The following is a 56,047-nucleotide window of genomic DNA, read 5'->3' as shown; positions in this document are numbered from 1 at the left end:
TGGCGCGGGAGGGCGGCGGGCTGTCCGGGCAGGCGATGATGGCCGCGGCGGACACGGCGACGGTGATCGCGGTGTCCGGGGCGCGCGGCGGGTTCGTGCCGATGACGACCGTCCAGCTCAGCACGACGTTCCAGCGTCCGGTGAAGGACGCGGACGTGCTGGTGGACGTCCGCCTGACCAAGCTCGGCCGGACGCTCGCGTTCGCCGACGTCGGGCTGACCGCTGACGGACGTCCCGGCGATCTCGTCGCGCACGCGACCACGGTTTACGCGATCCTGGGCTGATGACCAAGCGCATCGAGACCGTCCGCGTGCCAGACGGCGATTTCTCACTGCACGTATGGCTGCCGGAGAAGGGCAGCGGACCGGGAATCCTGCTCATCCAGGAGATCTTCGGCGTCGGCGAGTACATGGCCGCCGTCGCGGCCGACCTGACCAGCCTCGGCTACGTCGTGGCCGCCCCCGACATGTTCTGGCGGCTGGAGCGCGACTGGTCGGTCGAGCACAGCGACACCGTGATGGCCGAGGCCGGCGACAAGATCTCCCACTTCGACTGGACGAAGGGCCAGGACGACCTGGAGGCCGCGCTCGACAAGCTGCGCGAACTGCCCGAAGTGGCCGGCGGCGTCGGCGCGCTCGGGTTCTGCTTCGGCGGGTCGCTGGCGTACATGCTCGCGGCGCGGGCGTCCGGAAAGCTGGATGCGGTCGTGTCGTTCTACGGCTCGCGCGTCCCGGGCGAGCTTGACCGCGCCGGGGACATCACCGTCCCGATCCAGTTCCATTTCGGCGGGTCCGACCCGTACATCCCGCGCGAGGACGTCGCGGCGGTCGAGGAGGCCCTCGGCGGACGCGACCACGTCGAGTTCCACGTCCAGGAGGACGGCGGGCACGCCTTCCACAACCGGACCTCCCCGATCTTCCACCAGGCCGAGCCCGCCGCCCGCGCCTGGGCCCTGACCGAGGACTTCCTCGCCCGCCGCCTCCCCGTCCGCTAGGACGCCGTCGCCTCTCCGTCCGCTGACCTGCGGACGCCCGTCGCGTCTCCGTCCGCTGACCTGCGGGGGCCCGTCGCCCCTCTGTCCGCTGACCTGCGGGCCCGTCGTCGTCTGGACGGTCGAAGGGGCTTCATGCCGAGCCGGATGGCCGTTCGCCGAGCGCGTTCGGCGCGCAAGGTGCCGCGCGTCCCTGCTGCGAGGCGCGGGCGCGCGGTCAGGCGGCGGTCGGGGGCAGCGCCGAGGCGATCGCGGCCAGGTGGTCGTCGGAGCCGGGGTGCCCGAGCAGCATGACGCCGAACGGACGTCCGTCCACCTGGCCGTGGGGGACGGCGATGGACGCCATGCCCAGCAGGTTCGTGGAGTTGGTGAACCGTCCGAGCCGCGCGTTCACGCCGACGGGATCGGCCTTGACCTCGGCGATCGTGGGATGGAACGGCGCGGTGGGCAGCAGCAGCACGTCGGCCTCGCCGAGTGCGTGCATGGCCGCCGCGCGCAGCTCCGCCAGGCGTTCCCGGTCGCTGAACAGGCGATACGCGGGAATGTCGGAGGCCGCTGCCACGATGGACGCGACGGTGGGGTCAAGGTCAGGGGCGCCGTCGGCCGTGGACTGCTCGGCGATGCGGGCGCCGAGCGCCGCGAGCCGCTCGGTGATGAACGCGCCGACGGCTGTGTACCGCTCGGCGATGAACGCGCCTCCGTAGAGGAGATCGCCGGCTTCGAGGAAGGGAGAGACATCGATAGGCAGGAGATCCGTACGTAGAGAACGGGCAGCCGACGCGTAGGCGTCGCCCCAGCCTGGAGGCATGGCACCGAGGTCGCGGGTGGCGGCCGGTACCGCGACGCGCCAAGGGCCGGGACGGCGTGGACGCGGCGCGATCGGGCGTGCCGCCAGGATGCCGAGCGCGCGATGCGCCTCGTCCAGCGTGCGCGCGAAGACGCTGACGCAGTCGAGGCTGCGGCATGCCGGGACGACGCCGTCCGCGGGGACCAGGCCGTGGGTCGGCTTCAGGCCGACGATGCCGTTGAACGCGGCGGGGATGCGTCCTGAGCCTGCCGTGTCCGTGCCGACCGCCAGGTCGGCGATGCCGAGCGCGACCGCGACGGCGGAGCCCGAACTCGACCCGCCGGACACGTACGCGGGATCCACGGCGTTCCGCACCGCGCCGTGGGGGCTGCGCGTCCCAACGAGGCCGGTCGCGAACTGGTCCATGTTCGTCGTGCCCAGGACGACGGCCCCGGCGCCCTTCAGGCGTGCCACGGCAGGCGCGTCCGCGCCGGCAACCCGTCCATAGGACGGGCAGCCCGCAGTCGTCCGCAACCCGGCAACGTCGAAGTTCCCCTTGACGGCCAGCACCGCCCCCGCCAACGGCAAGCCCGGATCAATCGCGGCCGCTTCTGCCTCGACCTCGTCCTGCGCCCGCAGCTCAATCCAGACTTCCGGACGTTCGACTTCGGCAATCCGCGCAAACGCCCGCCGCACCCGCTCCACTGCGTCCATCCCGCGCCTCCCTGCACCACCCCGCTACAACGTCCTACCCGCAACCCCAACCCATCGCCCGCACATGCCCCGCGCCCAGCTCGGCTCCGCGCTCGGCCTGCGCCCGCGCTTGCCTCGGCCTTTCGCGCTTGCGGTGAGCCCGAGCATGGTCTGTGCATGAGCTTGGTCCGGCCCCGCGCGCCCGGCCCGGTCCTCGCGCCCGGCTCGGCCTGCGCGCCCGGCTCGGCCTGCGCGCCCGGCTCGGCCTGCGCGCCCGGCCCGGCCTGCGCGCCCGGCCCGGTCCTCGCGCACGGCTCGGCTCTGCGCTTGGCCTGGGCAGCGCTTGGCTTGGTCTCACGCTTTGTCTGGGCACGCGCTTGGCTTGGGTCTGCGTGTGGTCCGGCCTTCGCGCATGGGCTGGCCTTCGCGGGTGGCGTGGGGGCGTGTATGTCTCGGGCTTGTGTGGCGTCTGGGCCGCGAGGTGTGAGGGGGCTTGGGGTTAGGCGGGGAGGGGGAGGTGGGGGAGGTCGCGGCGGGAGGAGATGCCTAGCTTCGGGTAGGCCTTGTAGAGGTGGTATTCGACGGTTCGGGGGCTCAGGAAGAGCTGGGCGGCGATCTCGCGGCTGCTGATGCCTTCGGCGGCGAGCTTGACGACCTGGAGTTCCTGCGGGGTGAGGCGGTCCAGGAGGCTCGCGGCGGCGGGGGCGGACGGGACGGTGCCTTCGCCGCTGGCGCGCAGTTCGGTGCGGACGCGCGAGGCCCACGGCGCGGCGCGGAGGCGTTCGAAGGCTTCGAGGGCCGAGTGGAGGCGGGCGCGGGCGTCGGAGCGGCGGCGGTTGCGGCGGAGCCATTCGCCGTAGGCGAGTTCGGTGCGGGCCTTCTCGAAGGGGCGGAGGGCCTGGTCGTGCAGGTCCAGGGCGGCGGCGAACGGGGCCTCGGTGTCGTGCAGGAGCGCTTCGGCGCGGAGGGCGGCGGCGCGGGCCCAGGCCTGGCCGCTCGCGGTGGCCCAGCGGGTGAAGCGGGCGTGGGCGGAGGCGGCGAGGTCCGGGCGGTCGGCGCGGAGCGCGGCCTCGATCAGGTCCGGGGACGCGCCCATGACGATGGCCGAGTGCCGGTGCGGGCCGTGGAAGACGTCCTCAAGGCGGCGGACGGCCTCGTCGTGGCGGCCCAGGCCGAGGTCGAGCAGGGCGTGGGACGTGGCGGAGACGGCGTCCGCGGAGGCGTCGCGTCCGCGGAGAGGGCCGGTCAGGGGTGGGGCCGGCAGGGGCGGCGGCGGGACGACGGCCGGGGTGCCGCAGGATTCGCTCGCCAGGGTGAGCCGGTTGGGGCGTGGGAGCGGCCCGCCCGCGTCAAGCGGGCCACCTGGGTCCGCTTGGCGGGGTGACGGGGGCGCCAGGTAGGCCTCGTTGCCTTCGATGGCGGCGAGGCGGGTCAGGACGGCGGCTATGCGCGTGCCGCCGCGCCAGAGGCCGGTGTCGCGGGAGAGGGCCAGGGCCTCGGTCGCGGAGGCCTCGGCGTCGGCGTGGAGGCCCAGGGCGATCTGGACGGTCGCCAGCGCCTCCAGGATGCCGGGGAGGGCGCCGATCTGGCCGAGGCGGCGGGCCGCGGCCGCGGCGGTGGTCGCGAGGTCGAGGGTCTGCTCGTCGTCGCCGAGGATGACCGCCGCGTGCAGGGCGTCCGGCCCGCCCTCGCGGACGGCCCGCGCCAGCAGTGGAAGGCCGGTCGCGTAGTCCTCGGTCGTCAGCGCGGCGAGTCCAGTGGCGAACGCGTCGTCGCTGAGGCGGGAAGCAGCCGACTGGACGGACGAGGCGTCCCCGCTCGTCCATGCATAGGCGGAAGCGGCCCGCAGCATCCACTGCCTGTCGGACGGCGCGGACTGCTCGGCGTGGTCCAGGAGGAGCGTGGCGGCGCTACGGCCGTTGCCGCGTTCGACCTCGACAGCCGCGCGCACGCGCGCGAGCCGGGCCAGCAGGACGGGGTCGGACGTTAGGACGGCGGCCTCGTGCGCGGTCTCCTCGGCCTGCTCGGGGCTCCCGGCGGCGAGGACGGCGTCGGCGGCCGCGGCGAGGCGGGCGGCACGGGTGTCGCTGTCCGGGCTGAGGGCGGCGGACTGGCGGTAGAGGCCGGCGACGACGGCGATCCCGGCCTTGCCGCGGGCGCGTTCGGCCGAGGCCTGGAGGTCGGCGGCCACGTCCTCGTCCGGGCCCATGGCGGCGGCGGCCCGGTGCCGGACCTGGCACTCGGGGTCGTCGGCGGCCATGGCGAGCGCCTGGTGCACGGTGATGCGGTGCGCGGTGGTGGCGCGCTGGTACGCGGCGGCGCGGATCAGCGGATGCCGGAACCTGACCGCGGTCCCGGTGACCTCGACCATCCGCAGGCGCTCGGCCTCGGCGAGGTCGTCCAGGCCGAGCCCGAAGGACGCGGCGGCGCGCACGACGCTCGGCAGGTGCCCGCGGCCCTCGGACGCCGCGATCAGCAGCAGCTCGCGAGTGGGTTCGGGCAGCGCGGCGATCTGGTCGCGGAACGCGGCGAGGACGCGGTCGGCGACCGGCAGCACCCCGGACGCGTTCGGCCTGGCGGCGCCGAACTCCAGCAGGGCGAGCGGGTTGCCCTCCGCCTCGGCGAGCACCCGGTGGACGGCGTCCGCCGCGAGGCCGCGGTCTTCGAGCACCCGCAGCGCGTCGCACGTTTCGAGCCGTCCGAGCGCCAGCTCGGGCAGGCCGGAGCCGAGTAGGCCCTCGTCGCGGGCCGCCAGGAGCACGACAACGCCTTCTGCCGCGAGGCGCCGGACGGCGAACAGCAGCGCCTCGGCGCTGGCCGCGTCCAGCCACTGCGCGTCGTCCACGAGGCAGAGGACGGGGCCGTCCTCGGCGAGGTCGGCGAGCAGCGTCAGCAGGCCGAGCCCGACGCCGAACCGGTCGCCGCGGCCGCCGGCGGACTCGCGGACGTCCCCCAGCCCGAGCGCGGTGCGCAGGGCTTCGGCCTGGGGGTCGGGCAGCGCGTCCACGCGATCGCGGACGGGCCAGAGCAGCTGGTTGAGCCCGCCGAAGGCGATGTCGCGTTCGGCCTCGTACCCGGTGGCGCGGAGGACGCGCTCGTGCGCGCACGTCTCGGCGGCCCAGTCCAGGAGTGCGGATTTGCCGATCCCAGCCTCGCCGCGCAGCAGCAGGACGCTGCTGCGACCGTTGTCGCGCGCGTCGTCCAGCAGTTCGCCGATCCGGTCCTGTTCGGTGTCTCGCCCGTAGAGCACGGATCCAACTTACGGGGGCAAGTACCGAAGTCTTACTGATTCGCCGCCCGCATCCCCGCTCCTACCTTCATGACCAGTGATAACGCACGCAGGGAGTTGAGCGGGATGAACGAGCTTTTCGAGCCGGTGACCGTAGGCGCGCTGGAGCTGCCGAGCCGCCTGGTGATGGCCCCGATGACGCGGAGCCGCGCCGCGGACGCCGGGCAGGTGACCGATCTGACCGTCGAGTACTACACGCAGCGCGCCGAGGCCGGGTTGATCATCACCGAGGCCGTCCAGCCGAGCGCGCTGGGCCAGGGCTACGTGTTCACGCCGGGACTGCACGACGACGGCCAGGTGGCGGCGTGGCGCAAGGTGACCGACGCGGTGCACGAGAAGGGCGGACGCATCTTCGCGCAGCTCATGCACGCGGGCCGGATCGGACACCCCTACCTGTACGCGGACGGCGCGCTGCCGCTCGCACCGTCCGCCATCGCGTCCGGCGAGAAGCTGTTCACCCCGGACCAGGGCATGCTCGACCATCCGGAGCCGCGCGAGATGACCCTCGCCGACATCGCGCTGGCGGTCGGCGAGTTCGCGCAGGCCGCTCGCAACGCGATCGACGCCGGTTTCGACGGTGTCGAGCTGCACGGCGCGAACGGCTACCTCATCAACCAGTTCCTCGCGGACGGCAGCAACCAGCGCACCGACGCCTACGGGGGCTCGGTCGAGAACCGCATCCGGTTCGCCGTGGAGGTCACGCGGGCGGTCGCCGAGGCAGTCGGGGCGGACCGCGTCGGACTCCGCATCTCGCCCGGGACGCCCGCCAACGGCATCAGCGAGACCGACACTGCGGCCACGCACGAGGCGCTGCTGCGCGAGCTGAACCCGCTGGGCCTCGCCTACCTGCACATCATGGAGCTCGGCGACCGCGCCCTCACCAAGAAGATGCGGGACGCCTGGGACGGCACGCTCCTGCTCAACCCGCACCCGACGCCCGAATCCTTCCCGGCCAAGCCCGAGCACGGCGTCGAGGCGCTGCGGGACGGTGTGGCGGACGCGGTCGTCTTCGGCGAGCTGTGGCTGGCCAACCCGGACCTCCCCGCGCGCATCAAGGCGGGCGGCCCCTACAACGAGGCCGACCGCGCGACCTTCTACGGCGGCGACCACCAGGGCTACACCGACTACGCCGCCCTGTCCTGAAACCCGAAACGCAGAAGCCCGAAGCGGAAGCCGAAGCGAAGGCCGGGAAACAGGAAAGCCGTGCGCTGCCCGTAGGCGGCGCACGGCTTTTCTGGAGCGGTGCTTAGTAGCCGGGGTGGACGGCGCCCGCGAACACCCGCTTGTAGTAGCTGTTGAGCTTCACCTTGCGGACCGTCCGGCCCGAGCCCGGCGCGTGGATCATGTAGCCGTTGCCGACGTAGATGCCCACGTGCGTCCGTCCGCTGTAGAAGAACAGCAGGTCGCCCGCCACGGCGCCCTTCCACGAGACCTTGTAGTGGACGGCGCGGTAGATCTGCTGCGTCGTGCGCGGGAGCTTCACACCCGCCTTGCGCCAGGCGCCGCCCGCGAGACCGGAGCAGTCCCAGGAGCCGGGGCCGGTGCCGCCGTAGCGGTACGGGTCGCCGATCTGCTTGTAGGCGTAGGCGACGGCGGCCCTGGCGCGGGCCTTCTGGCGCGCGGCGCGCTGCTTGGCGCTGAGGGACGCGAGGGCGTTGACGCTGGTGACCGGCGAGCCGGGGGCCGCGTGCGCGGGGGCCGCGACCAGGGCGGTCCCGCCGAGGACGGCGGCGGTGGCCGCGATCGCGGCGCGCTTCAGCGACTTGGGGGTTCGGGGGGTATGCAGAACTGCTCCAGACCTCGCAAGGGGTGCCTGCCGGTGCGGCGTGGTCCGTCCACCGCTCGCGAAGAATTCCAGGGGCCGCGAGGGCGGCGGGCCGCGATGCGGACCGGGCGCGCCGGCGACGCTCCGGCGGGAGCGGTTCCGGGACGCCGTGGGCCGCGTCCGGCTCCGTGCCTCAGGGCTGCACGGACTCGGCGCTCGACGCGGGCGGTGCGGAGCGGGGGAGACGCCCGCCGCGTCGGGATGTTCTGTTGTCGCGGCGTCCATGCCGCGTGATCGGCAGGAACGTAGCCAGAGTTCGCCTTTGCTGGCAAATCCGGGCCGTTGCCGGGCGTGTCCGAACGGTCGCGGTGCTTCCGCTCTCCGGGGTTCTGCCTGCGCTTTTTCGAAAGAAATTGGAATGATGTGATCCGGGTCACTCAGGGCGCGCCGGACGCCTTCCGCGGCGTCCGGCGGCCTGAGATCCGGTGACGCTCCGTGTCCGAGGTCAGTAGCCGGGCCGGACGGCGCCGGCGAACTCGCGCTTGTAGTAGCCCGCCAGCCGCACCTTGCGGACGGTCGAGCCGGAGTGCGGCGAGTGGATCATGTAGCCGTGCCCGATGTAGATCCCGACATGGGTCCGTCCGCTGTAGAAGAAGACCAGGTCACCGGGTTGCAGGTGGTTCCAGGAGACCTTGTGGCGGACGCTGCGGTAGATCGACTGGGTGGTGCGCGGCAGCCGGACGCCGGCCTTGCGCCAGGCGCCGACGGCCAGGCCCGAGCAGTCCCAGGCGTGCGGCCCGTTGCCGCCTCAGCGGTAGGGGTCGCCGATGTGCCGGTAGGCGAACCGGACCGCCGTCGCCGCCCGCGCGCGCTGCTTCGCGGCGGACGAGGCGCTGGTCACGGACGTGGTGTCCGGGGACGCCTCGGCGGGCGCCGCGGACAGCGCGACCGATCCGGCGACGCAGAGCGCGCCGAACGCGAGCGCTCCGCGGGCGCGCCGTCCCATGCGGCCGGACGCCGGCCGGTCGGGAGCGGTCGTCCGCTCGGTGGGGGGAGTCGGGCCGTGGGGGATTTCGAAGCCGTTCAGGGTAGCTCCAAACGTTGCCGTTCACGCCTGACCGGCGGCCGAAGTGAGGGAAAGGGCAAAGGTCTCGGCACGCATTGATCCGGGACGCCCAGCACCATTACGGACAGGGCATCCGGATCCGGCTCCACGCCTCTGGACTGCGCGGACTCGGCGGGCCGCCGGGTCCGGGCGCGACCTTCCTGCGCGCCGGACCGCTCCCCGCCGGATGGCGTCCGGAGGGCGGCTGGCCATTGTTCGGGGCACCGGCGGCGGGCCGTACGGACCGCGCTGCCGACCGCCGATCACCGTAACCGCGGCCCGCGGGGGCGGCAATGGCGGAAATTGCCGTAATGCATTGTTGATCAAGATATAAGCGATTACCCAGTGTTATTCGTACCCGTCGAAGGGGCGGACCGTTATGGATCTGTGAACCGCGACACAATCGCGCGACACGCGGAGAAAGCGGCCTTTCGATGCCCTGGTGTCCGGTTTCCCCGGGACGCGAGAGCGGCGCCCGCCGGTAAGGCGAACGCCGTTCTGTGCCTGCTTCGCCGCCTCCCCGGCGGCGCGTCCGGTGGCCCGATCCGGCCATTCGCGGTTGGCTGGTGCAAGGGGACGGGGGAGCCGATCGATCCCGCGGCGGGGCGCGGGGTGCCGATCGCCCGCATACCGGGACGAGGGGCGCCGATCGACCTCACGAGGGGACGGATCAACCCCACGAACCCGCCGCGGACTCGACGTACGGGGCGTTCGGCGGCAGCGGCGACGCGGGCTGGCCCGGACGCGGCGCGGCGGCCGCCTCCTGCCGGTCCCGCACGCACTTGGCCAGCGTGAACGTCGAGGTCGTCACGTAGAGCATGCCGAGCGCGAGGAAGCCGCGCACCCACATCGGCGCGGGCAGGTACACGATCCCGACCGCGACCGCCGCCATCGAGATCATGAAGGAGATGATCGCCTGGATGAAGAACGCCGTCGTGCTCTTGAGCAGGAGGAATCTGTCCATGCGGACACTGTCCTCCGCGCCGTCCGGCCGCGCCTGAGTAGCCGAGCGGGGAACGCTACTCAACCCGCCCGCGGGGGTGCCTAGGTAACCGCCCGCTCGCCCGGGCGCCGCGCCGAATCGAGCACCACGCAGGCGCCGCGCGCCCCATCCGCCCCACGGGCCGGCGGGCGCGTTCCGCCGCGTTCCAACCCAGCCGTATCCGGTCAGTTGCGCCGGGTTGACGGCCGCTTCGTCCGAGCTTGTCATCGCATTGGGGAACTCCGGAAGGAGCCGTCGTGTCCGGAAGGTCCGTCACCCGCGTCCGTGCCGCTCGTGCCGCGCTGGCCGCCCTGGCCGCACTGGTTTTGGCCGCCTCGTCCGCCCTCGTCCCGGCGGGAGCCGCCGCCCGGGCGGACGCCCCGAAGGTCCCGAAAGTGCCGAAGGTCCCCGCGAACTTCCTGTGGGGCGTCGCCACGTCGGGCTTCCAGTCGGAGGGCTACTTCCCCGACAGCAACTGGACGCGGTACGTCGCGCAGAAGCGTCCCGGCGTCACCGACCCGTACAAGAACTCCGTGGACTTCCGGCACCGCTACCCGGAGGACATCGCGCGCGCACGCGCGTTGGGCGTGAAGGTGTTCCGGACGTCCATCGAGTGGGCCCGGATCGAGCCCAAACGCGGGCACCGCGACCCGGCCGCGCTCGCCTACTACGACGACCTCGTCCGCCGCGTCCGCGCCGCCGGCATGCGCCCGATGCTCACGCTCGACCACTGGGTCTACCCCGGCTGGGTCGCCGCCCAGGGCGGCTGGAAGAACCCGCGCACCGCGAAGGACTGGCTGGACGAGGCGCGCTTCGTCGTCGAGCGCTACCGCCGCATGGGCGTCATCTGGATCACCTTCAACGAGGCGAGCTTCTACCTGTTCCGCGAGTTCGCGGACGCGCCGCTCACGCTCCCGCAGGCCCTCGCCATGAAGAACGCCCTGGTCCGGACGCACCGGGCCGCCTACGACCTGATCCACCGGATCGACCCGGGCGCGATGGTGTCCAGCAACATCGCCTATGGAACGATCCTGAACGGCCTGTTCGACGGCGTCCTCTTCAACCAGGTGACCGACAAGCTCGACTTCATCGGCATCGACTACTACTACGGCGCGAGCGTCACCAACGTGACCGCGCTCAACGTCGCCTCGGGCGAGCCCTGGAAAGCCGTCCCGGAACCGGACGGCCTCTACTACGTCCTGCGCAGCTACCAGCGCCGCCTACCGAAACTGCCCCTGTACGTCGTGGAGAACGGTTTCGCCACCGACAACGGCAAACCCCACCCGGACGGCTACACGCGCTCCCAGCACCTGCGCGACCACATCTACTGGCTGCAACGCGCGATCGGCGACGGCGTCAAGGTCATCGGCTACAACTACTGGAGCCTCACCGACAACTACGAGTGGGGCAGCTACCGTCCGCGCTTCGGCCTCTACACCGTGGACGCGTTGACCGACCCGAAACTGACGCGCCGCCCCACCGACGCCGTCCCCGCCTACCGCCAGATCATCGCGAGCCGGGGCGTCCCGTCCGGCTACATCCCCGTGCGCAAGCCCGCCTGGTGCACCGTCGAGGACCTGACCACCTGCCTGGCCCCACCCAAGACTCCACCCGCCCAATAGGTCTCGTCCACCTGCCTGGCTCCGCCCAGGACTCCGACCGCCCAGTAAGCACAGTCCACCTGCCCGGCTCCGCCCAAGACCGCACCCGCCCAGTAACCTGCGCGAGGACTCGGGCCGTCCTACGCTCTCCGGGAGGCCGGGGCGCTCCGCGCAGGGGTGCCCCCGCCCGACGACAGGGCCGGTTCGAGTCCGTAACCTGACTTGTGGGGATCCTCGCGCCCGATCGCTCTACCCGCTGACCAGGCGGTACGCGCTATCCCGCGTTCTCGTCGGGCATTTGGCCCGCCGTTGGCCCGTGGCCGGAAGTTTTGTCGCCGTCGTCCCCGAACGCCGCGTCCATGCGCGCGTTCGCCTCCGTTTCCAGGTTCTCAAGCCAGTGCGCGTAGGTCGTGTGGAGCATCGCGACCGAGTGCCCCAGCCGCCGCGCGACCTCCGTGGACGGGACGCCGTTGCTCAGCAAGAGCGACGCGCAGCCGTGCCGTAGGTCGTACGGACGCACGGCCAGGACGGACGCGTGTTCCTCCGGGCTCAGCGCTGCCTTGCGGACGCGCCGCCAGATGCGCCGGTAGAGCTGGCCGCCCAGCGGTGTACGCCCTGCCCCCTCCCAGAACAGCCGACCATCCGGTGCGGCCCCGAACGCGGCGATGTGGTCCCGCAGGATGCGCACCAACGCGGGAGGGATGGGCACTGGCCGAACGTCTCCCGGCGCTCGGTGCTTGAGTTCACGCTCGCGGAACCGGTCGCCGTCGTCCGTCCACTCCGCCGGAACCTCCGGACGGGACGCCGCGAGCAGCAGCGAGCCCCAGCCGGACGCCGGAAGCGTGCAGTCATCGACGCGCAGCGCCCGCGCCTCACCCGGACGCGTGCCCGCGTAGTACAGCGTCGCGTAGAAGGCCGCCAGATGCCCGTAGCCGTCCGGGACGGCCGCCAGCAGCCTCCGCGCCTGCCGCAAGCTGGGAACCTGACGAGGGTCGATACGGTCGCTCACACGCCGCCGTCTGACCTTGAGCCCGCCCAGCGGATTGACCGCCAACAGCTTGCGTTCAACGGCGTGGTCGAGCATGGCATGCAGGGCCGCCCGCCTCCGCTGGACACTGGCGTGCTTGAGCGGCTTGCCCCGCCATCCGGTGTCGAGTGCCGTCAGCAGGTTCCGGATCGCGTCCGCCTCCGCGAAGTCCTGCATTGGACGCGAGGCCGCAGCGACCCAGGCCAGCGCCCGCGCGACCTCTTCGGGAGGATCCACCTCCCAGGACGAGGGCCGCAGCGCCCACGAGGCCACCGCCCGCCGGAGCACTTTGCCGTCCGGCCTGTCCCGCTTGGAGTGCCGTGCGTCGAGCGACGCCACGACGACCGCCGTCAGGTTCTCAGCCAGACTCCGCCGAGTGTTGTCAGCGCCGCCGTCCGACCAACGGAGCTTCATGAATGCCCGAGCGTGCGCGTACACGGTCTCCGCCGAGCGCTCCCACGACAGCGGTTCGCCCGTGGCCGTCGAGAACGCCTCACCGTCACGCGCGGCGAGCATGAGGTCGTTGCGGTAGTTCTCCGCCAGGGCTTTCGTCAGGAACGAACGCCCGAACGTGGCGGTCGCCACCCGCCAGCGCACTTCATGCGGCTTGCGCCTGTTCGCCCGCTTTCGAATTTGCCAGAACTGAATGTCCTGCCGTCCGTTCACCATCGCGACCCCTTCCGGCTGATTTCGAGTGCTTGCACCTATTCTAGGAAATCAGCGCGATGAATTCTGATCTCATTGTTGGGCTGCCGGAACGCTTTTGGTCCACGTCCGGTAGCGAGCCAGCGATACAGCGTGGAGCACCTTATATGCAGCTCAGAGGCAATATCCCGGACTGTGAGAGCATCAATCGATGCCATTCTTGCGCCCTTCGTCTGTGACGGCTACGGGTCGCTCGCGGCCCGGTCATGCCGTACCGAAGAAGCCATTGGCGCGATGACCAGAAGTGGACAATTCTCGCCCGATAAATGCACCATAAAGCTTGACAAGATGACCCTGGAATGCAATCGGCTGGCCGCCCCGGCCGCCCACCACCCCACCGACCACCCGCGCCGATGCAGGTCCCGCGCACCTTTCCCGCCCTGCCGAGCCTGCCCTTTGGAAGGAGCCGCTTTGCGGCACGCTTTTCCCGGTGCGACCCGGCCAGCGCGCCCGACCCGCCGTCCCGCAGTCCGAGGCCCGCGCCTACGGCCCCTGCCCGACGCGCACCGCGTCGTGTTCGGCGATCAGCCGCCTGAACTCCCACTCCTCCGCATCCCGCTCACGCCGCAGCTCCCGCCACATGGCGTGATCTTGTGCCAGGCTCGCGGCGATATCGGCATCGTGCAGCCGGGCGTAGCCCATCCCGACGAACCGCCAGTCCCCGGCGATCTCCACCCTGGCGCCCGATGCCCGGCGATGCGCCACCGCCCACGGATCAGCCCGCCCCGCCTCAGCCCGCGCCGCCTGGTCCGCCTGCCAGTCCCGCCGCGCCTGCCGCAGCGATGACAACGTGACCGAGTAGTGCCGCGACTTGCTACAGAAGTGCCCGCTGAACCCCAGCGTGTGCACATGCTCGCCCAGTCGCCACCGCGCGCAGTCGCCCCGCTTGGCCAGCCGAAGGCACGCCAGCACCAGCAGCATCACGTGAGTCGAGCCGACCTTGCCCCGCACGTGTGCCAGATCCGCCGTGCCGAACGCGCGCACCGGCAGCCCCGCCACCGTGTCACCGGCCGTCTTGGTCGCGTACTTGGCGACGTATGCCGCCGTCCGTGCCACATCGACCACCGGCGAGACGTCCACCTGCGAGCCCCACCGCGCCACCCGCACTCCGCCCCCGACGCTCGGCAGCGGCACCGCCACCCGCCCGGCCGCCTCCCTCAGCGCGGCCCCCAGCAGACCCGCGTCCGCCCATGCCGGAGGAGCCACCAGCCGCCCCGGATCACCGGCATCCACCCCATCCAGCCGCAGCACTGCGTGAAAGTGCACGGCCGCCCGACGCTGCCACTCGGCGACCTTGACGTACGACACCCGCAGCAGCCCACGCACCGCCCGCACGCTCACCGGCCGCCCCAGACGCGCCCCCGCCAGCCGCGCCAGCGCCCGATACAGATACACGGTCGTCCGCGCCCACAGCGCCGGAGCCGCCGCGTGCCACAGCACGTGTCCGTCGTAGTCGTAGCAGTCCCAGCACAGCGCCAGCCCCGCCCACGCGTCGCCGTCGGTGTGCCGCCGCGCGCATCCCAGCGGCAGCCCGTGACGGCACCGCCCCGGCCGTTCCCGGCACACGCCGCCGTCCCGCGCGGTGTGCAACGCTCCGAACGACGGAGCCGTCAGCGTCGCGAACACCACTGGATGCCCCGCTACCGACCCCGGCACCTCGCCGCCCGCACCGTCCGTCGCGTCCCGGCCGTGCAGCCCCGACGCCACCAGATGCCACACATCCCGCCGGTAGACCTCCGCGCAGGGCCCGCACACCGACGCCCGCCGGTCCTTGCACGCCACCAGCACCGACCCGTCCGGCCCGCCTTCGGTCGAGTACTCCGCCACGGCCTCACCCGTCGCGACATCCACCGCCGCAGCCCGCCCCCGCAACCGCACCGGCCGCCAGCAGAACCCCGCCCGCTCCACCTGCGCCGACCACGACCACCAGTCACCCACTGCCACCCGCTGGCTGATCGCGCCCGCCGTCCCCAGACCCGCCATGCCGCCACCTCCACACCGCGCCTACACCCCACTGTGCTCGCGCGACGTGCGGGAATAACCCTCCGCAACCTCCGCCAGGCCCTTGACAAAACCGACACTCAGGATTCACGTGCGAGTACAAGAGCTACGCATGGCCGCATTCGGCCACAACTGCATTTGCCCAGGAAGCCGGAGCTATGCGGCAGTCTTGGGTCTTGCCAGGCTTGCATCTCTACTCGCCAGGCTGCTAAGCGCCCACACGGGCAAGTCCGTGAGACTCGTGGCAGTGCTGGAGCCCTCCGACCGGACGGGCCACAGCCGGGGTCGCGCGAGGGCATCCGCCCGGCCGGAGGAGACTACGAACCGTCCGCCGGACGATCGTGCCGATGCCCGTCCACCTCACCCGAGAACCCCGCCAGTCGAAGAGCCTGTTCGATTTCGGCCACGCCCTTAACCCCCAGGTGACGCGCGTCCTCCAGCTTGCTCGCGGACGCCAGCGCCGCCACCTCACCCACCGTGGACGGAGCATCCAACTTGCTCCAGTTCTCGAACCGCCGGAGCGCGTTGAACGCCCGCGACGACAACCCCAGGCACTTGAGCGGGCAGTCCGGACGCACCGGTCCGTCATGCGCCGCCGAGTCCGTCTCGGCACCCTCCAGATCCTCCAGCAGCGCCGCCGCCTTGCTCCGTGCCGCCGTCACCGCGTCATCCACCGTGCCCTTGAAGAACCGGTCCGACAGGCTCTCGCGCACCGCTTCCTCAACCAGCGCCGCGCACACCTCCGCCGGAACCCACCGACCCGCCATCACCACCCCCACCCCCGCGCCCGCAGCCGTGTCAGCGCCATTCCGAGCCCGTCCGGCGTCTCGCCCTCCACCAGCCGACCCAGCCCCGGTCCCGGCACGTACGCCCACCAGTGCCCGGTATGCGGCCCCCACCAGAACCACAGCCCCGGAAACCGCTCCCGCAATCCCTCCGCCGCTGCCCGCCGCATCACCGCCACCGGAACATCGGCCGCCGTGTCCGCCGCGCTCATGCTCTCCGAGCGGATCACTGGTCCCGGTCCTGTCCTTCCGAGCCCTCCCCGGCCGCCAGCAGCGCGGTCCGCAGCCCCTCCGCCGTGTCCTCATCGAACGCATCGCGCTCGTTCAGCGCCCGCCACGGCAGCGGCCCCCGCAGCGCCCACCAGCGGCCCCGATCGCTGACGAGAAACCTCCAGCGCGGGAAGTCCGCGCCAAGCTGAGCAAGCGCCTGACCTGTGGCATTGCTGTGCTCCGCCATGGGGAAACCTCCGCCTGCGGTTGGCCTTCCGATAAGGGCGTGACCAGCCTCGCAACTGCGGCTACGTTGGGCTACGAACCGTGCACCACCCCGCCGCAACCCCGGATGCCAGATCAACGAAACCCCCGACCGGTTCTCACCTCCGGAGGGCCGATGCCAGCGCAGCGCGACCCCTACGCCTCTCCCGCGATCAAGGCATTCGCCAACGAGCTGACCGCCTACCGCGACCAGGCGGACCTCAGCATCAGCGAACTGGCGAAGATCCTCGGATACACACCCCAGTTCGTCGGCCAGGTCGAAGCCTGCAAGAACAAGCCCTCCAAGAAGTTCGCCGAGGACTGCGACACGCACTTCAAGACCAACGGCGTGTTCGTCCGGCTATGGAAGAACATCGACGAGACGCAGGACCTCACGACGCTCCCACCGGGCTTCACCGACTACGTCGGGCGCGAGGCATTGGCCGACAAGCTGCACGTCTACTGCGCGCTCCTGGTCGACGGGCTCTTCCAGGTCGAGAGCTATGCGCGCGCGATCATCAGCGCCAGCCGAACCGGGGATGTTGACGACCTGGTCGCCAAGCGGATGGAACGCGGTCTCATCTTGGAGCGCGAAAACCCGCCCCAGGTTTTCCTCATCCTTGATGAAGGCGTCGTCCGTCGCGCGATCGGAGCCCCGGCGATCATGCGCGACCAGCTCAAGCACCTGTTCGCGCTCTCGTTCAACCCGATGATCCAGCTTCAGATCGTCCCTTACCGGACTCACTACCACCCGGGTCTCGGCGGAAGTCTGACGATCTTGGGTTTCCCGGATGCCGCGAGCGTCGGTTACACCGAGTCCGCCGGAATCGGGGTGCTGGTGGAACAGCCCGAGGGGGTCACCGGGTTGGCCATGCGTTATGACTTGCTCCGAGGCCACGCCCTCAACATGGAGGAGTCGCGTGCCATGATCAAAGATGCGATGGAGAACTATGATCGACAAGCAGCCGATCACGTGGCGGAAGAGTAGCCGCAGCGACCACCAAGGCGGACAGTGCATCGAAGTCGCCGCCCTCGTCCCCATGGTCGCCATGCGAGACTCCAAGGACCCGGACGGGCCCAGGCTCATCCTCGCGCCGACCGAATGGCGAAGCCTCGCGCAGCGAATCCAAGCCCGCTAGCAGCGCTCCCCGGAACACCTCAGGGCCCTCGACCGCCAATCGGTCGGGGGTTTTGCCGTCCGGCGTGTTCAGAGTTTCCCTACACAGGTCAAGCGCGCGCCTTCCGGCGCGCACTGTCGCTGCTCCGGCGTCACCGTCCCCGGTTCCGATCCACACGCCGAACGTCCCTCTCGGCTGCGTGATGCCGGTTCGCGGAACCGTCGCACGCCGTCCGATCGCGGGACGGAACGAGCGGGGCCCCCACCCCACTCGTCCGCCCGCTCCGAACGCCGCGACGGTCCGCTCCCGGCTCCTCGCACCGATCGTGCCGCCGCCTCATGGCCGTCACCGCCTCCGGTACCTCCGGTTCACTCAGCGCGCGCCCTCCGTCGCACTGTGCCTGCGCGGGACTCTTCACCGCCGTCCCAGCCCTATAGGTCAGCACTCATGCCGTCCGCTCATCGCCCATCAGGTGGTCAATGTGCTGCTCCTTCGGTTCCCAACCAACCCCGCCCCCACCCTTACGGGGATGCCGCTTCCAGCGGCTAGCAGTACCTGAAAGAGCTTGGGCGACCCTCGGCCGGCGAACCTTGACCACTCCGGCGCAATCTGAGGTCAGCGCGCTATCGCGATCATTGAGCGTGCGCGCGGACGGCCGGATGCGGCCTTGACCGGGGACCCCGTAGCGGCCCGCACCCCGGGTGTGACCGGGCAGCCCGCGAGGCCACCCGTTCGCCGCGCCAGGCTAGGCGGACCGCAACCCCGATCAAGGCCGCATCCGTCCGTCCCACCCTCCGCCCTGTCACACTGGACGCAGCGCAGGAGGACCGGAGATGCCCAGCCAGCCGCAGCCAGACGACGCCGCGCGCGTCGCCGCACTCGCCGAGCAGTTCAAGCGAACCGGCGAGGTCCGTTGCCGGTGCCAAGATGCCGAGGAACGCGAACGGCTACGCGCTGAGGCCCGCCGCGCCGCCCGTCAACTGGGCCGCCCGGTCCGCACCTACGCCACTGACAGCGTCGTTCTCGCCGTCCTTACTGACTGGCCCGCGAACGCGCTCGAATCCAGACTCACCGAGAGCCGTGCCCGGAACGCCATGGACCGCGCCTTCAGGAATGAGCCGTGACCAGCGCGAACACGCACGGGCCGTGGCCCGCGTATGGCCCGCGAACAGCGAGCCACGGCCGACAATGGTGAGCGCCAGTGAGACAAGATCAACGATGCAGTGCCCTGACGAAGCCGCGAATCGGCAGGTCAGGAGGTTTTTCTGCACATGGGAGAGGCGGCACCCCGCCGTGCGGAGGCCGCCCCTTCCAGCTGTATGTTCACTTGTGGGTAACATCACCCCGAACCAGATTCGGTCTCTGACGTAAGGTGCTGCTTATGGACCTGAACGGAGTATCCGCCGTCGTCTCCGGCGGTGCGAGCGGCCTCGGCGAGGCCACCGCGCGCGAGCTGGCCGCGAACGGCGTCAAGGTGGTCGTCGCGGACCTGAACGAGGACAAGGGCAAGGCCCTCGCGGACGAGCTGGGCGGCGTGTTCGTCAAGACCGACGTGTCGGACGCGGCGCAGGTCGAGGCGGCCGTCCAGGCGGCGGTCGACACCGGCGCCCCGCTGCGGATCATCGTGAACTCCGCGGGCATCGGCTGGGCCGAGCGCACGGTCAACCGCGACGGCTCCCCGCACAGCCTGGAGACCTACTCCAAGGTCATCCAGGTCAACCTGATCGGCACCTTCAACCTGATGCGGATCGGCGCGGCGGCCATCGCCAAGACCGAGCCCGCCGACGCCGACGGCCTGCGCGGCGTCGTCATCAACACCGCGTCCATCGCGGCGCTGGAGGGCCAGACCGGCCAGCTCGCCTACTCGGCGTCCAAGGGCGGCATCGTCGGCATGACGCTGCCCGCCGCCCGCGACCTCGCCGCCGTCGGCGTCCGGGTCAACACGGTGTGCCCCGGCATCATCGACACCCCGATCTACGGCGAGGGCGAGGCCGCCGAGGCGTTCAAGGCCAAGCTGTACGCCCCGGTGCCGTTCCCGAAGCGGATGGGCAAGCCCAGCGAGTTCGCGCACCTGGTGCGGTCGCTCATCGAGAACGACTACATGAACGGCGAGACGGTCCGGTTCGACGGCGGCATCCGCTTCCAGCCCAAGTGAGGCCCTGAATGTCCGAAGCTGTACTGGTCGAGGAGGACGGGGCGGTCCTCGTCATCACCATCAACCGCCCGGAGGCCCGCAACGCGGTCAACGGCGCGGTGGCGCAGGGCATCGCGGCCGCCCTGGACACCCTCGACTCGCGCAAGGACCTGTCCATCGGCGTGCTCACCGGCGCCGGCGGCACCTTCTGCGCGGGCATGGACCTCAAGGGCTTCCTCACCGGGGACAACCCGGTCGTGGACGGCCGCGGGTTCGCCGGGATCGTGGAGCGCCCGCCGGCCAAGCCGCTGATCGCGGCGGTCGAGGGCTACGCCCTGGCGGGCGGCTGCGAGATCGCGCTGTCCTGCGACATGGTCGTGGCGGCCGAGGGCGCCACGTTCGGGCTGCCCGAACCCAAGCGCGGCCTGGTCGCGGCGGGCGGCGGCCTGCTCCGGCTGCCGCAGCGCATCCCGTACCACATCGCCATGGAGATGGCGCTGACCGGCGACAAGTACCCGGCCTCCCAGATGGCCGGGTACGGCTTCGTCAACCGGCTCACCGCGGACGGCGGCGCGCTCGCCGCGGCCAAGGAGCTCGCGCTCAAGGTCGCCGAGAACGCCCCGCTGGCGCTCGCCGCCACCAAGAAGGTCATCGTCGAGTCGGCCGACTGGTCGGCGGACGAGGCGTGGAAGAAGCAGAGCGACATCGTCATCCCGGTGTTCGGATCCAAGGACGCCCAGGAGGGCCCGGCCGCCTTCGCCGAGAAGCGCAAGCCGGTCTGGACGGGCGAGTGACACCCGCCCGCACCCGCACCACCTGACCGTCCGGACGCCCGGGGGCCGCAAGCCCCCGGGCGTCCGCACGTCCAGAGGCGTCCGCGTGACCGAGGGCCGCCGCGGCGTCCGGATGTCTGGGGTGGGTGTTGTTGGTGGGGTTGTCTTACTTCCGAGTAAGTCATCCCGTACTCTTTTCGCGTTCCGACCGATCTCCGGGAGTGGGTGCGCATGCGCTGGACCGCGGTTCTCAGCACGGCCGTCGCCGCGGGGTGCGGCGCGTCGCTCGTCGTCGCCGCCTCGCCGGCCGCGTTCGCGGCGGGCTGGCGCAACGTGGGCGGCGGCGCGGCCCTGAAGTACTCCGGCAGCCTCGACCGGGTGGACTTCGCGGGCAAGGACGTCGGCTGGGCGGTCGGCTCCAAGGGCGCCGCGCCGAAGTCCGGCAGCGTCCCGGCGCCGAACCCGGTGATCGCGCGCTACACGGCCAAGGGCTGGGCGGCGCAGGCGAGCCCGGTCAAGTTCAGCCCGATGGACGTCGCGGTCTCGTCCGCGAGCAACGCCTGGGCCGTCGGCTACGGCACCTGGATGAACCCGATCGCGATCCACTGGAACGGCAAGAAGTGGGCGAAGGTCGGCTACGGCGCGCCCGCCGTGCCGTTCCAGGTGTCCGCCGCGTCCGACGGGACGGCCTACTCGACCGCCGGGATCACCTACGCGGCCGGTGTCAGCGCCGTGCTGCGCTGGAACGGCTCGTCCTTCGTGGACGCGAAGGTCCCGCTCCCGCAGTCCACCACGATCACCACCGTGGACGTCCGCAACAAGAAGGACGTGTGGCTCGCCGGGACGACCACCGCCGATGGGCGCAAGATCACCGGCCTGGTCCTGCACTACGACGGGACGTCCTGGAAGCGGATCAACGTCCCCGGCGAGTTCGGCGTGAACGCCTACCAGGCGATCATCTACCGGATCGTCGCGCTGTCCCCGACCAGCGTCTACGCGATCAAGGATGCGCAGGCGGCGCAGACCACCAACGCGCTGCTGCACTGGGACGGCAAGACCTGGAAGTCGTACACGACCCCGCTCAACACCGCGCCGCTCGGCATCTCGCCGGACGGGCGCGGCGGCGTGGTCGTCCTCCCGGCCGTCAACAACGGCAAGTCCCGCTACCTGCACTTCAACGGGAAGACCTGGACGACCTTCTACGGCCCCGCCCGCAAGGGCACCGTGCAGGTCACCGACGTCGACCAGCGTCCCGGAACCAAGGGCGTCGTGAGCGTCGGCGTCGCCAGCTCGGGCAGCACGCGGACGCCGTTCATCGAGCTGTTCGGCTGAGCCGGGCCGCCCCCCCAGCCCCCGGGCCGCCCCCAGCCCCCGGGCCGCCCCCAGCCCCCGGGCCGACCCCCTCCAGCCTCCGGAGACGCGCGGCTCCGGAGGCTGAACGTTCTCTCAAGGGACTCTCGGTGCGTGTTCAGGGTCCCTTCAGGTTCGCCTGGAACCCTCTGGGAACATTGGACGAGGGGGTTCTTCTCAATTGGCAGAGCGGACGGTGACCATGGCCGGCAGGACGCCCGAGGCGGTCCTGCTGGTGGTCGAGGACGAGCCGAACATCCTCGAACTGCTGGCCGGGAGCCTGCGCTTCACCGGCTTCGAGGTCGTCACCGCGACCAACGGCGCGGACGCGGTGCAGGCCGCGCGGCGGCACCGCCCCGACCTGATCGTCCTGGACGTGATGCTCCCGGACATCGACGGCTTCGACGTGGCCCGGCGGCTGCGCTCGGGCGGCGACCACACCCCGGTGCTGTTCCTCACCGCGCGGGACGCCGTCCAGGACCGGATCAAGGGCCTCACGATCGGCGGCGACGACTACGTCACCAAGCCGTTCAGCCTGGAGGAGGTCATCGCCCGGATCCGCGCCGTGCTGCGCCGGTTCCGCGGCGGCGTCTCCGAGCCCCCGCCGCGGCTGGTGTTCGCCGACATCGAGCTGGACGAGGACACCCACGAGGTGTGGCGCGGCGGCAAGGTCATCCAGCTGTCGCCGACCGAGTTCAAGCTGCTCCGCTACTTCATGGCGAACGCGGGCCGGGTGCTGTCCAAGGCGCAGATCCTCGACCACGTGTGGAACTACGACTTCCGCGGTGACGCCGGGATCGTCGAGTCCTACGTGTCGGCGCTGCGGCGCAAGGTCGACAACGTCGAGCCGCGCCTCATCCACACCCTGCGCGGAGTCGGCTACGTCCTGCGCGAACCGCCAGACCAGGGCTGATGAACGCGCCCGGCCACGCCTCGGCTCCAGGGGGACCCGACCGTGACGGCGCGCCGCCGCACGACCCTGCTCGCCCCTCCGTCCTGCTCGACTCCGGCCCCTTCGAGGTCTCGGGGCTCGTCGGCGCGTCCGGCGGGCCCGGCGGGCCCGCGCATCCGGCGGCTCCGGCGGGCGGGCAGCCGCCGCCGCCCGGCACCCCGCCGCCCCACGGCGGCGCGGGGTTCCCGGCGCGGGTGAGGCGGACGTACCAGCGCGTCCCGCTGCGGGTGAAGCTGGTCGTCGGGATGCTCGTCCTGGTGGCGCTCGGCCTGACCGTGATGGGCGCGGCGGGCAGCGCGGCGCTGCGCGGCTACATGATCCAGCAGGCGGACGTGCAGGTGCAGGGCACCGCCGAGAAGGTCCGCAGCCTGATCATCGGCCACCGCAACATGAACTACCGCGTGCCGGACAACATGGTCGTCCAGATCTGGACGGTCCCGACGGAGGCCGGGCCCACCAACGAGGCGCTCGGCAGCGGCGTCGACTCGCGGACCTCGCCGGCGTTCGGCACCCGCGACCTCGCGCACCGGGTCGGCGAGATCTCCACGGTGACCGGCAAGGACCGGAGCACCAAGTGGCGGGTGCTCGCGTTCACCGAGCCGAACGGCGACATCGTCGTGATCGGCCGGAACCTGAAGGACGTCCACGACACCGTCCGGCAGCTCGTCACGATCGACATCACCGTCGGCATCCTGGTGCTCGGCGGGCTCGGCGCGCTCGCGGCCCTGGTCGTCAGCGCCAGCCTGCGCCCGCTGCGGACGATGGAGGCGACGGCCGAGGCGATCGCGCGCGGCGACCTGTCCCGGCGCGTCCCGGACGCCGACCCGGCCACCGAGGTCGGGCGGCTCGGCGCGTCCTTCAACTCGATGCTCGGCCAGATCGAGGCGGCGTTCGGCGCGCAGGCGCGGTCCGAGGCGGCGGCCCGGCGCTCGGAGGAGGCCGCGCGCCGCTCCGAGGAGAACGCGCTGCGGTCCGAGGAGCGCATGCGCCGCTTCGTCGCGGACGCCTCGCACGAGCTGCGCACCCCGCTGACCGCGATCCGCGGGTTCGCCGAGTTCTACCGGCAGGGCGCGGCCCGCACGCCCGAGGAGCTCGACCGGCTCATCGGACGCATCGAGGAGACCGCCGCGCGGATGGGCCTGCTCGTGGAGGACCTGCTGCTGCTCGCGCGGCTCGACCGGCAGCGCCCGGTGGAGCGGCGTCCGGTGGACCTGCTCGCGGTCGCCGCCGACGCCGTCCAGGAGACCCGGGTCGTCGCGCCGGACCGTCCGATCGACCTGGACGTGGAGGGGAGCATCGCCTACCAGATCCTCGGCGACGAGCCGCGGCTGCGGCAGGTGCTCGGCAACCTGCTCACGAACGCGGTCGTGCACACCCCGGACGGCTCGGCGATCGAGGTCCGGCTGCGTCCGGGCACCCTGAACGGCGCGCCGGCGGCCGTCTGCGAGATCGCCGACCACGGCCCCGGCCTGAACCCCGAGCAGGCCGAGCGCGTCTTCGAGCGCTTCTACCGCGCCGACAAGGCGCGCAGCCGCGAGGACGGCGGGACGGGCCTCGGCCTGGCCATCGTCGCCGCGCTCGTCGCCGCGCACGAGGGCCGCGTGGAGGTGGACGCGGGCCCCGGCACCGGCGCCACCTTCCGCGTCATCCTCCCCCTGGCGCCGGACTGACGGACGCGCCGGGGAACCGTTCGAGCTCGCCGGGCCGGCGGGCGCCAGGGAACGGTCCGCATTCAGAAGACTTTCAGGCTGACTCCAGGACCGTCTCAGACCCGTCGCCCATTCTGGAGAAGACGGAACGACAGGGGGGCACCGGATGGGCCACGACCAGCAGGACTCCGATCCTTGCCAGGACGGTCCGGACGCCCAGCGGCGGCCGGACGCCCACCACCTCCCAGTCGGACCTCCCTATACGGCGCGGCGGAACCCCGAACCGCCGTTCGCCGAAACCGGGCCGCCGTCCGGATCCGCTGAGCCATCCCCGTGGCGAGGCTTCCCGGACGCGCCCACCTCGGTCCGGGACGGCTTGATCCCCGTCGAGCCGTCCCGGACCGGACCGAACCCCGTCCCGCCCGCGAGCGCGGGGCAGTACCTCGGGCCGTTCGGCGGCGGCCACAGTGCAGGCTGGCTTCCGCCGGGCGGTCCGGTTCCCTATGCGACCCCGATGCCGCCGCAGGGCTCCTCGTGGGGCTGGACGATGCGGCGCAAGCTCGCCCTCCTCGGCGCCGCCGCGGCGGTCGCGCTCGGAGCGGGCGGCGTCGGCGCGGCCGTCACCGTGAGCCTCACCGGGGGCTCGGACGACGGCGGCACCCCGGCCGCGGTGGCCGGGGTCTCCACCAAGGGCGACGCGACGACCGCGCAGGTCGCCAAGGCCGTCCAGCCGTCGGTGGTGTCGATCCAGACGGTCGCGACGTCCGGCGAGGGCACCGGCTCCGGGATCATCCTGCGCGCGGACGGGACGATCATGACGAACGCGCACGTGGTGTCCGGCGCGCGCCAGGTCACCGTGAAGTTCAGCGACCGGCGGACCGCGCCGGCGCGGATCCTCGGCATCGACCGGCAGCACGACATCGCGGTCATCCAGGCGCAGGGCGCGTCGGGGCTGCGCCCGGCCGTCCTCGGCAACAGCTCCCGGCTCGCGGTCGGCGACCCGGTGCTCGCCGTCGGCAGCCCGCTCGGCCTGGACGGCTCGGTCACGTCCGGCATCGTGTCGGCGCTCGGCCGCAGCATCCAGGAGGGCGGCGACGGCGGCGACGACGGCCAGGACGCGCCGCCGTTCATGCAGGGCCGCTTCACCCAGCAGCAGAGCACCGTGATCAGGAACGCGATCCAGACCGACGCGGCGATCAACCCGGGCAACTCGGGCGGCGCGCTGGTCAACGGCGCCGGCCAGGTCATCGGCGTCAACACCGCCATCGCCACCTCCGGCGACGGCTCCGGCAGCATCGGCGTCGGCTTCGCCATCCCGGTCAACGACGCCCGGAAGGCGGTCAACCAGATCATCACGACCGGCTCGATCTGAGCCGGCCGCGGGACTCACCGCGGGACGCGTCCGGACAAGGGCTCTGGGGGGAGCGGGCGGACGGGCGCGGCCCCGGCGGTGAAGACGGGTCGCCAGGGATCCCCGTCCCCGGCGTCCCGGTGGGAAGGAGCGCGGCCGCGCGGGCTTGAGGGAGCCCGCGCGGCCGCGCGCCCCTTTGCCGGGGCGGGCGATATTGGCGCGACATGATCCGCGTCGGGCGGGGATAATCACCGCATGCCCGGCATCATCAACGTCCGCGACTCGGTCTTCATCCCGGAGGCCGAGCTGACCTGGCGCTTCTCCCGATCGTCCGGGCCCGGCGGGCAGCACGTGAACACCAGCGCGACCGCCGCCGAACTCTCCTTCGACGTCGCGAACTCGCCGTCCCTGTCCGAACCGCTGCGCGCCCGCGCGCTGGAACGGCTCTCCGGACGGCTCGTCAACGGCGTCCTGTCGATCCGCGCCGAGGAGTACCGCTCGCAGGCCCGCAACCGCGACGCCGCCAAGACGCGCCTCGCCGCCGTCCTGTCGGACGCGATCGCGCCGCCGCCCAAGAAGCGCATCCCGAAGAAGATCCCGCGCGGCATCAACGAGCGCCGCCTGGAGAACAAGCGCCGCCGCTCCGACGTCAAGCGCAACCGCTCAGGCCGCTGGTCCTGACCTCCGGAACGTCCTAGCGGAGTTCGCGGACGGCTCGGAGGGCGTCCTTGCGGACGGGGCCCTTGAGCGTGTCGATGTAGACCTTGCCGTTCAGGTGGTCCGTCTCGTGCTGCAGGCAGCGCGCGAAGTAGCCGGTGCCCTCGACGCGGACGGGCTCGCCGTCCCGGCCCTGCCCCTCGACGACGGCGCGCGCGTGGCGCGGCGTGGGGAAGCGGTGGCCGGGGAAGGACAGACAGCCCTCGTCCTCCACCAGGAGCTCGCCGTCCGCCTCGACCAGGCGCGGGTTCGCGACGAGCCCGGTGTGGCGGCGCCCCTTGTCGTCGTTGCAGTCGTAGACGAACAGCCGCAGCGGGACGCCGATCTGGTTGGCGGCGAGGCCCGCGCCGCGCTGCTGGGTGAGCGTGGCGAACATGTCGTCGACCAGGCGGTGCAGGGAGGCGTCGAAGGCCCGCACGGGGTCGCAGTCGGTGCGCAGCACCGGATCCCCGAGCAGGCGGACGGGACGAACAGCGGCCATGCCAGCACCCTACGACCCCCACTCCCCAGCCCCGCCCCCGGCCGGCCGCCGGTCCTCGGGGAGGACCGGCGGCCGGAGGGCTGGTTGTTCTGTTGGAGGCCGGAGGCTTTAGTCCAGGTCGTCGGACGGGGGCTCGGCGTCCCGGGCGGTGGCGGGCGGGACGGGCTTGGTCTGCGGCGGGACGGACGGCTCGGACGGCTTGTCGTCCAGCGGGGACGGCGCGGCCGGGGCGTGCGGAGCGTGCGGCGCGGGCGGGGCCGGCGGGGCCTGGCGCGGGACGGCGGAGACCGGCTTGGCGACGACCGGCTCCGGCGGCGCGGGCGGCGGGGCCTGGTGCTGCGGCTGCGGCTGGTGCGGCTGCGGCATCGGGCGCTTGCGGGCGGCCGGGGCGCGGACGGCGTCCTCGACCATCTTCTCCAGCGGGCCCGCCTCGTTCTCGGCGGTGAGCAGCCGGTGCAGCGTCTCGGAGATCTCGGTGAGGCGCTGGAGCGCCTGCGTGTGGTTCTTGGTGAGGTGGTTCAGCCGCTGCGTGGCGCCCTCGTTGATGACGTTGGAGCGGCGCTCGGCGGAGGTGAGCGTGCGCTCGGCCTCCAGCCGCGCGCTCGTCACGGTCTGCTCCGCCTCCTGCTTGGCCGCCGACAGGACGCTGTCGGACTCCTTCTTCGCGGACGCGAGCACCTGGTCGGCCTTCTCGCGCGCGTGCGCGAGGTCGCGCTCGGCGTGCCCGCGGGCCTCCTCGAGGATCCGCTTGGACTCGTGCTCGGCTTCCTTGCGGATCTGGGCGCCCTTGCCCTCCGCCTCGTTCAGCTTGTCCTTCGCCTCGTCCTCGGCGAGGTTGATGATCTGCCGCAGGCGGTCGGACAGGTCGTCGCCGGTGGGCTTGCGCGCCTCCCGGACCTCGGCCATCTCCCGGCGGGTGCGCTCGACGTCGTCGAGGGCGCGGGCCAGCCGGGCCTCCAGCTCGCGGATCTGGTTCTGGCTGCGGGCGATGAACTCGTCCACCTGGCGGCGGTTGTAGCCGCGCATGACGATCTCGAAGGATTCCTCGCGCAGGAGGTTCGGCAGGATTTCCGCGTCGTTGCTCATGATGCCTTGGGGGTCGGTGGCGGGGGGTGATGATCACCCCTTGGGATCAGGGACGGCTCAAGGAACTTCAGCTCTCGACTGTTGTCCGGTCCACCCCATTCGCGCAACCGGAACGCCGTTCTCGCTGCCGTTTCTTAACCTGGGCCGGGGGGACAAACTATCCAATCTCAGGAAATTTCGCGGCCTTGCCCCTGGCCGGTGGCGGCGTCCTCCGCGTCCCGGCGCGTCCGGTTCCCGGGCCGGGTCCTACCATCGGCCCCATGACTTACGTGGGTGCGCTGGACGACGACAAGCCCGAGATCCACCCGGACGCCTGGATCGCGCCCGGCGCGGTCGTGGTCGGGCGCGTCCGGCTCGGCCGCGCGTCGAGCGTCTGGTACGGCTCGGTGCTGCGCGGCGACGACGAGGAGATCGTCGTCGGTGACGAATGCAACATCCAGGACCTGAGCTGCCTGCACGCCGACCCGGGCCTGCCCGCCGTCCTGGAGGACCGGGTCAGCCTGGGCCACAAGGCCATGGTGCACGGCGCGCACGTCGAGACCGGCTCGCTCATCGGCATCGGCGCGATCGTCCTGAACGGCGCCCGCATCGGCGCGCACACCCTGGTCGCGGCGGGCGCGGTGGTCACGCCGGGCAAGAGGATCCCGTCCGGCGTGCTGGTCGCGGGCACGCCCGCAAAGATCGTCCGCGAGCTGACCGACGACGACCGCGCCGTCCTGGAGTACACCCCGGACGTCTACATGAAAAAGGCCGAACGCCACGCAAAGGCCACCTGGCAGAAGTAGCACCGCCCGATACCAGGTGCGTTCGGCCCCACGTGCTCGGGCACGCATATCACGCGCGGTCGGACGCGGGTACCACGTGCGTTCGGGTTCCGGTAGCGGACGGGTACGGGGCGTCGAATGCGTGCGGGTACGGGCATCGGCGGCCCGGATGACCGAAAGAACCCGACTACGATGACGGCGTGGTGTGGGGACCGGGACGAGGGAGCGGCCCGCCGCCCGGGCAGGATCCGTTCGCCGCGGCCGAGCGGGACACCAGGGCGATGGTGGCCGCGGCGTGGTGGCAGTCGGCGCCGCCGCAGCAGCGCCAGCACGCCATCGCCGGGCGCATGCTCGCCCTCCCGGACGGCACCTGGTGGCTGTTCGGGGCGTGGGCGCGCTGGTACCGGCTCCAGCCCTCGGACGGCCAGTGGTACCTGTGCCCGCCGCCGCACGCGCCCGCCGTCCGCGCGGGCGCCCGTCCCGCCCAGTACGCGGGCCAGCAGGCGCCGCAGCTGCCGCCGCACGTGGTCCCGGCCGGGCCCGACTTCTCCTACGATCCGCCCGCCGCGCTGACGTTCGTCCGGCGCGGGTTCGCGTCCGAGCTGACCGGGCGGATGCGCAGCACGCTGGCGTCCGCCGCCGTGCTCGCGCCCGAGGAGTACCCGCACGACGGCAAGCTCGTTACAGCGCAGACGCCGTCCACGGTCGCCGCGTCCTACGGCGTGATGCTGTGGTGCGCGGCCGCGCCCGCGTTCGACTCGCGGTACGACGCGCAGATGGCCGGCCTGTGGAAGCGGTACCGCGCGACCCCGCTGCCGGACGTGGACGGCCCGCGCTGGCTCACCCCGCCGCCGCTGTCGCAGCTCGTCGGCCTCTACGCCGAGCGCCTGCGCGCCGGACGCGTCGACTCCGCCGTCGTCGTCCTGCGGACGATCTGGGCGACCGCGAGCGCGCTGCGCGACGACCCGCGCTTCCAGGCCCGCGCGGACGCGCTGCTCGCGATGGCGGGCGCGACGCTCGGCAACCCGACCGTGGACTACGGCGCGCTGCCCTACGGGGACGAGGCGATCGTCCAGCAGTGGCTGACGCGGTGCCCGCCGCACCTGGTGCCCGCGCTGCGCACCGAGAGCTCGCCGGGCGACAGCTTCCGGCACGCGTTCTACACCTTCGCCGAGGCCGTCGCCGACATCACCGGCGACGCGTCCGACCCGGCGTACATCGAGCCGCGCATGGTCGCCGCGGCGCTGCTCGCCGCCGACCTCGCCGTTGTGCGCGAGGACGTGGCCGCCGCGATCGTCCCGTGGCTCGACCCGGAGATCCGGTACACGGTGCAGGCCGTGATGAGCCGCGCCGGGCACCCGCTGCGGCGCCTCTGGCCGGACGACCTGACCCTCGCCGAGCCGCTCCGGTCGGCGGTCGCCGCGTCCGGGGAGGGCGCGGACACCCTGCTCGCCGCGATGTACGAGCTGGACCTCGCCTGGTGCCGCCTGGCCGGGGGCATGCCCGCCCGGCCGCGCGGCTTCCCGACGCCGAACGCGATCGTCGCGGGCATCATCGGCCCCGAGCGGACGCGCGCGACCTCCCGCACGAGCACCGGCTTCGCCGTGCCCAAGCCGAACGCGCACGCGCAGCCCCCGTCGCCGTACGGGATGCCCGTCCAGCCCGCGCAGCCGGGACGGCCTCCGCAGCCGCCCGCCCCTCCCGGAGGCATGCCGGGAGCGCCCGGAGCCGCCGGCGGCATGGTCGGGGCTCCCGGAGGCCTCGCGGGAGCCGTTGGAGGCGTGCCGGGAGCCGCGGTGCCACCGCCCGGCGCCGGTGAAGCGCCCCAGCCCTACGGGCAGCCCGCCTCGCCCGGCGCGCCTGGCGCGTTCGGGCAGCCGCCGGCCGGTGCTCCGGCCGGATTCGGCCAACCCGCGCCTCCGCCCGGGCAGCCTTACGTCCAGCCTCCGGCCAATCCGGACCAGCCGTTCGTCCAGCCGCCCGCGCAGGCCGACCGCGCGTTCGGCCAGCCCGCTCCGCCGCCGTCCGACCCGCAGTACGGCCCGCCGGGCCCGGCCGCCCCGCCCGCGCCGAAACCCGCGTCCGGCTCGAAGGACGACCAGGAGGGCTTCGCGCCGCCCTACACGGCGCTCGGCTACCAGCCCTCGCCAGGCCCCGCCGCCCCGGGCCCGGGCGCGCCGCCTCCGGGCCAGGGCGTCCCGCCAGCCGGGCAATACGGGCAGCTCGCCGGGCCGCCGGGCGCGGAGCATGGCGCGCCCGCGGCGTTCAACCAATACGGCGCGCACGATGACGCCGACGCGTCGACCAAGCCCGATGGCGGCTCGTCCAAGAAGGACGACAAGCACGACGAGCTGCACCCGCCGTACACGGCGCTCGGCTACGCGCCGTCCGGCTCAGCGGGCCCCCGCCCACCGATCCCGCCGAACGCCCCGGGCCAGCCGCCTGGGCCCGGTCAGGCGCCCGAGCACGCGCGCGACCCCTTCTCCTCGTACGAGCAGGGCATGCCCAGGGCCTCGGACTACCCCGACGCCCCGGCCTACCCGGGCCAGCCCAACCCCTACGGCCCGCCGAACGCGCCTGGGCAGAACACGCCCGGCGGGCCCGGGCAGAACGCGCCTGGGCAGAACCCGAACGCCGCGCCTCTCGACCCCCACGCGACGCGGTTCGTCGATCCCGACGCCCAGCCCGCGGGACCGCCCGCACGACCGCATCACCAGGGCCCACCGCCGGGATCACCCCTCGGGCCGCCTGACCAGGGCGCCGGGCCGCCGCGCACGCGCGTCCTGGGGCCGGACGACACGTCCTCCGGCCCGCCCAAGAAGCCCGATCCGCCCGGGACGCGGGTGATGTCGGAGACAATGATCGGCGGGTTCGACTTCCTGGACCAGACGCCGTCGCCCGAGCGTCCCGTCCACGAGATCCCGCCGCCGAGCGACCGCACCGAGCGGCGCGTCCTGGAGCGGTACGGGATCGGGTTCGTCTCCGGTGCGCAGGACGCCGGGGAGCTGCTGGACGCCGTCCGCGAGCAGACCGAGCAGTTCACCGCGGTGCGCTCGGCCGACGAGGACGCGACCCGGGTGGACGCGGCGTCCGGCATCCGCAGCGGGGTGCCGAGCGTGCTGCTGGTCGGCGCGCCGCACACCGGGCAGCGGCGGCTCGCGCGGATGATTGCCCTGACGCTGGCCGAGGCCGGCCTCGGCGACGGGACGATCCGGGCGCACGACGCCGACGACGTGCGCGAGTCGGCGGCACCCTCGTCCACCGGCGCGCCGCCGAAGACGGTCGTGGACGGCGTCGCCCCGCCGACCGCGGCGGAGCTGATGAAGCAGGTGCTCGGCCAGCGCGGCCCGGCGATCCTGTTCGAGCGGCTCGACGCGGCGCTGTTCGGCGCGTCCGACGCGAAGGCGTTCGTGACGGCGGTGCGGCGCGCGCGGCGCGACCCGGCGACCGACACCGCGATGATCGCGACCTGCGAGCCGTCGGCGTACAAGCGGATGCTCGCCGACCACCCGCGGCTGGTCGAGACGTTCCGGGTGTACCGGCTGCCCGACCTGTCCGATCCGGAGAACCGGATGACGCTGCTGCACCTGCTCGCGGACGAGCGGCGCGTCACGGTCGGCGGCGCCGCGCTGGAGACCGCCCGCGAGGACCTGAACCGCCTGCGCGGCCCCGGTGACCTGGTGAACGCGCGCCTGGTCGAGACCTACCTGGACACCGCGTGCCAGCGGCACCTGGAGCGGGCGGGCGCCTCGCGCGACCGGCTCGTCCTGGACGGCCAGGACCTGCACGGCATCGCCGAGGGCCTGGAACCGGCGCTGCGCCCGCCCGGCGACATCGACGGCTACCTGCGGCAGCTGGACGCGCTGCGCGGCCTGGACAACGTGAAGCACACCGTGCGCGAGCTGGTCGAGGAGGCCCGCGTCGCCGCCGACCGGGCGCGGTACGGCGTGACCGAGCACCGGCCGCTGCACCTCATCCTGTCCGGCCCGCACGGCACCGGGAAGGCGACGGTCGCCGGGCTGGTCGGCGGGATCTTCGCCGCGCTCGGCGTGCTCGGCTCGGGACACGTGGTCGCGTGCCGTCCCGTCCACCTGACCGGGCGCGACCGGCACGACACCGAGGCGCGGGTGCGCGGCATGGTCGACCAGGCGGTCGGCGGCGTGCTGCTCGTGCAGGAGGCGCACCTGCTCGACCGCGTCCCCGAGGTGGTGGACGAGCTGCGCGCGGTGCTGCGCCGCGACGGGCACCGGCTGCTGGTGGTCTGCGCCGGCCTGCCGGACGAGCTGCACGGCTTCCTCGCCGGCAACCCCGACTTCCGGGACGCGTTCGGCGAGGTCATGGAGTTCGAGGGGCTCGGCGAGCGGGAGCTGGTCGGGCTGTTCCAGTCCTACGCCGAGCGCGACCTCTACATGCTGGACGAGGAGCTGCGCGTCGAGCTGCTCGGCCGGTTCGAGCAGATGCGCGGCGACCCCGCCTTCGCGTACGCGCGGACCGTCCGGGAGCTGTTCGAGGCGACGATCGCCCGGCAGGCGGCGCGGCTCGCGGGCGCGGACGTCGACGCGTCCACGGTCGCGCGGCTCACCGTCGGCGACCTTCCCGAGTCGCACCTCCAGCAGATGATGGGCGGCCTCCACGAGGGCTACTGACCGCCCGCCGGGCAGCCCCCGCGACGGCCCGGCGAGGAGCCCCGCGACCGCCCGCCGCCGAGTCCCCGCGACCACTCGCGGAGGAGCTCTGCGAGGGCCGCTGACCACCCGTCAAGGAAGGGTCAAAACCGTCCGAACTGGGCGGTTGACGCGCGCGGCGGATCCGCCTGACCCGGGTGGGCCGGGTCCGCATCATCCGCCCGGACCAGGGAAGGTAACGGCGGGGAGTGGTTCCCGAATGGCCCTCTTGGGTCATGCGTCCCGACGGGCCGGGACCGTACCCTTGACGTGGGCAGTGGGTGCGGCCCGTCCCTGCGGGGAGACGGTGTCCCCGCGTGTGGCGGACGCGAATCGCAACCAGGAGGTGGACGCGATGCGCCAGCAGAACCTCGACCTGCGCGTCCATGACCGGGTCGCACTGGACGAAATCGAACTCTACGCCGAGATGCTGAGCGCGGTGGCGGCGGCCGAGAAGCCGCTGACGCTCGCCGAAATCGACTCGGTGCTGGGGGTCCGGTCTGACCGCGAACCCGGTCTTCGCGAGCTGTCGTCACGCGATTAGCGGCGGCTCGTCGGCAGGCCGACCGGTGCCGGGACGTCCCAGCGGACGCCCGGCACCCGCTTTTACCACCGGTGCCCCCTACCCGGCGCGCCGCCGTGCGCGAGGCACTTCCGCCCCACCTGTAACGAATATCACTCCGCGTCCCGGATCACGCTCGGTAGCGGGACGCAAGGCCGCCACATCCGCCTGGACAGGGCTGTGTGTCGCGGGTGTGCATGTCGTGATCTAGGGCAACCTTGTAGGTGAGAGGATGGGGGACGGCGGTCGAAGCTGGGGCGAAAGTTCTTTTTACGGCCGGTTGCGCCTACGATCCTCAGCGGACTGTTCCGGCATCTCAGGAGAACGACGTGCGCTTGCGTCTCACGCCGCGTGAGGACAGCTTCTACGACATGTTCGCCGACTCGGCGAACAACCTGGTCACCGGCGCCAGGCTGCTCGTGGAGCTCATCAGCGACGGCACTGACCGGGAAGCGATCGCAGAGAAGATGCGCGCCTGCGAGCACGCGGGCGACGAGGCGACCCACGCGATCATGCGGCGGCTGAACGAAACGTTCATCACGCCGTTCGACCGCGAGGACATCTACAAGCTCGCGTCCCAGATCGACGACGTCATGGACGAGATGGAGGAGGCCGCCGACCTCGTCGTGCTCTACAAGATCGACGAGTTCCCGAAGGAGATCGTGCACCAGGTCGAGGTCCTGGAGCGCGCCGCCGAGCTGACCGCCGAGGCGATGCCGCGGCTGCGCTCGATGAAGGAGCTCAACGAGTACTGGATCGAGATCAACCGGCTGGAGAACGAGGGCGACCGGGTCTACCGCAAGCTTCTGGCCAAGCTGTTCTCGGGCGACTACGACACGCTCACCGTGCTGAAGCTCAAGCAGGTCATCGACCGGCTGGAGGAGGCGGCCGACGCCTTCGAGCACGTCGCGAACACGGTCGAGACCATCGCGGTCAAGGAATCATGAGCACGTCCGGCGATCCGGGCGCGGTCCTCACGAGGGACTCCGCGCCCGGCGAGGACCCGACGCTGGCCGAACAGGTCCGCAGGGGTCCGCACCGCTTCTGGTACGCGCTGCCCATCGGGCTGCTGGTCGTCATCCTGCTCGGCGTGACGGGGGTGCGGGCGGAGTCGCAGATCGCGATGCTGCTGCTCGTCATCCTGGTCTCGCTGGTCTTCGACTACACCAACGGCTTCCACGACGCCGCCAACGCCATCGCCACGGCGATCTCGACGCGCGCCCTCACACCGCGCGTCGCGCTGCTGATGGCGGCCGTGATGAACATGGTCGGCGCGCTGCTCGGCGTCCAGGTGGCCAAGACGGTCAGCGAGGTGATCACCCCGCCGACGGGGCTGCACGGGCTGACCGTGGTCGCGGCGGGCGTGATCGGCGCGATCGCGTGGAACCTGATCACCTGGTACTTCGGCCTGCCGTCGTCGTCCTCGCACGCGCTGATCGGCGGCGTGGTCGGCGCGGGGCTCGCCTCGGCGTCCTCGGTCGCCTGGGCCAAGGTGGTCGACAAGGTCGCCATCCCGATGGTGGTCTCGCCGATCGTCGGGTTCGTCGCCGCGTACTGCGTGATGCTGGCCATCCTGTGGATCTTCCGGAAGAAGAACCCGAGCAAGGTCGGCCGGCGGTTCCGCATCGCGCAGACCCTGTCCGCCGCGTCCCTCGCGCTCGGGCACGGCCTGCAGGACGCGCAGAAGACGATGGGCATCATCGTCCTCGCGCTGGTCACCACGGGCCACTCCAGCGGCAAGGGCGTCCCGTGGTGGGTCATCGTGCTGTGCGCGGGCGCGCTGTCGGCGGGCACGTACGCGGGCGGCTGGCGCATCATGCGCACGCTCGGCCGCAAGGTCATCGAGGTCGACCCGCCGAAGGGGTTCGCCGCCGAGGCGACCGCCTCGGTCATCCTGTACCTGACCGCCTACATCTGGCACGCTCCAATCTCGACCACGCACACCATCACCGCCTCGATCATGGGCGTCGGCTCCACCAAGCGGCTGTCGGCCGTGCGCTGGGGCATCGCGGGCAACATCGTGGTCGCCTGGGTGCTGACCATGCCCGCCGCGGCGGTCGTGGCCGCGGTCGTCTACTACCTCGTCCACTTCTTCGGAGCCTGACCCCCGGCCAGTACCCCCGCCAGGACTCCTGAACGGACGACGCGAAGCGAAGAGGGCCGCCCCCGGTGGGGACGGCCCTCGACTCGTTTCTGCGGAGCCTTCAGCCGCTTACTTGCCGGAGATGCGGTCCAGCGCCGGGGGCGCGATGGGGGAGTGCGAGCCGAAGTAGCTCACCAGCGCGTCCAGGTCGATCGGGCCGAGCACCTGGTCCTTGCCCTGGGTGAAGGTGGTGAAGCCGTCACCGCCGCCGAGCAGGAAGTTGTTCGCTGCGATGCGGTACGAGGCGGCCGGGTCCACGGCCTTGCCGTCGATGGTGATGTTCGAGACGCGGTCGCCGATCGCCTTGCTGCGGTCGATGGTGAAGTGCAGGCCGGACGAGGGCTGCAGGATCTTCTCGCCCGCGCTCGTCCACTGCTGCTCCAGCAGGTCGTCGACCTGCTTGCCGGTCAGCGTGGTCACGCCGGTGACGTTGCTGAACGGCTGGACGGCGAACGCGTCGCCGTAGGTGACCGTCCCGCCGTCCTTGTAGACCAGCTCGGTGCGGACGCCGCCGGGGTTGGTGACGGCGACCTGCGCGCCCTTGTCCTTGACGGCTTCGAGCTGCGCGTCGGCGATCACGTCGCCGAGCGGCGTCTCGCCGGAGGGGCTCGGGTCGCGCTTGAGGTCGGCGGTGATCGTGCCGATCTTCTTGTTGGCGACCGGCGCGACCCGCTCCTTCCAGGTCTCGACGAACTTCTCGGTGTCGGGGTCCGGCGGGACGTCGCGGGTGACGACGTGGTTCACGGCCTTCACCGACGTCCGGACGATGTCGTCGTGCCGCCTGTCCACCTGGAAGTCGACCTGCGAGATGATCCGGCCGAAGGACGAGCCGGACGAGAACAGACGCGGCTGCCCGTTCGGGTCCTTCACCGTGCAGATGTACTGCTGGTGGGTGTGGCCGGACAGGACCATGTCGATGTCCGGGTCGGCCTGGGTGGCGATGCGCGTGCCCGCGTCCGGCACCACGCCGCAGTCGTTCGGCTTCGAGCCCTTGACGACCTGGTCGCCCTCGTGGACGAGCAGCACCATCGCGTGCACGCCGCGCTTGCGCAGCTCGCGCGCGGACCGGTTCGCGGAGGCGACCTCGTCGTCGAACTTCAGGCCCTTGACGCCGTCGGCGGTGACGATGCCCGGCGTGGTCTTGGTGACGACGCCGATGAAGCCGATCCGGACGCCGTTGATCTTCCGGATCGTCCACGGCTTGATCGCGGGCTTGTTCGTCTTCTCCTTCAGGACGTTCGCCCCGAGGTAGTCGAACTTGGCGCCCTTCCACGGTCCGGCCGGGGAGCAGCCGTCGACCGGGTGGCAGCCGCCGTTCTGGATGCGGAGCAGCTCGTTCAGGCCCTCGTCGAACTCGTGGTTGCCGACCGCCGAGGCGGTCAGGCCGATGTTCCCCATGAACTCCACGGACGGCTCGTCGTGGTAGGCCGCCGAGATCAGCGGGGACGCCCCGATGAGGTCGCCTTGCGCGACCTTCAGGGTGTTGCGGTCGGTGAGCCGCTTCATGTGCGTGGCGATGTAGGCCGCGCCGCCCGCCGGGACGGTGTTGCCGTTGTCGTCGATGGCGTTCCCGGAGTTGCCGACCGGGGGCTCCAGGTTGCCGTGGAAGTCGTTGAGCGCGAGCAGCCGCACCGGCACGGTCCTGCCGTGGTGGTGGTGCGAGGGGGCGGCCCCGGCGGGCTGCGCCGCGAGCGCGGTCACCGCGACCGCGGCGGTCACCGCGGCCAGTGTGAGACGAGGTCGGATCATGGCAGGGAACCTAACGGCCCGCCGCGTCGCGATCCACACGACCCAATGACGGTTTCGTGACGTTTTGCCTGACCGGACCGCCTGCGGCTGGTCCGGGACGTTCCGGGACGCGCACCCCGCGGCAACCGGTCATCCGATATCTATCCAGCAATTACTGGCAATGAGCCAGTGATCACTGTAAAGATCACTCCCATGATCGTTCTGGGCTGCGTCCTGGTCGCGGGCGCCCTGCTCCTGCGCACGTTCCTGCACCGCCGCCGCCTCACCGCGCTGACCCGCCTACCGGCCGCCTCGCCCCCGGCCGCCTCGCCCCCGGCCGCCTCGCCCCCGGCCGCCTCGCCCCCGGCCGCCTCGCCCCCGGCCGCCTCGTCCCCGGACGCCTCGTCCCCGGACGGCTCGTCCCCGGACGGCTCGTCCCCGGACGGCGCGGTTGCGCGCGGCGCGGATCCGGACGCCTGGGGGTTCCGGCTGGCGACGGCGTCCGGGGTTTCCGTCCCGGATGGGGTCAGGGCGGCGGCCGAGGCGCACGCGCGCCGGAATGATCTCGGGGTGGTCGATCTCGTCCCCGGCGATCTCCAGTTCGCGGAGGCCCTGGACCTGGCGCGGGCGGTGGACGCGGCGGCGCTGCGCCGTCCGGGGCCGTGCCTCGGGCGGGGAGCCGGGTACGCGCTGCTGCTCTCCGACGATCTCGTCCGGCGCCTCGAACCGGCCCGGCTCGCCGACCTCGAAGCGGGGGAGATGGCCGAGCTGACCGTCCGCGCCCGCCAGTTCGCCGACCGCGCCGATGTCGTCGTCGCGTCGCTGCCGTCCCGGCGCGATCTGGGTGGGCGGCGGACGTGGCTGACGGCGCTCTGCCTGACCGTCCCGCCGCACCTGGCCGTGCCGATCGGCGTGGCGCGTTCGGCTACCGGCTGGCTGCTGGTCGCCGCCTGCCTGGTGTTCGACCTGGGCTGGGGCCTGATGCCGCTGGCCGCGTACTGCGCCGTCCCGTACGTCCTCACGCTGGGGACCGGACTGCGTCCGCGCGACCGGGCCCGTGCCGCTTGGGCGCGTCCGCTGCACGTCCCCTGGACGTGGTGGAGGACCCTGCGCGCACCCAGCACCGAGTGGGAACGGCACCGCATCGAACTCCGGGAGAAATCGCGCGCCTGGCATCGCGCGCGCACGAGCATCGACATGTTCGAGGAGCGCCGCCCGGACTGCCCGTGGTGCGGCTCGTCCCGGCTGCGCGAGCACCTCGTCACGCGCGACACGGTGATGGTCAAGCCGGGACGGTTCGTCCTGGAACGCTGCGACGACTGCGGCCACATCTTCCAGAACCCGCGCCTCAACCCGGACGGGCTCGACTTCTACTACCGGGACGTCTACGACGGCCTGAACGCGAGCAGCACCGAGCACATCTTCAGCGGCCAGACCGCCTGGTACCGGGACCGCGCCGAACTCGTCGCCGCGCACGCGACGCCCGCGACCTGGCTGGACGTCGGCGCCGGCCACGGCCACTTCTGCGCGACGGCTGCGGAGACGCTGCCGGACACCGTGTTCGACGGCCTCGACCTGTCCGCCGGGATCGAGGAGGCGGCGCGCCGCCGCTGGGTGCGCCGGGCCGTCCGCGGCGAGTTCCGCGCCGCCGCGTCCGAGCTGGGCGGACGCTACGACGCCGTCTCGATGAACCACTACCTGGAGCACACCTCCGACCCGGCCGCCGAGCTGGACGCCGCCGTGGCCGTCCTCGCGCCCGGCGGGCACCTGCTGATCGAGCTCCCGGACCCCGAGTCGTGGGTCGGGCGCGTCCTGCGCGGCTACTGGATCGCCTGGCTGCCGCCGCAGCACCTCAACATGATCCCGATGGGCAACCTGGCGTCCGCCCTCGAAGCGCGCGGCCTGGAGATCGTCGCGACCGAGCGCAGGGGAGTGCGCGAGGAACCCGACTTCACCACGGCCGCGCTGCTGCTCGCGAACGTCCTCGGGCCCGATCCGCACCGTCCGTGGGCCACCTCCGGCCACCCGGGACGGCACGCCCGGCGCGCCTTCGCCTACGCGGCCGTCCTGCCGCTGGTCGTCCTCGCCGCGGTCACCGACCTGATCGTCCGCGTGGTCAGGCCGGGCAACAGCAATGCCTACCGCGTACTCGCCCGCAAACCGCACGCCTCCGGCACATAAACTGTGATCATGGACGAGATCGTCGCGTTGGTGGAGGCCGCAACCGAGGCGGACGGCGTGGCGCCGCTCTCCGAGCACGCCATGCTCGCGCTCAAGGCCGGACGGCTGGGGCTGACCGTCCGGGAGGCCGGCGGGGTCGTCGGCTACGCCCACCTCGACCCCGCCACCGACGAGGAGCCCGCGTCCGGCGAGCTGGTCGTCCACCCCGAGGCGCGCCGCCGCGGCCACGGCCACGAGCTGCTGCGCGGCCTCCGGGAGAAGGCGGACGGCCCGCTGCGCGTCTGGGCCCACGGCGACCTGCGCACCGCCGCGCTCCTCGCCGAGTCCGAGGGGATGGTCCGCAGCCGCGTCCTGTTCCAGATGCGCCGCTCGGCCGACGACCCCATGACCGAGCCGACCGTCCCGGACGGCGTCACCCTCCGCCCCTTCGAGGTCGGCCGCGACGAGCAGGCCTGGCTGGACGTCAACGCCCGCGCCTTCGCCCACCACCCCGAGCAGGGCCAGTGGACCATGGACGACCTGCGCGCCCGCGAGGACGAGCCCTGGTTCGACCCCGAGGGCTTCTTCCTCGCCGAGCGCGACGGCCGGCTGATCGGCTTCCACTGGACGAAGATCCACCCGGACGGCCTGGGCGAGGTCTACGTCGTCGGCGTCGACCCGTCCGCGCAGGGCATCGGCCTGGGCCGCACCCTGACCCTGACCGGCCTGCACCACCTCCGCGACCGCGGCGTCCCCGCGATCCTGCTCTACGTGGACGAGGACAACCCCGGCGCCGTCCACCTCTACGACTCCCTCGGCTTCGCCCGCTACTCCGTGGACGTCATGTACTCGACCCCTTGAGGCGAGATGTACTCCACCCCTTGAGGCGAGCGGAGCGCCCCTTGAGAATCGGGGGATGCTCCTCGCCTACCTCGGAATCTGCCTGCTGATCACCGTCACCCCCGGCCTGGACACCGCCGTGGTCATCCGCGGCACGCTCAAGGGCGGCGCCCGAGCGGGACTGAGGACCGCCGCGGGCTGCGCGCTCGGCCTCTTCGTCCACGCGACCGGCGTCGCGGTCGGCCTGGCCGGCGTCCTGCTGCGCAGTGCCGTCGCATTCGAGGCGGTGAAGCTGGCCGGGGCGGCGTTCCTCGTCTACCTGGGCGCGCGCACGCTCTGGGCCGTCCGGCATGGGCGGGCGGACGAGCAGGACGACGACGCGCCTGCCCGCTTCGCCAGGTTCCGGTCACCCTTCGTCCAGGGACTCCTGACGAACCTGACCAACCCGAAGGCGACGCTCGTCTTCCTGGCCACGCTGCCGCAGTTCGTCCCCAGCGGGCATCCGGCGCAGGCCGTCCCGGTGGCGCTGGGGCTGGCCTTGATCGCCGTCCTGTTCAGCCTCAGCGGGCTGAGCCTGGTCGCGGTGGCCGTGGGACGCGTCCGGCACCTGCTGGCTTCGCCGCGGGTGCGGCGCGTCCAGGAGGCCGTGCTCGGGGGCACCCTCGTGGGGCTCGGCCTGCGCGTCGCGGCGGAGTGATCGAACCGCGGGGCGGACTGACGGATTCTGTCGGGCGGGGGTTGTCACCCGTGGCGCGTCCGGATCGGTCGGCTGCAGGTGGTTTTAGTGGGATATGCGGAGGTAAGGGACGGACGGGCGGACCGCCGGAACCCCGGCGCCACAGGGGGTGACCTGGGGTGTTAACCGGGTGTCCATGGTGTGTCGGGGCATTCTTCCCGGTTGTTGAAGTTTGAGTTCATCCTTCGTTCACCTGGATCGGGGTGTCCGGACACTTCGCCCGCATAGCTTCACACTCGACGGTGAGCCCACTACCTGGACAAACGTCCAACATCCTCCGGTCGGGACACCGCTGACGAAGCTATAGAGGAGACCTTGCGGTGAAGAACGGTTCTCGGCTGGCCACCCTGGGCGGTGTCGTCGTCGCCGGTGCCCTGGCCCTCAGCGCCTGTGGCAGCGACAACAACTCCGGCTCCAGCGCGAGCGAGGCCCCCAAGGGCAACATCGACTGCGCCAAGGGCACGGTCAACGCCGCCGGTTCGAGCGCGCAGAAGAACGCGGTCGAGGAGTGGAGCAAGCTCTTCGCGGCCAAGTGCGCCGGCGCGAACCTCAACTACAACCCGGCGGGGTCCGGCGCGGGCATCGCGTCCTTCAACTCCGGCCAGGTCTCGTTCGCCGGCTCGGACTCGGCCCTCAAGCCGCCGGAGGCGGCCGCCGCGCAGAAGCGCTGCCAGGGCTCCCCGGCGCTGAACCTGCCGATGGTCGTCGGCCCGATCGGGGTCGTCTACAACGTGGACGGCGCCGACTCGCTGAAGCTGTCCCCCGAGACCCTCGCGGGCATCTTCGCCGGCAAGATCAAGACCTGGAACGACCCGGCGATCGCCAAGGAGAACGCGGGCGCCAAGCTGTCCGGGCCGATCAAGCCGATCTACCGCGCGGACGAGTCCGGCACCACCGAGAACTTCACCAAGTACCTCAAGGCCACCGCCCCCGGCGCGTGGACCTGGGAGCCGGCCAAGAAGTGGCCGAACGGCGTCGGCCAGGGCGCGACCAAGTCCGACGGCGTGTCCGCCCAGGTGAAGAGCACCAAGGGCGCGATCTCCTACGTCGAGCTGTCCTTCGCGACCAACAACAGCCTGAAGACCGCCGACATCAAGAACGGCGCCGGCGAGTACACCAAGCTGTCCCCCGAGACCGCCTCCAAGGCCGTCGCGGGCGCCAAGGTCGTCGGCACCGGCAACGACGTCGCGCTGAAGATCGACTACACCACCAAGGAGCCGGGCGCCTACCCGATCGTCCTGGTGACCTACGAGATCGCCTGCGAGAAGGGCCTGCCGGCCGAGCAGTCGAAGTTCGTGAAGTCGTTCCTGACCTACACCTCCAGCGCGGACGGTCAGAAGATCCTCACCAACCTGGGCTACGCGCCGCTGCCCGACAGCGTGCTCACCAAGGTCCAGGGTTCCGTGAAGGCGCTGTCCTGACCCCCGAGGACCCTCGTCCAGCCAGCCCCCTCGCCGCCGGGTACGACGGCCAGGGGGCCGGCCCCGGTTCACCCCCCGGTCCCACCGACCGGCCGGCACGGCCGAACCACCCCACCCCACCCGGTTCACCGCACGTTCCCACCCCACCAGGAGGGTCCCCCGTGAGCACCCAGTCCGGCGTCGACGCCGCGGTAGGCGCCCGGCACCGCGCAGACACCCGGCGGCTGAGCACCGGCCGGACCGGCGACAGGATCTTCGCCGGAGCCGCCCGCGGCTCCGGGATCCTGGTGCTGGCGATCATGGCCGCGATCGCGGTCTTCCTGATCTGGAAGGCGATCCCGGCGCTCCAGGACAACAAGGCGAACTTCATCACCTCGCAGGACTGGAACCCGAACGCGACGCCGCCGAAGTTCGGCATCGCGCAGCTGGCGTTCGGCACGGTCATGTCCGCCGGGCTGTCCCTGGTCATGGCCACCCCGGTCGCCATCGCGATCGCGCTGTTCATCGCGTACTACTCGCCGCGCAAGATCGCGTCCGGGCTCGGCTACGTGGTGGACCTGCTCGCGGCCGTCCCGTCGATCGTGTACGGCCTGTGGGGCCTGCGCGTCCTCGCCCCGCACATGGACGGGATCAGCAGGTTCCTGAACGACGTGCTCGGCTGGATCCCGTTCTTCGGCGGCGACAGCCCCGGCAAGAACTCGATCTTCACCGCCTCGGTGGTGCTGGCGATCATGATCCTGCCGATCATCTCGTCCATCTCCCGCGAGGTCTTCCTGCAGGTCCCGCGCGCGAACGTGGAGGCGGCGCTCGCCCTCGGCGCGACCCGCTGGGAGATGATCCGGCTGGCGGTGCTGCCGTACGGCCAGTCCGGCGTGATCGGCGCGTCCATGCTCGGCCTCGGCCGCGCGATGGGCGAGACCATCGCGGTCGCGATGGTGCTGACCTTCGTGCCGGGCATCAACATCCACCTGCTGGAGGACGGCGGCAGCACCTTCGCCGCCAACATCGCCAAGAGCTTCGGCGAGGCGTCCCCGACCGGGCGCGGCGCGCTGATCGCCTCCGGCCTCGTGCTCTTCGTGATCACCCTCGTCGTCAACATGGCGGCCCGGGCGGTCGTGGCCCGCCGCAAGGAGTTCGTGTGAGCACCCCGTCGACCTCGCTGGGTTCGGTCTCGGCGTCCCGCAAGATCAAGGACCGGCTCGTCCAGGGCCTGGTCTACCTGGCGTTCGCGCTCGCGGTGATCCCGCTCGTCTCGCTGCTCTGGACGGTCGTCAAGCACGGCACGGCCCGGTTCGACGCGACCTTCTTCAGCCACTCCATGAACGGCGTGGCGGGCCGGGACGCGGGCGGCGGCGCCTACCACGCGATCATCGGGACCCTGGAGCAGGTGCTGATCGCCAGCGTCATCTCCGTCCCGCTCGGCGTGCTCACCGCCGTCTACCTGGTGGAGTACGGCCGCCGCGGCCGCCTCTCCAAGGTGATCAGCTTCTTCGTGGACGTCATGACCGGCATCCCGTCCATCGTCGCGGGGCTGTTCATCCTCGCGATGTGGATGCTGACGCTCGGCATCGGCAAGCAGGGCCAGGGCTTCGCGGGCTCGCTGGCGCTGTCCATCCTGATGGTCCCCACGGTCATCCGGGCGACGGAGGAGATGCTCAAGCTCGTCCCGAACGACCTGCGCGAGGCGTCCTACGCGCTCGGTGTGCCGCGCTGGCGGACGATCTGCTTCGTCATCCTGCCGACCGCGCTGCCCGGCATCCTCACCGGCGTCATGCTGGCCGTCGCCCGCGTGATGGGCGAGACCGCCCCGCTGCTGCTGACGATCGCGGTCACCAAGGCGATCAACACCAACCCGTTCAGCGGGCCGCAGTCGTCGCTGCCGACCTTCATCTGGGACCAGGCGGGCGACCCGAACCAGCACGCCATCGACCGCGCCTGGTCGGCCGCGCTGGTGCTGATCCTGATCATCATGCTGTTCAACCTGGCGGCGCGTCTGATCGCCCGCGCGTACAAGCCGACCGGACGCTAGTTCACCGGACGCCAGTTCAACCGAGGAGTACGAAGTCTCATGGCCAAGCGGATCGAAGTCTCGGGGCTGCACGCCTACTACGGCGGCACCCACGCCATCGAGGACATCTCGATGACGGTCGAGCCGCGCTCGGTGACCGCGTTCATCGGCCCGTCCGGCTGCGGCAAGTCGACCTTCCTGCGCACCCTGAACCGGATGCACGAGGTCATCCCCGGCGCCCGCGTCGAGGGCAAGGTGATGCTCGACGACGACGACCTGTACGCCCCGTCGGTCGACCCGGTCGCCGTGCGCCGCACCGTCGGCATGGTCTTCCAGCGCCCCAACCCGTTCCCGACGATGTCGATCTACGACAACGTCGCCGCCGGGCTGAAGCTGAACGGCGTCCGCCGCAAGTCCCAGCTGGACGACATCGTCGAGGACTCCCTCAAGGGCGCCAACCTCTGGGAAGAGGTCAAGGACCGCCTCGGCAAGCCCGGCGCGGGCCTGTCCGGCGGCCAGCAGCAGCGCCTCTGCATCGCCCGCGCGATCGCCGTCCAGCCCCAGGTCCTGCTGATGGACGAGCCCTGCTCGGCGCTCGACCCGATCTCCACCCTCGCCATCGAGGACCTGATCGCCAAGCTGAAGAACCAGTACACGATCGTCATCGTCACCCACAACATGCAGCAGGCCGCCCGCGTCAGCGACCGGACCGCCTTCTTCAACATCGCCGGCACCGGCAGGCCCGGCAAGCTCATCGAGATCGACGACACCTCGAAGATCTTCACCAACCCCGAGCAGAAGGCCACCGAGGACTACATCACCGGCCGCTTCGGCTGATCCCCCGCCCCCCTGGCCCCGCTGGGCGAGAGCCGCCGTCTCAGGCGTCCTGGGACGGCGGGGACGACGCGCCGCCCGTTGCCTCAAGGGCGAGCCGGACCACCAGCGCGCCCGGAGCGTTCGTGCGGGTCAGTGGTCGATGGAGTCGTAGACGCAGGCGGCGTCGGCTTGGCCGCCGGAGACGGTCGCGGACTTGACGAGCCTGCCGTCCACGGTGATCCGGCAGGTCACCGAGCCGCCGTTCTGGCGGTTGCGGACGATCACCTGGACGACGTCCAGGCCGCTCAGGTCGGCCGTGGCCTGCCTGCGCCAGGGGAGCGCGGCGTCGGGGGCCTGGCTGGTCGTGCTGCCGAAGGCGTAGGTGATGTCGGCGGACGTCGCGCCGCCCGATCCGCTGCCTTCCAGGATGATCGCGATGCGGCGGTTCTTGGCCGCCTCCTGGGTCTTGATCCCGACGAGCATCCCGCCGGCAGCGCCCACCACGCCCAGGACGCCGAGGACGATGCCCGCGACGGCCAGCCCCCGGCCCGCCTGGCCCGTCCGCCTGATCCGGAAAAGGGCCGTGATGCCCAGCAGGATCGCGAGCACGCTGCCCGCGCCGCACAGCCACAGGACGCTCAGCACCAGCGCCAGGACCGCCGGCACGCTCATCCCGGGGGCCCGGCCCTCGGCGGGCTCGGCTGGCGGGTTCTGCGCGGGCATCGGAAGACCTCCGGAGGACGACCTGGGGAGGTACCCGGATCATGCCCTCTGACCTGGCGATCCATGCCGCGGCGCGGGAATGTCGGAGGGCCTGGTTACGGTGGTCGCACCTTGACGAGGGAGCGTGCGGCCATGGGACGGGACGGGGAACTGGCGGAGCGCGTCCGGGCGGCGCTGGCCGGGCGGGACGACGTCCGCGAGGTCCGCATGTTCGGCGGCCTGTCCTTCATGGTCGCGGAGAAGCTGGCCGTTTCCGCTAACCCGGCCGGGCGCCTCCTCGTCCGCTGCGACCCGGGCCGGGTGGACGACCTGCTCGCCGAGGACGGCGCCCGCTGGGCCGAGATGCGCGGCAAACCCATGGGCAAGGGCTGGATCACGGTCGACGCGTCCGGCGTCGCGTCCGACCGGGCCCTGGCCTCATGGATCGAGGAAGCCCTCGCCTACAACGCGAAGGCCAGGGCGGCAGGCGAAAGCTAGATAGGCGAGAAGGGAGTGATGCCGACCCACAACTGAACACGGATCAGCCACGCCCGCAACGGCCGCGCCCGCAATGGCCGCGCCCGGATTAGCTGCGCCCGCAATGGCCGCGCTCGGACCGGCTGCGTCTGCAACGGCCGCGCCCGGACCGGCTGCGGCCGGATCAGTCGCGCTCGGACCGGCCGCGCCCGGATCAGTCGCGCTCGGAACGGTCGCTGGTCAGGTGCGGGCTGGGGTCTTCTCCTCGGCTTCGCCTGGGCGGTGGTCGGGGACGAAGCGGTAGCCGACGTTGCGGACGGTGCCGATGAGCGACTCGTACTCGGCGCCCAGCTTGGCGCGGAGGCGCCGGACGTGGACGTCCACGGTGCGGGTGCCGCCGAAGTAGTCGTAGCCCCAGACCTCCTGGAGCAGCTGGGCGCGGGTGAAGACGCGGCCCGGGTGCTGGGCGAGGTACTTCAGGAGCTCGAACTCCTTGAAGGTCAGGTCCAGGACGCGGCCGCGCAGGCGGGCCGTGTAGGTGGCCTCGTCGATGGTCAGCTCGCCGCTGCGGATCTCGCCCGGGACGTCCTCGGCCTCGGCGACGGCGGCGCGGCCGATCGCCAGGCGCAGCCGCGCCTCGACCTCGGCGGGCCCGGCGGTCTGCAGGAGCACGTCGTCCAGGCCCCACTCGGGGGTGAGCGCGGCGAGGCCGCCCTCGGTGACGACGGCGACCAGCGGGCAGTCGAGCCCGGTGGTGCGCAGCAGCCGGCACAGGCTCTTGGCCTGGACGAGGTCGCGGCGCGCGTCCACGACGACGATGTCGGCGGGTGGCGCGTCGATCAGCGCTGATCCCTCGGCCGGCGCGACGCGCACCGGGTGCAGCAGCAGCCCCAGCGCGGGCAGGATCTCGTCGGACGGTTCCAACGCGTTGGTCAGCAGGAGCAAGCTGCTCAAGTGCCGCCTCCTCGCCCTAAAAAGAGGTCGAGACCCGGACGGCTCGCCTGCGAGCCCCAGTACGTGACCGGTGCTCGTCGTGCGAGCTCCCTGGCCACGTCGCCCGGATCCCTTCAGCTCTGAGCATATACAACGGCTTGTGAACGGCAACGCCCGGTGCGGTGAGTGCCGGGTTTCTGGCAGGGTGACGGGCATGGCGAAGGGAACGATCCGGTATTGGGCGGCGGCGAAGGCGGCGGCGGGTGCCGCGGACGAGCCGTACGACGCGAGGACCCTCGCCGAAGCGCTCGAAACCGCCCGCCGGGCAAGGGACGGCGAGTTTGCGCGCGTCGTCTCCCGCAGCTCGTTCCTGATCGACGGCGACCCGGTCGGCACCCGTCCGCACGAGGACGTGGAACTCCCCGAGAACGGGGTGGTCGAGGTGCTGCCCCCCTTTGCCGGAGGGTGACCGAACTCACGGCTCCCCACCACCGTCCGTGACCGTCCCCTGGCACCATCACTGACCGCTTCCGGCCGCCGGCCGGGGCACGCATGACGGCTGCCGGGCCGGGCACGCGCGACGGCTGCCGGGCCGGGCACGCGCGACGGCTGCCGGGCCGGGCACGCGCGACGGCTGCCGGGCCGGGCACGCGCGACGGCCGCCGGGCCGGGCACGCGCGACGGCTGCCGGGCCGGGCACGCATGACGGCCGCCGGGCCGGGCACGCATGACGGCCGCCGGGCCGGGCACGCATGACGGCCGCCGGGCCGGGCACGCATGACGGCCGCCGCATCGGGGAGGCCGGACGAAGGGCACATGGCGGACGTCACGTGAACTTCGAGATCACTCCAGGGAGTGACGCGCCGCCCTCGGGCACCGGCACTACTGTGTGGCGATCACGCCCGTGTCCGCGGCCCGAAGGAGAGAGATGCGCAAGTTCCTGCTGGTGGTGCTCGTCCTGCTGGTGGTGGGGCTGGTGGCCGCCGACCGGATCGGGGTGCGGGTCGCGCAGAACGAGATCGGCAAGCAGGTCGCCCAGCAGTACAACCTGTCCCGGCAGCCCGACGTGACGATCCACGGCATCCCGTTCCTCACCCAGGCCGTCGGCGGGAACTACGACCAGATCGACGTCGGCATCGGCGACTGGACGCAGCAGGGCGTCACCGTGCACGACGTCAAGGTCGAGATGCACGGCGTGGACGCGCCGCTCGACCAAGTCGCGGGCGGCAACGCCGACAACGTGACGGCGCGCACCGCCACGGCGTCCGCGGTGATCCCCTTCGACGTGCTGAAGTCGCGCGCGCCGAAGGAGGTCAAGGGGATCCGGGCGAAGGGCGACAACCTGGAGGTCGACATGGCCGGGCAGGTGCTCGCGTTCAACGTGAACGGCACCGCCGAGCTGTCGGTCAAGCCGTCCCGCAAGGGCATCGCGATCACGCCGGTGAAGGTCACCACGAGCGGGGTCTCGGTCCCGCTGGACACCGTCCGGGACCGGCTGACCTGGTACGTCCCGATCACCGACCTGCCCGTCGGGTCGCGGATCAGCCAGATCCAGGTGACCGACCAGGGCCTGAAGGTGTCCGCGGAGGCCGACAACGTCAAGCTCAGCAGGCTCCAGCAGCCCACCCGCTGACAGTTCCCACGGATTCCCCCGAACCCGGGTGAACCACCCCCCGCCCTCGGACGTGGTGTGTATGTGGGTCCCACTGCGGACGAACGACTGCTGCGCGCCCTGTACAGCGAGCACGGCGGTCCGCTTCTCGGTTACGTCCTGCGCCTGACGGGCGGCGATCGCTCGCAGGCCGAGGACGTCGTACAGGAGACGCTGCTGCGCGCGTGGCGGCATCCGGAGGCGCTGTCCGACCGGCCCGTCCGGCCGTGGCTGTTCACGGTCGCCCGGAACCTGGTCGTGGACGCGCACCGCGCCCGCCGCGCCCGTCCGCCGGAGACCGGCATCGACGAGCAGGTGGTCGGCACGCCCGGGGTGGACGACATCGACCGGGCGCTGGAGTCCTGGACGGTCGCGGAGGCGCTGGCCGACCTGAGCCCCAGCCACCGCGCGGTGCTCGTGGAGACCTACTACCGGGGGCGGTCGGTCGCGGAGGCGGCCCGCGCCCTCGGCATCCCGCCCGGCACGGTGAAGTCGCGGACCTACTACGCCCTGCGGGCGCTCAAACTCGCACTGGAGGAGCGGGGGCTGGCGCCGTGAACGACTGCGGAGACGTGCGGACCGCGCTGGGCGTCTACGTCCTCGGCGCGATCGACCCGGCCGAGCGCGCCCGGGTGGACGAGCACCTGGCGCGCTGCCCCGCCTGCCGGGACGAGCTGGCCGCGCTCGCCGGGCTGCCCGCGCTGCTCGGACGCGTGGACACCGGGCAGATCGACGAGGTCGCCGATCCGGCGCCTGGCGTCCTGGACGGCCTGCTCGCCAAGGCCGCCGAGGAGAGCCGCCGGCCCTGGTTCCGGCGCCGTCCGGCGGTGGGCTGGACTCCGCTGGCGGCGGCCGCGGCCGTCCTCATGGTCTTCGGGCTGCTGCTCGGCGGTGTCGTCGGGCACCAGGTCGCGGGGACCCCGCAGGCGCGCCCGTCGCCGACGTCCACGAGCACCGAGGAGCCGGGCGAGAAGCTGACGGGGACCAACCCGTCCAACCACGTCACGGCCAGCGTCGTCGTGCGCCGCGAGTCGTGGGGCACCTACTCCGAGATCACCATCACGGGCGTCCCGAAGGGCTCGCGCTGCCGCTGGTACCTCGTCACGAAGGCGGGCAAGCGGGAGATGCTGGGCAGCTGGTCCGTGCCGTCCGCGAACGGCGAGGGCGAGTACGAGGGCGCCACGATGTACTCTCGCGACCAGATCATGTCGTTCCAGGTCGACACCCTCGAAGGCCACCGCCTCGTCACCATCCCCGCCTGACCCGCCCGGCCGCGGTCCCGACCCCACCAGACCGACAGTCGGTCCGGCAGTCACCGACCGACAGTCGGTCCGGCAGTCGCCGACCGACAGTCGGTCTGTCCACCGCCGACCGACGGTCGGTCCGGCAGCCACCGACCGACGGTCGGTCTGTCCGCCACCGACCGACTGTCGGTCTGGTGGGCACCTGATCCGACCGACAGTCGGTCTGGGGGATCTGGGCCTGACCGCTTCGGGGGACGCGGAATCGCGGCGGGGGGTCGTATGTTGTGGCGGGTGATGGTCAGCGGAGTCGTGGTGGCGGCGGTCGTCCTGGTTGCGGCGACCGCTTTCGGGCTGCTGCGGCGGTGGCGCGATGGGAGGTTGCGCGCGGTGGACGACGGACGCCTCCGTTCCGGCGATCTGGGCGCCGAGCTGGGCGAGCGCGCCACGCTGGTGCAGTTCTCGACCGCATTTTGCGCCCCCTGCCGGACGACCAGCCGGATCCTGGGCGAGGTCGCCGGGATGGTCGACGGCGTCGTCCACGTCGAGGTGGACGCCGAGGCGAACCTCGACCTCGTCCGGAAGCTCGACATCATCCGGACGCCCACGACCCTGGTGCTCGACGCGGACGGCCGGATCGTCCAGCGCGCGAGCGGCGCGCCCCGCAAGGCCGACGTGATCGCCGCCCTCGGCACCGCCGTAGCCTGACCGCTCCGGCACCGCCGCCTGACCGTCCCGGCGCCGTCGCCGTTGCCTGACCGCTCCGTCGCCGTTGCCTGACCGTCCCGGCGCCGTCGCCTGTCCGCCTCGGAGGCACCGCCCGGAGCCAGTCGCCTGGCTTTCCGGAGCGCCGCCCGGAGTCGGTCGCCTGACCTTCCGGAGCGCAGCCCGGAGGCACCGTCTGACCGTCCCGGAGGCGCCGGCCGGGGCCGCCGGCTGAGCCGTCCGGTCGTCCCGAAGCGGCGCCAAGTCACGGGAAGCCCGTTCGGGCAAGGGCTCGTCGCATGAAACGCGACCCCTCTGACCTGCGGTGAGATGCTCATCACCGTCTCGGCAGGCGAGACGGGCGTGACATTCGAGCGGAAGCCGGTTTAGAGTCGGAGCGTGCGTTACTGGACAGAGCAGATGCTCACGAAGCGTCGCGCGGTGGACTTCTGCCGCGTGGCCGCCTCGCTCTGTCGCATGGTCTGAGGCATCGAGCCGTATCCAACCCCGGTTGTTCTGAACACCGCTCGCACGCACGCTTCCCCCGCATCTGGGAGCCTCCCATGCAGGTCGACCCGAGAGGGCAACGGTTTGCCGCCGCCCTCACCTCGGTCGTCCTGGTGGCGGTCCTGGTCACGGGAAGCTGGGGGTTGCTCGCCGCTCAGACCATGGTCTTCGCCCTAGGAGCTCTCCTCGGTCTGCGGTTCTCCCCGTACGGGCTGGTCTTCAAAGTGCTCGTCCGGCCGCGCATAGGCCCGCCAAGCGAACTCGAACCCGCGCCCCCGCCCCGCTTCGCGCAGGGCGTCGGACTGGTGTTCGCGCTGGTGGGGACGGTCGGGTTCGCGCTCGGGACCCCCTGGATCGGTATCGGCGCCACGGCTCTCGCGCTGGCGGCGGCGTTCCTGAACGCGGCGTTCGGGTTCTGCCTCGGCTGCGAGATGTATCTGCTGATCCGCCGCTTGCTACCGAAGAATCGCTCCGACAGGGAGGTTCCCGCATGAGCCGCTCCGACGTCCTGGTGGACGCCGCTTGGGCCGAGGCCCACCTCGACGACCCCGGCCTGGTGCTGGTCGAGGTGGACGAGGACGTGTCCGCCTACGACAAGGGCCACATCCGCGGTGCCGTGAAGATCGACTGGAAGACGGAGCTGCAGGACCCGGTCCGCCGCGACTTCGTCGACCGGCAGGGCTTCGAGGAACTGCTGTCCCGCAAGGGCATCGCGAACGACGACACCGTCATCCTGTACGGCGGCAACAACAACTGGTTCGCCGCCTACGCGTACTGGTACTTCAAGCTGTACGGCCACGAGAACGTGAAGCTCCTCGACGGCGGCCGCAAGAAGTGGGAGCTGGACTCCCGCGAGCTGGTCGTGGACGTCCCGTCCCGTCCGGCCACGCAGTACAAGGCGCAGGAGCAGGACCTGGCGATCCGCGCCTTCCGCGAGGAGGTCGTGGACGCGATCGGGTCCAAGAACCTGATCGACGTCCGCTCGCCCGACGAGTTCTCGGGCAAGCTGCTCGCCCCGGCGCACCTGCCGCAGGAGCAGGCGCAGCGGGCCGGGCACGTCCCGACCGCGCGCTCGATCCCGTGGTCCAAGGCGGCCAACGACGACGGCACGTTCAAGTCCGACGAGGACCTGCGCGCCCTCTACACCGAGGCCGGCGTCGACCTGGGCAAGGCGACCATCGCCTACTGCCGCATCGGCGAGCGCTCGTCCCACACCTGGTTCGCCCTGCACGAGCTGCTGGGCCTGCCCGAGGTGAAGAACTACGACGGCTCCTGGACCGAGTACGGCTCGCTCGTCGGCGTGCCGATCGAGCTCGGCGAGCCCAAGTAACCCGCCCCGACCCCACCTGGTAAGACACTCGTCCGCCGTGCCAGGCGGAGAAGGAGGACCTCCGATGACCCAGGGCTGCGCAGCGCCCGCGCAGACGGCGCACCTTCCGGCGACCGTCGACCTTGCCAACGAGGCCGTGATCCAGGGCACCGTCGTCCGCGACGGACAGCCCGTGTCCAGCGCCTACGCGCGCCTGCTCGACTCCACCGGCGAGTTCACCGCCGAGGTCGTGACCGGCGACGAGGGCGTGTTCCGCTTCTTCGCCGCCGACGGCGACTGGACCGTCCGCGTCCTCGCCGCGGGCGGCGTGAGCGTGGACCGCACCGTCTCGGCCCGCACGGGCGAGGTCGCCGCCGTCGAGGTGACGATCTGACGACCTGACCCAGGTCCCTCCGGAACCCCGCCAGGCCCCGGGCCGCGGCGGGGTTCCGCCTTTCCACGGCGCTTGGGGTGCCGCTCCGGGCCCGGACGGCACCGGCGGGAGGGTCGGGACGTCCGAGGATTGTCGGTAATGTACGGGTCCAGCCGGACAGCGATGCCCTGCGGGAGGACGAGGAATGCGCGTACCGGGCAAGAGGCCGGGACTGGCCGCCGGAGCCAGCGGGCTGGCGCTCGCGTCGATGCTGGTCGCGGTGCCGAGCGCGGACGCGCAGCCGGTGGCGGCGCCCAGCCCGTCGCACAAGCCGACCCACAAGCCCACGACGAAGCCGACCACCAAGCCGTCGGACAAGCCCTCCGACAAGCCGTCCGACAAGCCCGTGGACAAGGCTCCGGCGGCCAAGTGCGACAACCCGCCGGTCGGCGCCCCCGCGTCCGCGATCACCCAGGAGCCCTGGGCCCAGTCCCGCCTGGACTTCGAGCAGGCCTGGTCGGCCACCAAGGGCAACGGCATCAAGGTCGCCGTCGTCGACAGCGGCATCGAGGCGTCCAACCCCCAGCTGCGCGGCAAGGTGGTCGCCAAGTTCGGCCCGGACGACGGGAACGTGCGCGACTGCATCGGCCACGGCACCCGGGTCGCGGGCATCATCGCGGCGGCCGACATGCGCAACAAGAACATCCCGTTCTTCGGGGTCGTGCCCGACGTGCAGCTGCTGGACGCCAAGTTCACCTCGTCCGAGTCGTCCGACAACGACAAGGCGCTCGCCGAAGCGATCAAGTGGTCGGTGGACAAGGGCGCGCGCGTGATCAACGTGTCGGCGGACTCCCCGCAGACCCCCTGGCTCCTCGACGCGGTGCGGTACGCGCAGTCGAAGGACGTGCTGATCGTCGCGGCGGCGGGCAACTCGCGGGACCAGAGCAAGGCGCTCCCCGCCTACCCGGCCAACTACCCCGGCGTCATGTCGGTGGCGGCGGTCGACCGGCAGGGCACCATCTCCGGCTTCTCCAACCTCAAGACCCGGGTGGACGTGTCCGCGCCCGGCCAGGACGTGATCTCCCTCAACGGGAACGGCTTCGTCGGCGGCCTGGAGGGCACCAGCTTCGGAGCGCCCTACGCGGCCGGTGTCGCGGCGCTCGTCCGCGCCCGGCACCCGCGCCTCAGCTACCAGCAGGTGATCAACCGGATGGAGATCACGGCCGAGGGCGACAACGGCATCGGCAGCGGCTACGGCATGATCAACCCGATGCAGGCCGTCACCGGCCTGGTCGATCCGAACGCCACGCCGGACAAGAACAAGGCGAAGAAGCCGCTGTCGGGCGCCGTGAACATCGCGCCCGTCCCGCCGACCGACCACCGGACGCACAACATCGCGCTCGGCGTCGCGGGCGGCTCTCTCGGTGTCGCGGTCATCGTGGCCTTCGGAGGCGCGGTCATCCCGCTCGGCCGGAAGCGGGGGTGGCGCCCCGGCAGGGCTCGCATCCCCGCGGACAGTCAGGAATAGACGTAGACCGCATTCTCCCGGAACTGTAGCTTCGTCCGTGATCAAAGTTGACTGCGGGAGAAGGGGACAGTGAAGGTGTTGCGAAAGCGGATGATGACGGCGAGTGCGACGGTCGCCGTGGCGCTCGGAGTCGGGCTCGCCGGTGCTCCGACCGCTGAGGCGTCGGTTCCCTATCAGAACTGGGTACGGTCGCCGTACAACTGGGTCGGCGTGGTCTTCCACCCTCATCACACCTACTGGACTCAGTGGGAGATCTGGCGCAACTCGCCGAATAACAACTACAGGCTCCAGTGGCGCTACCGGGGCTCCAGCTACATCCACAGTTTCGGGATCCCCAGCAAGCCAGGACACTACTGGCAGAGCGAGAGGATCAAGCAGGGGACGGTCATCTACTTCAGGGTCTACGACTGGGACTTCCCGTCCGGGTGGGTGCGCTACCACACGTGACCTGCATAGACGCGAGAGGCCCCGCACCGGGAAGGGTGCGGGGCCTCTTGCTTTGTGCGGTTACTTCTGGCGTTCGGTGGTGGGGTGGAAGGCGGTCTGGATGAGGCGCTTGCCGGTGCGGCGGTCGACGTGGGTGCCGCGGCCCTTGGCGAGGGGCTGCGGGCGGACGTCGAACAGGTTGCCCTCGTCCTTGTTGCCGGACATGATCAGCGCCGGGCTGGCCATGTCCTTGAGGCGCTGCAGGACCGGGTCGAACATCGCGCGGCCCGAGCCGCCCATGGTGCGGGCGAGCAGCAGGTGCATGCCGATGTCGCGGGCCTGCGGGAGCAGCTCGGCGAGCGCCGCCAGCGGGTTGCCGGACGGGGTGGCGACCAGGTCGTAGTCGTCCACGATCAGGAACAGCTCCGAGCCGGACCACCAGGACCGGTTGCGCAGCTGCTCCGGCGTCAGGTCGGACGGTGGGAGCCGGTTCACCAGGGCGCCGTTGGTGTCCTTCATCAGCCCCATGGCGGCGGT

54 protein-coding genes and 1 pseudogene (2 of these 55 only partly in view) are annotated in these 56,047 nt (G+C 71.9%); 38 read left to right on the top strand and 17 right to left on the bottom strand.

Annotated elements, in window-relative coordinates; genetic code table 11:
* Together FHU30_RS47545 and FHU30_RS44770 are read left to right on the top strand one after the other, a co-directional pair.
* Positions 1-284, top strand: the 3' portion of a protein-coding gene (locus FHU30_RS47545) for a PaaI family thioesterase (RefSeq protein ID WP_253883820.1). The gene continues 127 nt to the left of window position 1, outside the view; the window shows 284 of its 411 coding nt (coding positions 128-411); the start codon falls outside the window, past its left edge; its stop codon occupies positions 282-284.
* Positions 284-994 (top strand): dienelactone hydrolase family protein, encoded by a 711-nt coding sequence (locus FHU30_RS44770; RefSeq protein ID WP_253883819.1) that lies wholly within the window; start codon positions 284-286, stop codon positions 992-994. Before FHU30_RS47545 ends, FHU30_RS44770 begins: the two co-directional genes overlap by 1 nt.
* 214 nt (positions 995-1,208) lie before the next feature.
* On the opposite strand, the gene FHU30_RS44765 is transcribed toward FHU30_RS44770, so the two are convergent.
* Both FHU30_RS44765 and FHU30_RS47540 read right to left on the bottom strand, forming a co-directional pair.
* The gene (locus FHU30_RS44765) at positions 1,209-2,492 is read right to left on the bottom strand and encodes an allophanate hydrolase (protein WP_253883818.1); all 1,284 of its coding nucleotides are present in this window, start codon (positions 2,490-2,492) and stop codon (positions 1,209-1,211) included.
* Between the two features lie 478 nt (positions 2,493-2,970).
* Positions 2,971-5,721: an AAA family ATPase gene (locus tag FHU30_RS47540; protein WP_253883817.1), complete on the bottom strand. Its 2,751-nt coding sequence runs from the start codon at positions 5,719-5,721 to the stop codon at positions 2,971-2,973.
* A 105-nt stretch (positions 5,722-5,826) separates the two neighbouring features.
* Between FHU30_RS47540 and FHU30_RS44755 the strand changes: the two genes are divergently transcribed.
* The gene (locus tag FHU30_RS44755; RefSeq protein ID WP_253883816.1) at positions 5,827-6,903 is read left to right on the top strand and encodes an alkene reductase; all 1,077 of its coding nucleotides are present in this window, start codon (positions 5,827-5,829) and stop codon (positions 6,901-6,903) included.
* A 103-nt stretch (positions 6,904-7,006) separates the two neighbouring features.
* Here the strand turns inward: FHU30_RS44755 and FHU30_RS44750 are convergent, their stop codons facing one another.
* The 4 genes and pseudogenes from FHU30_RS44750 to FHU30_RS44735 all read right to left on the bottom strand — a co-directional run bounded on the left by FHU30_RS44750 (position 7,007) and on the right by FHU30_RS44735 (position 9,594).
* Complete coding sequence (locus FHU30_RS44750; RefSeq protein ID WP_253883815.1) at positions 7,007-7,810, bottom strand: C40 family peptidase; 804 nt, start codon at positions 7,808-7,810, stop codon at positions 7,007-7,009.
* Between the two features lie 220 nt (positions 7,811-8,030).
* Positions 8,031-8,321: pseudogene (locus FHU30_RS44745) on the bottom strand (C40 family peptidase); the annotation flags it as partial.
* A gap of 12 nt (positions 8,322-8,333) precedes the next feature.
* Positions 8,334-8,531 carry a hypothetical protein gene (locus tag FHU30_RS44740; RefSeq protein ID WP_253883814.1) on the bottom strand — a complete coding sequence of 66 codons (198 nt, stop codon included), beginning with the start codon at positions 8,529-8,531 and terminating at the stop codon, positions 8,334-8,336.
* A gap of 769 nt (positions 8,532-9,300) precedes the next feature.
* Positions 9,301-9,594: a YiaA/YiaB family inner membrane protein gene (locus tag FHU30_RS44735; protein WP_253883813.1), complete on the bottom strand. Its 294-nt coding sequence runs from the start codon at positions 9,592-9,594 to the stop codon at positions 9,301-9,303.
* 275 nt (positions 9,595-9,869) lie between these two features.
* Here FHU30_RS44735 and FHU30_RS44730 point away from each other — a divergent pair, with 275 nt between their 5' ends.
* Complete coding sequence (locus FHU30_RS44730) at positions 9,870-11,234, top strand: glycoside hydrolase family 1 protein (RefSeq protein ID WP_253883812.1); 1,365 nt, start codon at positions 9,870-9,872, stop codon at positions 11,232-11,234.
* A gap of 253 nt (positions 11,235-11,487) precedes the next feature.
* On the opposite strand, the gene FHU30_RS47535 is transcribed toward FHU30_RS44730, so the two are convergent.
* The 5 genes from FHU30_RS47535 to FHU30_RS44710 form a co-directional block, all read right to left on the bottom strand.
* On the bottom strand, positions 11,488-12,825 hold the full coding sequence (locus FHU30_RS47535) for a tyrosine-type recombinase/integrase (RefSeq protein ID WP_253883811.1): 1,338 nt from the start codon (positions 12,823-12,825) through the stop codon (positions 11,488-11,490).
* Between the two features lie 119 nt (positions 12,826-12,944).
* Positions 12,945-13,103, bottom strand: a complete 159-nt coding sequence (locus FHU30_RS47875; RefSeq protein ID WP_372504073.1) for a helix-turn-helix transcriptional regulator — start codon at positions 13,101-13,103, stop codon at positions 12,945-12,947.
* Positions 13,104-13,428: 325 nt separating this feature from the next.
* Complete coding sequence (locus FHU30_RS44720; RefSeq protein WP_253883810.1) at positions 13,429-14,928, bottom strand: replication initiator; 1,500 nt, start codon at positions 14,926-14,928, stop codon at positions 13,429-13,431.
* Positions 14,929-15,263: 335 nt separating this feature from the next.
* On the bottom strand, positions 15,264-15,725 hold the full coding sequence (locus tag FHU30_RS44715; RefSeq protein WP_253883809.1) for a DNA-directed RNA polymerase subunit alpha C-terminal domain-containing protein: 462 nt from the start codon (positions 15,723-15,725) through the stop codon (positions 15,264-15,266).
* A 232-nt stretch (positions 15,726-15,957) separates the two neighbouring features.
* Positions 15,958-16,188, bottom strand: coding sequence for a hypothetical protein (locus FHU30_RS44710; protein WP_253883808.1), 231 nt, complete (start codon positions 16,186-16,188; stop codon positions 15,958-15,960).
* A gap of 153 nt (positions 16,189-16,341) precedes the next feature.
* Here FHU30_RS44710 and FHU30_RS44705 point away from each other — a divergent pair, with 153 nt between their 5' ends.
* The 10 genes from FHU30_RS44705 to arfB all read left to right on the top strand — a co-directional run bounded on the left by FHU30_RS44705 (position 16,342) and on the right by arfB (position 26,213).
* Complete coding sequence (locus FHU30_RS44705; RefSeq protein WP_253883807.1) at positions 16,342-17,193, top strand: helix-turn-helix domain-containing protein; 852 nt, start codon at positions 16,342-16,344, stop codon at positions 17,191-17,193.
* A complete protein-coding gene (locus FHU30_RS44700; protein WP_308211513.1) occupies positions 17,141-17,344 on the top strand; it encodes a DUF397 domain-containing protein in 204 nt (67 codons plus the stop codon). Before FHU30_RS44705 ends, FHU30_RS44700 begins: the two co-directional genes overlap by 53 nt.
* Positions 17,345-18,156: 812 nt before the next feature.
* On the top strand, positions 18,157-18,447 hold the full coding sequence (locus tag FHU30_RS44695; protein ID WP_253883805.1) for a hypothetical protein: 291 nt from the start codon (positions 18,157-18,159) through the stop codon (positions 18,445-18,447).
* 257 nt (positions 18,448-18,704) lie between these two features.
* Complete coding sequence (locus FHU30_RS44690; RefSeq protein ID WP_253883804.1) at positions 18,705-19,478, top strand: SDR family oxidoreductase; 774 nt, start codon at positions 18,705-18,707, stop codon at positions 19,476-19,478.
* Between the two features lie 8 nt (positions 19,479-19,486).
* Entirely contained in the window at positions 19,487-20,251 is a 765-nt protein-coding gene (locus FHU30_RS44685; protein WP_253883803.1) for a crotonase/enoyl-CoA hydratase family protein, read from the top strand.
* A 210-nt stretch (positions 20,252-20,461) separates the two neighbouring features.
* Entirely contained in the window at positions 20,462-21,562 is a 1,101-nt protein-coding gene (locus FHU30_RS44680) for a hypothetical protein (protein WP_253883802.1), read from the top strand.
* A gap of 220 nt (positions 21,563-21,782) precedes the next feature.
* Positions 21,783-22,493: a response regulator transcription factor gene (locus FHU30_RS44675; RefSeq protein ID WP_253883801.1), complete on the top strand. Its 711-nt coding sequence runs from the start codon at positions 21,783-21,785 to the stop codon at positions 22,491-22,493.
* Entirely contained in the window at positions 22,493-24,202 is a 1,710-nt protein-coding gene (locus tag FHU30_RS44670) for a sensor histidine kinase (protein ID WP_253883800.1), read from the top strand. Before FHU30_RS44675 ends, FHU30_RS44670 begins: the two co-directional genes overlap by 1 nt.
* 145 nt (positions 24,203-24,347) lie before the next feature.
* Positions 24,348-25,553, top strand: a complete 1,206-nt coding sequence (locus FHU30_RS44665; RefSeq protein ID WP_253883799.1) for a S1C family serine protease — start codon at positions 24,348-24,350, stop codon at positions 25,551-25,553.
* 234 nt (positions 25,554-25,787) lie between these two features.
* Positions 25,788-26,213 carry an alternative ribosome rescue aminoacyl-tRNA hydrolase ArfB gene (gene arfB, locus FHU30_RS44660; protein WP_253883798.1) on the top strand — a complete coding sequence of 142 codons (426 nt, stop codon included), beginning with the start codon at positions 25,788-25,790 and terminating at the stop codon, positions 26,211-26,213.
* A 13-nt stretch (positions 26,214-26,226) separates the two neighbouring features.
* Here arfB and def read toward each other — a convergent pair whose 3' ends face one another.
* Both def and FHU30_RS46785 read right to left on the bottom strand, forming a co-directional pair.
* Positions 26,227-26,730, bottom strand: coding sequence for a peptide deformylase (def, locus tag FHU30_RS44655; RefSeq protein WP_253883797.1), 504 nt, complete (start codon positions 26,728-26,730; stop codon positions 26,227-26,229).
* Between the two features lie 108 nt (positions 26,731-26,838).
* On the bottom strand, positions 26,839-27,816 hold the full coding sequence (locus FHU30_RS46785; RefSeq protein WP_301324537.1) for a DivIVA domain-containing protein: 978 nt from the start codon (positions 27,814-27,816) through the stop codon (positions 26,839-26,841).
* A gap of 260 nt (positions 27,817-28,076) precedes the next feature.
* Here FHU30_RS46785 and FHU30_RS44645 point away from each other — a divergent pair, with 260 nt between their 5' ends.
* The 5 genes from FHU30_RS44645 (at position 28,077) to FHU30_RS44625 (ending at position 35,910) form a co-directional block, all read left to right on the top strand.
* Complete coding sequence (locus tag FHU30_RS44645; RefSeq protein ID WP_253883796.1) at positions 28,077-28,601, top strand: gamma carbonic anhydrase family protein; 525 nt, start codon at positions 28,077-28,079, stop codon at positions 28,599-28,601.
* Positions 28,602-28,780: 179 nt separating this feature from the next.
* On the top strand, positions 28,781-33,226 hold the full coding sequence (locus FHU30_RS47530; protein ID WP_253883795.1) for an ATP-binding protein: 4,446 nt from the start codon (positions 28,781-28,783) through the stop codon (positions 33,224-33,226).
* Between the two features lie 373 nt (positions 33,227-33,599).
* The gene (locus FHU30_RS44635) at positions 33,600-33,788 is read left to right on the top strand and encodes a hypothetical protein (RefSeq protein WP_253883794.1); all 189 of its coding nucleotides are present in this window, start codon (positions 33,600-33,602) and stop codon (positions 33,786-33,788) included.
* A 347-nt stretch (positions 33,789-34,135) separates the two neighbouring features.
* Positions 34,136-34,753, top strand: coding sequence for a DUF47 domain-containing protein (locus FHU30_RS44630; protein WP_253883793.1), 618 nt, complete (start codon positions 34,136-34,138; stop codon positions 34,751-34,753).
* On the top strand, positions 34,750-35,910 hold the full coding sequence (locus FHU30_RS44625) for an inorganic phosphate transporter (protein WP_372504072.1): 1,161 nt from the start codon (positions 34,750-34,752) through the stop codon (positions 35,908-35,910). The genes FHU30_RS44630 and FHU30_RS44625 overlap by 4 nt, the downstream gene beginning before the upstream one ends.
* Before the next feature lie 108 nt (positions 35,911-36,018).
* Here the strand turns inward: FHU30_RS44625 and FHU30_RS44620 are convergent, their stop codons facing one another.
* Positions 36,019-37,698, bottom strand: a complete 1,680-nt coding sequence (locus FHU30_RS44620; RefSeq protein WP_253883792.1) for a bifunctional metallophosphatase/5'-nucleotidase — start codon at positions 37,696-37,698, stop codon at positions 36,019-36,021.
* Between the two features lie 192 nt (positions 37,699-37,890).
* On the opposite strand from FHU30_RS44620, the gene FHU30_RS44615 reads away from it, so the two are divergent.
* From FHU30_RS44615 to pstB, 7 genes are all read left to right on the top strand, one after another.
* A complete protein-coding gene (locus tag FHU30_RS44615; protein ID WP_253883791.1) occupies positions 37,891-39,858 on the top strand; it encodes a class I SAM-dependent methyltransferase in 1,968 nt (655 codons plus the stop codon).
* Positions 39,859-39,867: 9 nt separating this feature from the next.
* Complete coding sequence (gene mshD, locus FHU30_RS44610; protein ID WP_253883790.1) at positions 39,868-40,698, top strand: mycothiol synthase; 831 nt, start codon at positions 39,868-39,870, stop codon at positions 40,696-40,698.
* Between the two features lie 55 nt (positions 40,699-40,753).
* Positions 40,754-41,374, top strand: coding sequence for a LysE family translocator (locus FHU30_RS44605; protein ID WP_253883789.1), 621 nt, complete (start codon positions 40,754-40,756; stop codon positions 41,372-41,374).
* 359 nt (positions 41,375-41,733) lie between these two features.
* Positions 41,734-42,834 (top strand): phosphate ABC transporter substrate-binding protein PstS, encoded by a 1,101-nt coding sequence (gene pstS, locus FHU30_RS44600; RefSeq protein WP_253883788.1) that lies wholly within the window; start codon positions 41,734-41,736, stop codon positions 42,832-42,834.
* Between the two features lie 224 nt (positions 42,835-43,058).
* Complete coding sequence (gene pstC, locus FHU30_RS44595; protein ID WP_301324547.1) at positions 43,059-43,976, top strand: phosphate ABC transporter permease subunit PstC; 918 nt, start codon at positions 43,059-43,061, stop codon at positions 43,974-43,976.
* Complete coding sequence (pstA, locus tag FHU30_RS44590; RefSeq protein WP_253883787.1) at positions 43,973-44,863, top strand: phosphate ABC transporter permease PstA; 891 nt, start codon at positions 43,973-43,975, stop codon at positions 44,861-44,863. The genes pstC and pstA overlap by 4 nt, the downstream gene beginning before the upstream one ends.
* A gap of 39 nt (positions 44,864-44,902) precedes the next feature.
* On the top strand, positions 44,903-45,679 hold the full coding sequence (pstB, locus tag FHU30_RS44585; RefSeq protein ID WP_253883786.1) for a phosphate ABC transporter ATP-binding protein PstB: 777 nt from the start codon (positions 44,903-44,905) through the stop codon (positions 45,677-45,679).
* Positions 45,680-45,808: 129 nt separating this feature from the next.
* Here pstB and FHU30_RS44580 read toward each other — a convergent pair whose 3' ends face one another.
* A complete protein-coding gene (locus FHU30_RS44580) occupies positions 45,809-46,381 on the bottom strand; it encodes an MmpS family transport accessory protein (protein WP_253883785.1) in 573 nt (190 codons plus the stop codon).
* Between the two features lie 132 nt (positions 46,382-46,513).
* On the opposite strand from FHU30_RS44580, the gene FHU30_RS44575 reads away from it, so the two are divergent.
* On the top strand, positions 46,514-46,858 hold the full coding sequence (locus tag FHU30_RS44575; RefSeq protein WP_253883784.1) for a TfoX/Sxy family protein: 345 nt from the start codon (positions 46,514-46,516) through the stop codon (positions 46,856-46,858).
* A gap of 219 nt (positions 46,859-47,077) precedes the next feature.
* Here the strand turns inward: FHU30_RS44575 and FHU30_RS44570 are convergent, their stop codons facing one another.
* On the bottom strand, positions 47,078-47,791 hold the full coding sequence (locus FHU30_RS44570) for a winged helix-turn-helix transcriptional regulator (RefSeq protein ID WP_253883783.1): 714 nt from the start codon (positions 47,789-47,791) through the stop codon (positions 47,078-47,080).
* Between the two features lie 193 nt (positions 47,792-47,984).
* On the opposite strand from FHU30_RS44570, the gene FHU30_RS44565 reads away from it, so the two are divergent.
* From FHU30_RS44565 to FHU30_RS44520, 11 genes are all read left to right on the top strand, one after another.
* Positions 47,985-48,239 (top strand): MoaD/ThiS family protein, encoded by a 255-nt coding sequence (locus FHU30_RS44565; RefSeq protein ID WP_253883782.1) that lies wholly within the window; start codon positions 47,985-47,987, stop codon positions 48,237-48,239.
* 459 nt (positions 48,240-48,698) lie between these two features.
* A complete protein-coding gene (locus FHU30_RS44560; RefSeq protein ID WP_253883781.1) occupies positions 48,699-49,403 on the top strand; it encodes an LmeA family phospholipid-binding protein in 705 nt (234 codons plus the stop codon).
* A 63-nt stretch (positions 49,404-49,466) separates the two neighbouring features.
* The gene (locus FHU30_RS44555) at positions 49,467-49,979 is read left to right on the top strand and encodes a sigma-70 family RNA polymerase sigma factor (RefSeq protein ID WP_308211511.1); all 513 of its coding nucleotides are present in this window, start codon (positions 49,467-49,469) and stop codon (positions 49,977-49,979) included.
* A complete protein-coding gene (locus FHU30_RS44550) occupies positions 49,976-50,683 on the top strand; it encodes a zf-HC2 domain-containing protein (RefSeq protein WP_253883779.1) in 708 nt (235 codons plus the stop codon). Before FHU30_RS44555 ends, FHU30_RS44550 begins: the two co-directional genes overlap by 4 nt.
* A gap of 276 nt (positions 50,684-50,959) precedes the next feature.
* Positions 50,960-51,370: a TlpA family protein disulfide reductase gene (locus FHU30_RS44545; protein WP_253883841.1), complete on the top strand. Its 411-nt coding sequence runs from the start codon at positions 50,960-50,962 to the stop codon at positions 51,368-51,370.
* A gap of 417 nt (positions 51,371-51,787) precedes the next feature.
* On the top strand, positions 51,788-51,853 hold the full coding sequence (locus tag FHU30_RS47870; RefSeq protein WP_372504074.1) for a putative leader peptide: 66 nt from the start codon (positions 51,788-51,790) through the stop codon (positions 51,851-51,853).
* A 77-nt stretch (positions 51,854-51,930) separates the two neighbouring features.
* Entirely contained in the window at positions 51,931-52,368 is a 438-nt protein-coding gene (locus FHU30_RS44540; protein WP_253883778.1) for a DUF4395 domain-containing protein, read from the top strand.
* On the top strand, positions 52,365-53,204 hold the full coding sequence (locus FHU30_RS44535; protein WP_253883777.1) for a sulfurtransferase: 840 nt from the start codon (positions 52,365-52,367) through the stop codon (positions 53,202-53,204). Before FHU30_RS44540 ends, FHU30_RS44535 begins: the two co-directional genes overlap by 4 nt.
* Before the next feature lie 64 nt (positions 53,205-53,268).
* Complete coding sequence (locus tag FHU30_RS44530) at positions 53,269-53,577, top strand: DUF1416 domain-containing protein (protein ID WP_117355731.1); 309 nt, start codon at positions 53,269-53,271, stop codon at positions 53,575-53,577.
* A gap of 184 nt (positions 53,578-53,761) precedes the next feature.
* Positions 53,762-55,084, top strand: a complete 1,323-nt coding sequence (locus FHU30_RS44525; RefSeq protein ID WP_253883776.1) for a S8 family peptidase — start codon at positions 53,762-53,764, stop codon at positions 55,082-55,084.
* A gap of 90 nt (positions 55,085-55,174) precedes the next feature.
* Positions 55,175-55,531, top strand: a complete 357-nt coding sequence (locus FHU30_RS44520; protein ID WP_253883775.1) for a hypothetical protein — start codon at positions 55,175-55,177, stop codon at positions 55,529-55,531.
* 60 nt (positions 55,532-55,591) lie between these two features.
* Here the strand turns inward: FHU30_RS44520 and eccCa are convergent, their stop codons facing one another.
* A protein-coding gene (eccCa, locus tag FHU30_RS44515; protein WP_253883774.1) for a type VII secretion protein EccCa crosses the window boundary here: on the bottom strand, positions 55,592-56,047 show its 3' portion. The gene runs 3,534 nt beyond the window's last position; the window shows 456 of its 3,990 coding nt (coding positions 3,535-3,990); its start codon lies off the right edge, out of view — the gene reads right to left on this strand; its stop codon occupies positions 55,592-55,594.

The organism is Actinomadura rupiterrae (genome assembly GCF_024172125.1).
Lineage (GTDB): Bacteria > Actinomycetota > Actinomycetes > Streptosporangiales > Streptosporangiaceae > Spirillospora > Spirillospora rupiterrae.
Note: the sequence above shows the minus strand (reverse complement) of the source record. Positions and strands in the feature narration are given on the sequence as shown.

What these genes read in the sequence shown, in the direction of transcription:
- FHU30_RS44770 (WP_253883819.1), top strand. Translation starts at nt 284, where the DNA reads ATGACCAAGCGCATCGAGACCGTCCGCGTGCCAGACGGCGATTTCTCA.
- FHU30_RS44765 (WP_253883818.1), bottom strand. Translation starts at nt 2,492, where the DNA reads ATGGACGCAGTGGAGCGGGTGCGGCGGGCGTTTGCGCGGATTGCCGAA.
- FHU30_RS44755 (WP_253883816.1), top strand. Translation starts at nt 5,827, where the DNA reads ATGAACGAGCTTTTCGAGCCGGTGACCGTAGGCGCGCTGGAGCTGCCG.
- FHU30_RS44750 (WP_253883815.1), bottom strand. Translation starts at nt 7,810, where the DNA reads ATGGACGCCGCGACAACAGAACATCCCGACGCGGCGGGCGTCTCCCCC.
- FHU30_RS44740 (WP_253883814.1), bottom strand. Translation starts at nt 8,531, where the DNA reads ATGGGACGGCGCGCCCGCGGAGCGCTCGCGTTCGGCGCGCTCTGCGTC.
- FHU30_RS44735 (WP_253883813.1), bottom strand. Translation starts at nt 9,594, where the DNA reads ATGGACAGATTCCTCCTGCTCAAGAGCACGACGGCGTTCTTCATCCAG.
- FHU30_RS47875 (WP_372504073.1), bottom strand. Translation starts at nt 13,103, where the DNA reads ATGGCATCGATTGATGCTCTCACAGTCCGGGATATTGCCTCTGAGCTG.
- FHU30_RS44720 (WP_253883810.1), bottom strand. Translation starts at nt 14,928, where the DNA reads ATGGCGGGTCTGGGGACGGCGGGCGCGATCAGCCAGCGGGTGGCAGTG.
- FHU30_RS44710 (WP_253883808.1), bottom strand. Translation starts at nt 16,188, where the DNA reads ATGGCGGAGCACAGCAATGCCACAGGTCAGGCGCTTGCTCAGCTTGGC.
- FHU30_RS44705 (WP_253883807.1), top strand. Translation starts at nt 16,342, where the DNA reads ATGCCAGCGCAGCGCGACCCCTACGCCTCTCCCGCGATCAAGGCATTC.
- FHU30_RS44700 (WP_308211513.1), top strand. Translation starts at nt 17,141, where the DNA reads ATGCGATGGAGAACTATGATCGACAAGCAGCCGATCACGTGGCGGAAG.
- FHU30_RS44695 (WP_253883805.1), top strand. Translation starts at nt 18,157, where the DNA reads ATGCCCAGCCAGCCGCAGCCAGACGACGCCGCGCGCGTCGCCGCACTC.
- FHU30_RS44690 (WP_253883804.1), top strand. Translation starts at nt 18,705, where the DNA reads ATGGACCTGAACGGAGTATCCGCCGTCGTCTCCGGCGGTGCGAGCGGC.
- FHU30_RS44685 (WP_253883803.1), top strand. Translation starts at nt 19,487, where the DNA reads ATGTCCGAAGCTGTACTGGTCGAGGAGGACGGGGCGGTCCTCGTCATC.
- FHU30_RS44680 (WP_253883802.1), top strand. Translation starts at nt 20,462, where the DNA reads ATGCGCTGGACCGCGGTTCTCAGCACGGCCGTCGCCGCGGGGTGCGGC.
- FHU30_RS44675 (WP_253883801.1), top strand. Translation starts at nt 21,783, where the DNA reads ATGGCCGGCAGGACGCCCGAGGCGGTCCTGCTGGTGGTCGAGGACGAG.
- FHU30_RS44670 (WP_253883800.1), top strand. Translation starts at nt 22,493, where the DNA reads ATGAACGCGCCCGGCCACGCCTCGGCTCCAGGGGGACCCGACCGTGAC.
- FHU30_RS44665 (WP_253883799.1), top strand. Translation starts at nt 24,348, where the DNA reads ATGGGCCACGACCAGCAGGACTCCGATCCTTGCCAGGACGGTCCGGAC.
- arfB (WP_253883798.1), top strand. Translation starts at nt 25,788, where the DNA reads ATGCCCGGCATCATCAACGTCCGCGACTCGGTCTTCATCCCGGAGGCC.
- def (WP_253883797.1), bottom strand. Translation starts at nt 26,730, where the DNA reads ATGGCCGCTGTTCGTCCCGTCCGCCTGCTCGGGGATCCGGTGCTGCGC.
- FHU30_RS46785 (WP_301324537.1), bottom strand. Translation starts at nt 27,816, where the DNA reads ATGAGCAACGACGCGGAAATCCTGCCGAACCTCCTGCGCGAGGAATCC.
- FHU30_RS44645 (WP_253883796.1), top strand. Translation starts at nt 28,077, where the DNA reads ATGACTTACGTGGGTGCGCTGGACGACGACAAGCCCGAGATCCACCCG.
- FHU30_RS44635 (WP_253883794.1), top strand. Translation starts at nt 33,600, where the DNA reads ATGCGCCAGCAGAACCTCGACCTGCGCGTCCATGACCGGGTCGCACTG.
- FHU30_RS44625 (WP_372504072.1), top strand. Translation starts at nt 34,750, where the DNA reads ATGAGCACGTCCGGCGATCCGGGCGCGGTCCTCACGAGGGACTCCGCG.
- FHU30_RS44620 (WP_253883792.1), bottom strand. Translation starts at nt 37,698, where the DNA reads ATGATCCGACCTCGTCTCACACTGGCCGCGGTGACCGCCGCGGTCGCG.
- FHU30_RS44615 (WP_253883791.1), top strand. Translation starts at nt 37,891, where the DNA reads ATGATCGTTCTGGGCTGCGTCCTGGTCGCGGGCGCCCTGCTCCTGCGC.
- mshD (WP_253883790.1), top strand. Translation starts at nt 39,868, where the DNA reads ATGGACGAGATCGTCGCGTTGGTGGAGGCCGCAACCGAGGCGGACGGC.
- FHU30_RS44605 (WP_253883789.1), top strand. Translation starts at nt 40,754, where the DNA reads ATGCTCCTCGCCTACCTCGGAATCTGCCTGCTGATCACCGTCACCCCC.
- pstB (WP_253883786.1), top strand. Translation starts at nt 44,903, where the DNA reads ATGGCCAAGCGGATCGAAGTCTCGGGGCTGCACGCCTACTACGGCGGC.
- FHU30_RS44580 (WP_253883785.1), bottom strand. Translation starts at nt 46,381, where the DNA reads ATGCCCGCGCAGAACCCGCCAGCCGAGCCCGCCGAGGGCCGGGCCCCC.
- FHU30_RS44575 (WP_253883784.1), top strand. Translation starts at nt 46,514, where the DNA reads ATGGGACGGGACGGGGAACTGGCGGAGCGCGTCCGGGCGGCGCTGGCC.
- FHU30_RS44565 (WP_253883782.1), top strand. Translation starts at nt 47,985, where the DNA reads ATGGCGAAGGGAACGATCCGGTATTGGGCGGCGGCGAAGGCGGCGGCG.
- FHU30_RS44560 (WP_253883781.1), top strand. Translation starts at nt 48,699, where the DNA reads ATGCGCAAGTTCCTGCTGGTGGTGCTCGTCCTGCTGGTGGTGGGGCTG.
- FHU30_RS44545 (WP_253883841.1), top strand. Translation starts at nt 50,960, where the DNA reads ATGGTCAGCGGAGTCGTGGTGGCGGCGGTCGTCCTGGTTGCGGCGACC.
- FHU30_RS44540 (WP_253883778.1), top strand. Translation starts at nt 51,931, where the DNA reads ATGCAGGTCGACCCGAGAGGGCAACGGTTTGCCGCCGCCCTCACCTCG.
- FHU30_RS44535 (WP_253883777.1), top strand. Translation starts at nt 52,365, where the DNA reads ATGAGCCGCTCCGACGTCCTGGTGGACGCCGCTTGGGCCGAGGCCCAC.
- FHU30_RS44530 (WP_117355731.1), top strand. Translation starts at nt 53,269, where the DNA reads ATGACCCAGGGCTGCGCAGCGCCCGCGCAGACGGCGCACCTTCCGGCG.
- FHU30_RS44525 (WP_253883776.1), top strand. Translation starts at nt 53,762, where the DNA reads ATGCGCGTACCGGGCAAGAGGCCGGGACTGGCCGCCGGAGCCAGCGGG.
- FHU30_RS44520 (WP_253883775.1), top strand. Translation starts at nt 55,175, where the DNA reads ATGATGACGGCGAGTGCGACGGTCGCCGTGGCGCTCGGAGTCGGGCTC.